55 protein-coding genes (2 of these 55 running past the window's edge) are annotated in these 56779 nt (G+C 72.0%); 44 read left to right on the top strand and 11 right to left on the bottom strand.

Annotation, left to right across the window (positions count from 1 at the left end):
* The 4 genes in view from ACFHVL_RS10145 to ACFHVL_RS10160 are tightly spaced (at most 36 nt apart) and all read left to right on the top strand, a layout consistent with a single transcriptional unit that may run on beyond the window.
* Positions 1-447, top strand: the final stretch of a protein-coding gene (locus ACFHVL_RS10145) for a Rieske 2Fe-2S domain-containing protein (protein WP_416627208.1). Its footprint begins 891 nt before the window's first position; only the last 447 of its 1338 coding nucleotides appear in the window; the start codon falls outside the window, past its left edge; its stop codon occupies positions 445-447.
* Complete coding sequence (locus ACFHVL_RS10150; protein WP_416627209.1) at positions 440-1963, top strand: glutamine synthetase family protein; 1524 nt, start codon at positions 440-442, stop codon at positions 1961-1963. The genes ACFHVL_RS10145 and ACFHVL_RS10150 overlap by 8 nt, the downstream gene beginning before the upstream one ends.
* A gap of 10 nt (positions 1964-1973) precedes the next feature.
* A complete protein-coding gene (locus ACFHVL_RS10155) occupies positions 1974-3428 on the top strand; it encodes an aldehyde dehydrogenase family protein (RefSeq protein ID WP_416627211.1) in 1455 nt (484 codons plus the stop codon).
* Between the two features lie 36 nt (positions 3429-3464).
* Complete coding sequence (locus ACFHVL_RS10160) at positions 3465-5957, top strand: FAD-dependent oxidoreductase (RefSeq protein WP_416627212.1); 2493 nt, start codon at positions 3465-3467, stop codon at positions 5955-5957.
* Here the strand turns inward: ACFHVL_RS10160 and ACFHVL_RS10165 are convergent.
* Positions 5893-6648, bottom strand: coding sequence for a GntR family transcriptional regulator (locus ACFHVL_RS10165; protein ID WP_416627213.1), 756 nt, complete (start codon positions 6646-6648; stop codon positions 5893-5895). The two genes, ACFHVL_RS10160 and ACFHVL_RS10165, sit on opposite strands and share 65 nt — an antisense overlap.
* A gap of 308 nt (positions 6649-6956) precedes the next feature.
* On the opposite strand from ACFHVL_RS10165, the gene ACFHVL_RS10170 reads away from it, so the two are divergent.
* The 14 genes from ACFHVL_RS10170 (at position 6957) to ACFHVL_RS10235 (ending at position 23407) form a co-directional block, all read left to right on the top strand.
* On the top strand, positions 6957-8993 hold the full coding sequence (locus ACFHVL_RS10170) for a primary-amine oxidase (protein WP_416627214.1): 2037 nt from the start codon (positions 6957-6959) through the stop codon (positions 8991-8993).
* Positions 8994-9144: 151 nt separating this feature from the next.
* Positions 9145-10791, top strand: coding sequence for an ABC transporter substrate-binding protein (locus tag ACFHVL_RS10175; RefSeq protein WP_416627215.1), 1647 nt, complete (start codon positions 9145-9147; stop codon positions 10789-10791).
* 30 nt (positions 10792-10821) lie between these two features.
* A complete protein-coding gene (locus ACFHVL_RS10180) occupies positions 10822-11691 on the top strand; it encodes an ABC transporter permease (RefSeq protein ID WP_416627217.1) in 870 nt (289 codons plus the stop codon).
* A complete protein-coding gene (locus ACFHVL_RS10185) occupies positions 11688-12740 on the top strand; it encodes an ABC transporter permease (protein ID WP_416627219.1) in 1053 nt (350 codons plus the stop codon). The genes ACFHVL_RS10180 and ACFHVL_RS10185 overlap by 4 nt, the downstream gene beginning before the upstream one ends.
* A 16-nt stretch (positions 12741-12756) precedes the next feature.
* Positions 12757-13440: an alpha/beta fold hydrolase gene (locus ACFHVL_RS10190; protein WP_416627220.1), complete on the top strand. Its 684-nt coding sequence runs from the start codon at positions 12757-12759 to the stop codon at positions 13438-13440.
* The gene (locus tag ACFHVL_RS10195; RefSeq protein ID WP_416627222.1) at positions 13437-14522 is read left to right on the top strand and encodes an ABC transporter ATP-binding protein; all 1086 of its coding nucleotides are present in this window, start codon (positions 13437-13439) and stop codon (positions 14520-14522) included. Before ACFHVL_RS10190 ends, ACFHVL_RS10195 begins: the two co-directional genes overlap by 4 nt.
* Positions 14519-15526, top strand: a complete 1008-nt coding sequence (locus ACFHVL_RS10200) for an ABC transporter ATP-binding protein (protein ID WP_416627223.1) — start codon at positions 14519-14521, stop codon at positions 15524-15526. Before ACFHVL_RS10195 ends, ACFHVL_RS10200 begins: the two co-directional genes overlap by 4 nt.
* Positions 15523-16287, top strand: a complete 765-nt coding sequence (locus ACFHVL_RS10205; protein ID WP_416627224.1) for an amidohydrolase family protein — start codon at positions 15523-15525, stop codon at positions 16285-16287. Before ACFHVL_RS10200 ends, ACFHVL_RS10205 begins: the two co-directional genes overlap by 4 nt.
* Positions 16284-16739: a hypothetical protein gene (locus tag ACFHVL_RS10210; RefSeq protein WP_416627226.1), complete on the top strand. Its 456-nt coding sequence runs from the start codon at positions 16284-16286 to the stop codon at positions 16737-16739. The genes ACFHVL_RS10205 and ACFHVL_RS10210 overlap by 4 nt, the downstream gene beginning before the upstream one ends.
* Positions 16740-16770: 31 nt before the next feature.
* A complete protein-coding gene (locus ACFHVL_RS10215; protein ID WP_416627228.1) occupies positions 16771-17583 on the top strand; it encodes a creatininase family protein in 813 nt (270 codons plus the stop codon).
* Positions 17584-17608: 25 nt separating this feature from the next.
* A complete protein-coding gene (locus ACFHVL_RS10220; protein ID WP_416627230.1) occupies positions 17609-18241 on the top strand; it encodes a cyclase family protein in 633 nt (210 codons plus the stop codon).
* Positions 18242-18261: 20 nt separating this feature from the next.
* On the top strand, positions 18262-19845 hold the full coding sequence (locus tag ACFHVL_RS10225; protein WP_416627232.1) for a gamma-glutamyltransferase: 1584 nt from the start codon (positions 18262-18264) through the stop codon (positions 19843-19845).
* Positions 19845-21788: an FAD-dependent oxidoreductase gene (locus tag ACFHVL_RS10230; protein WP_416627233.1), complete on the top strand. Its 1944-nt coding sequence runs from the start codon at positions 19845-19847 to the stop codon at positions 21786-21788. Before ACFHVL_RS10225 ends, ACFHVL_RS10230 begins: the two co-directional genes overlap by 1 nt.
* Positions 21785-23407: an amidohydrolase gene (locus tag ACFHVL_RS10235; protein WP_416627235.1), complete on the top strand. Its 1623-nt coding sequence runs from the start codon at positions 21785-21787 to the stop codon at positions 23405-23407. Before ACFHVL_RS10230 ends, ACFHVL_RS10235 begins: the two co-directional genes overlap by 4 nt.
* 78 nt (positions 23408-23485) lie before the next feature.
* Here the strand turns inward: ACFHVL_RS10235 and ACFHVL_RS10240 are convergent, their stop codons facing one another.
* A complete protein-coding gene (locus ACFHVL_RS10240) occupies positions 23486-24088 on the bottom strand; it encodes a hypothetical protein (protein ID WP_416627236.1) in 603 nt (200 codons plus the stop codon).
* A gap of 344 nt (positions 24089-24432) precedes the next feature.
* Between ACFHVL_RS10240 and ACFHVL_RS10245 the strand changes: the two genes are divergently transcribed.
* From ACFHVL_RS10245 to ACFHVL_RS10255, 3 genes are all read left to right on the top strand, one after another.
* A complete protein-coding gene (locus tag ACFHVL_RS10245; RefSeq protein WP_255554102.1) occupies positions 24433-24558 on the top strand; it encodes a hypothetical protein in 126 nt (41 codons plus the stop codon).
* A gap of 159 nt (positions 24559-24717) precedes the next feature.
* Positions 24718-25788: a TauD/TfdA family dioxygenase gene (locus ACFHVL_RS10250; protein ID WP_416627238.1), complete on the top strand. Its 1071-nt coding sequence runs from the start codon at positions 24718-24720 to the stop codon at positions 25786-25788.
* 45 nt (positions 25789-25833) lie between these two features.
* Positions 25834-26091: a hypothetical protein gene (locus tag ACFHVL_RS10255; RefSeq protein WP_416627240.1), complete on the top strand. Its 258-nt coding sequence runs from the start codon at positions 25834-25836 to the stop codon at positions 26089-26091.
* A gap of 37 nt (positions 26092-26128) precedes the next feature.
* Here the strand turns inward: ACFHVL_RS10255 and ACFHVL_RS10260 are convergent, their stop codons facing one another.
* Together ACFHVL_RS10260 and ACFHVL_RS10265 are read right to left on the bottom strand one after the other, a co-directional pair.
* Positions 26129-28336 carry a cytochrome P450 gene (locus ACFHVL_RS10260; protein ID WP_416627242.1) on the bottom strand — a complete coding sequence of 736 codons (2208 nt, stop codon included), beginning with the start codon at positions 28334-28336 and terminating at the stop codon, positions 26129-26131.
* Positions 28337-28463: 127 nt separating this feature from the next.
* On the bottom strand, positions 28464-29546 hold the full coding sequence (locus ACFHVL_RS10265) for an NAD(P)-dependent alcohol dehydrogenase (protein WP_416627243.1): 1083 nt from the start codon (positions 29544-29546) through the stop codon (positions 28464-28466).
* A 73-nt stretch (positions 29547-29619) separates the two neighbouring features.
* Here ACFHVL_RS10265 and ACFHVL_RS10270 point away from each other — a divergent pair, with 73 nt between their 5' ends.
* The 9 genes from ACFHVL_RS10270 (at position 29620) to ACFHVL_RS10310 (ending at position 41131) form a co-directional block, all read left to right on the top strand.
* On the top strand, positions 29620-31089 hold the full coding sequence (locus ACFHVL_RS10270) for an aldehyde dehydrogenase family protein (protein ID WP_416627245.1): 1470 nt from the start codon (positions 29620-29622) through the stop codon (positions 31087-31089).
* Positions 31086-32312, top strand: coding sequence for a PucR family transcriptional regulator (locus ACFHVL_RS10275; RefSeq protein ID WP_416627246.1), 1227 nt, complete (start codon positions 31086-31088; stop codon positions 32310-32312). The genes ACFHVL_RS10270 and ACFHVL_RS10275 overlap by 4 nt, the downstream gene beginning before the upstream one ends.
* Before the next feature lie 167 nt (positions 32313-32479).
* Positions 32480-33499, top strand: coding sequence for a zinc-binding dehydrogenase (locus tag ACFHVL_RS10280; RefSeq protein WP_416627248.1), 1020 nt, complete (start codon positions 32480-32482; stop codon positions 33497-33499).
* On the top strand, positions 33496-35022 hold the full coding sequence (locus tag ACFHVL_RS10285) for an amidohydrolase family protein (RefSeq protein WP_416627250.1): 1527 nt from the start codon (positions 33496-33498) through the stop codon (positions 35020-35022). The genes ACFHVL_RS10280 and ACFHVL_RS10285 overlap by 4 nt, the downstream gene beginning before the upstream one ends.
* 11 nt (positions 35023-35033) lie before the next feature.
* Positions 35034-36113, top strand: coding sequence for a BMP family ABC transporter substrate-binding protein (locus ACFHVL_RS10290; RefSeq protein ID WP_416627252.1), 1080 nt, complete (start codon positions 35034-35036; stop codon positions 36111-36113).
* 56 nt (positions 36114-36169) lie between these two features.
* Positions 36170-37762, top strand: a complete 1593-nt coding sequence (locus tag ACFHVL_RS10295; RefSeq protein WP_416627254.1) for an ABC transporter ATP-binding protein — start codon at positions 36170-36172, stop codon at positions 37760-37762.
* A complete protein-coding gene (locus ACFHVL_RS10300) occupies positions 37762-38991 on the top strand; it encodes an ABC transporter permease (protein ID WP_416627256.1) in 1230 nt (409 codons plus the stop codon). The genes ACFHVL_RS10295 and ACFHVL_RS10300 overlap by 1 nt, the downstream gene beginning before the upstream one ends.
* Positions 38988-39902, top strand: a complete 915-nt coding sequence (locus ACFHVL_RS10305; RefSeq protein WP_416627258.1) for an ABC transporter permease — start codon at positions 38988-38990, stop codon at positions 39900-39902. The genes ACFHVL_RS10300 and ACFHVL_RS10305 overlap by 4 nt, the downstream gene beginning before the upstream one ends.
* Positions 39903-40093: 191 nt before the next feature.
* Complete coding sequence (locus tag ACFHVL_RS10310; RefSeq protein ID WP_416627259.1) at positions 40094-41131, top strand: sodium:calcium antiporter; 1038 nt, start codon at positions 40094-40096, stop codon at positions 41129-41131.
* Positions 41132-41161: 30 nt separating this feature from the next.
* Here ACFHVL_RS10310 and ACFHVL_RS10315 read toward each other — a convergent pair whose 3' ends face one another.
* Positions 41162-42100 carry an aldo/keto reductase gene (locus ACFHVL_RS10315; RefSeq protein ID WP_416627261.1) on the bottom strand — a complete coding sequence of 313 codons (939 nt, stop codon included), beginning with the start codon at positions 42098-42100 and terminating at the stop codon, positions 41162-41164.
* A 171-nt stretch (positions 42101-42271) separates the two neighbouring features.
* On the opposite strand from ACFHVL_RS10315, the gene ACFHVL_RS10320 reads away from it, so the two are divergent.
* The 3 genes from ACFHVL_RS10320 to ACFHVL_RS10330 are packed head-to-tail and all read left to right on the top strand — an operon-like array spanning position 42272 to position 43930.
* Positions 42272-42721: a VOC family protein gene (locus ACFHVL_RS10320; protein ID WP_416627263.1), complete on the top strand. Its 450-nt coding sequence runs from the start codon at positions 42272-42274 to the stop codon at positions 42719-42721.
* On the top strand, positions 42709-43119 hold the full coding sequence (locus ACFHVL_RS10325; protein WP_416627264.1) for a nuclear transport factor 2 family protein: 411 nt from the start codon (positions 42709-42711) through the stop codon (positions 43117-43119). Before ACFHVL_RS10320 ends, ACFHVL_RS10325 begins: the two co-directional genes overlap by 13 nt.
* Before the next feature lie 31 nt (positions 43120-43150).
* Positions 43151-43930, top strand: a complete 780-nt coding sequence (locus ACFHVL_RS10330) for an IclR family transcriptional regulator (protein WP_416627266.1) — start codon at positions 43151-43153, stop codon at positions 43928-43930.
* On the opposite strand, the gene ACFHVL_RS10335 is transcribed toward ACFHVL_RS10330, so the two are convergent.
* Both ACFHVL_RS10335 and ACFHVL_RS10340 read right to left on the bottom strand, forming a co-directional pair.
* Entirely contained in the window at positions 43927-44724 is a 798-nt protein-coding gene (locus ACFHVL_RS10335; RefSeq protein ID WP_416627267.1) for an IclR family transcriptional regulator, read from the bottom strand. The two genes, ACFHVL_RS10330 and ACFHVL_RS10335, sit on opposite strands and share 4 nt — an antisense overlap.
* A gap of 57 nt (positions 44725-44781) precedes the next feature.
* Complete coding sequence (locus ACFHVL_RS10340) at positions 44782-46065, bottom strand: hypothetical protein (protein ID WP_416627269.1); 1284 nt, start codon at positions 46063-46065, stop codon at positions 44782-44784.
* 186 nt (positions 46066-46251) lie between these two features.
* Here ACFHVL_RS10340 and fdxA point away from each other — a divergent pair, with 186 nt between their 5' ends.
* From fdxA to ACFHVL_RS10375, 7 genes are read left to right on the top strand one after another with little or no spacing between them, the layout of a single operon-like run.
* On the top strand, positions 46252-46563 hold the full coding sequence (gene fdxA, locus ACFHVL_RS10345; RefSeq protein WP_326552297.1) for a ferredoxin: 312 nt from the start codon (positions 46252-46254) through the stop codon (positions 46561-46563).
* Complete coding sequence (locus ACFHVL_RS10350) at positions 46563-47543, top strand: NAD(P)/FAD-dependent oxidoreductase (protein ID WP_416627271.1); 981 nt, start codon at positions 46563-46565, stop codon at positions 47541-47543. The genes fdxA and ACFHVL_RS10350 overlap by 1 nt, the downstream gene beginning before the upstream one ends.
* Positions 47540-48508, top strand: coding sequence for a fumarylacetoacetate hydrolase family protein (locus ACFHVL_RS10355; protein ID WP_416627273.1), 969 nt, complete (start codon positions 47540-47542; stop codon positions 48506-48508). The genes ACFHVL_RS10350 and ACFHVL_RS10355 overlap by 4 nt, the downstream gene beginning before the upstream one ends.
* Positions 48505-49668, top strand: a complete 1164-nt coding sequence (locus ACFHVL_RS10360; protein WP_416627275.1) for a hypothetical protein — start codon at positions 48505-48507, stop codon at positions 49666-49668. Before ACFHVL_RS10355 ends, ACFHVL_RS10360 begins: the two co-directional genes overlap by 4 nt.
* On the top strand, positions 49668-50471 hold the full coding sequence (locus ACFHVL_RS10365) for an HpcH/HpaI aldolase family protein (protein ID WP_416627276.1): 804 nt from the start codon (positions 49668-49670) through the stop codon (positions 50469-50471). Before ACFHVL_RS10360 ends, ACFHVL_RS10365 begins: the two co-directional genes overlap by 1 nt.
* A gap of 25 nt (positions 50472-50496) precedes the next feature.
* Complete coding sequence (locus ACFHVL_RS10370; RefSeq protein WP_416627278.1) at positions 50497-50874, top strand: cupin domain-containing protein; 378 nt, start codon at positions 50497-50499, stop codon at positions 50872-50874.
* 9 nt (positions 50875-50883) lie between these two features.
* The gene (locus ACFHVL_RS10375) at positions 50884-51780 is read left to right on the top strand and encodes a ribokinase (protein WP_416627280.1); all 897 of its coding nucleotides are present in this window, start codon (positions 50884-50886) and stop codon (positions 51778-51780) included.
* 34 nt (positions 51781-51814) lie between these two features.
* On the opposite strand, the gene ACFHVL_RS10380 is transcribed toward ACFHVL_RS10375, so the two are convergent.
* Complete coding sequence (locus ACFHVL_RS10380) at positions 51815-52090, bottom strand: flavin reductase (protein ID WP_416627282.1); 276 nt, start codon at positions 52088-52090, stop codon at positions 51815-51817.
* A 355-nt stretch (positions 52091-52445) separates the two neighbouring features.
* On the opposite strand from ACFHVL_RS10380, the gene ACFHVL_RS10385 reads away from it, so the two are divergent.
* From ACFHVL_RS10385 to ACFHVL_RS10400, 4 genes are all read left to right on the top strand, one after another.
* Positions 52446-53321: a helix-turn-helix domain-containing protein gene (locus ACFHVL_RS10385; RefSeq protein ID WP_416627284.1), complete on the top strand. Its 876-nt coding sequence runs from the start codon at positions 52446-52448 to the stop codon at positions 53319-53321.
* Positions 53322-53336: 15 nt separating this feature from the next.
* Positions 53337-53522: a DUF397 domain-containing protein gene (locus ACFHVL_RS10390; protein WP_416627286.1), complete on the top strand. Its 186-nt coding sequence runs from the start codon at positions 53337-53339 to the stop codon at positions 53520-53522.
* Positions 53523-53587: 65 nt separating this feature from the next.
* Complete coding sequence (locus ACFHVL_RS10395; protein ID WP_416627288.1) at positions 53588-53920, top strand: type II toxin-antitoxin system RelE/ParE family toxin; 333 nt, start codon at positions 53588-53590, stop codon at positions 53918-53920.
* On the top strand, positions 53920-54234 hold the full coding sequence (locus ACFHVL_RS10400) for a helix-turn-helix domain-containing protein (RefSeq protein ID WP_416627290.1): 315 nt from the start codon (positions 53920-53922) through the stop codon (positions 54232-54234). Before ACFHVL_RS10395 ends, ACFHVL_RS10400 begins: the two co-directional genes overlap by 1 nt.
* A 23-nt stretch (positions 54235-54257) precedes the next feature.
* Here the strand turns inward: ACFHVL_RS10400 and ACFHVL_RS10405 are convergent, their stop codons facing one another.
* The 3 genes in view from ACFHVL_RS10405 to ACFHVL_RS10415 are tightly spaced (at most 25 nt apart) and all read right to left on the bottom strand, a layout consistent with a single transcriptional unit that may run on beyond the window.
* A complete protein-coding gene (locus ACFHVL_RS10405) occupies positions 54258-55208 on the bottom strand; it encodes a CehA/McbA family metallohydrolase (protein ID WP_416627291.1) in 951 nt (316 codons plus the stop codon).
* A 25-nt stretch (positions 55209-55233) separates the two neighbouring features.
* Positions 55234-56454 (bottom strand): hypothetical protein, encoded by a 1221-nt coding sequence (locus ACFHVL_RS10410; protein ID WP_416627293.1) that lies wholly within the window; start codon positions 56452-56454, stop codon positions 55234-55236.
* On the bottom strand, positions 56451-56779 hold the 3' portion of the coding sequence (locus ACFHVL_RS10415) for a PadR family transcriptional regulator (RefSeq protein ID WP_416627295.1). It continues 25 nt past the right edge of the window; only the last 329 of its 354 coding nucleotides appear in the window; its start codon lies off the right edge, out of view; it ends in the stop codon at positions 56451-56453. The genes ACFHVL_RS10410 and ACFHVL_RS10415 overlap by 4 nt, the downstream gene beginning before the upstream one ends.

Consider the following 56779-nt stretch of genomic DNA (forward strand, 5'->3'; position numbering starts at 1 on the left):
CTCGACCAGCGCCTCGCCGAGGTCTCCCTGCCGGACTACCGCCCGCTGCGCAACCGCGCCAACAACTGGGGCTTCGACCCGGCCGAGCAACGCGACCTGACCTACACCGGGATGGGCCTGGACATCAACGTCCACGACCAGTGGGCGGTGGAGAGCATGGGCCCCATTCAGGACCGGACGGTCGAGCGGCTCGGTGTCTCCGACCGGGCGGTGACCGCCAACCGCCGGCTGCTGCTGCGCGCCATCGACGCCGTCGAAGCCGGCAATCCGCTACCGGCCCGCCCCACCGACGGGGCCGCCGCCGCCGCGTTGACCGGCCCGCTCGCCGTCGACACCGTCGCCCCGACCGCCGACTGGGAGCAGACCTGGCGCGACCGCGAGGCACAGCGCCGGGCCAGCTCACCCTGGGCGGCCGGGCAGGCTGAGCCGGCGGGCAGCGATGCGTAGCGTCGACGAACGGCCGGTCGCCGACGGCGGCGAAGGCGCGTCCGCGCTGCCGATGCTCGCCGCCGACCGGGGCGGCTTCATCGACCGCCACCAGCTCTGGACCGACGCCCAGTACGCCGCCGCCGGCCAACTGCGCCGGGTCGTCGACGAGCTCGGCATCGAGCTGATCCGGTTCTCCTTCGCCGACCAGCACGGCGTGCTGCACGGCAAGACCCTGACCCGCCAGGCGGCCACCGCCGCGTTGCGCTCCGGGGTGACCGCCCCGTCGTCGCTGCTGCTCAAGGATCCGTCCGGGGCGTCGGTCTTCCCGGTCTTCGCCGCCGACCCGCAGGTTCCGGTGGCCGGCTTCGCCGGTGCCGGAGACATCGTGCTGGTGCCGGATCCGACCACCTTCCGGGTGCTGCCCTGGACCAAACGGACCGGCTGGGTGCTCTGCGACCTGCGGTTTCCCGACGGGTCCGCGGTGCCGTTCTGCACCCGCAGCCTGCTGCGCGGCCAACTCGACCGGCTGGCCGCCGCCGGGTACGCGATGACCGTCGGCGCCGAGCTGGAGTTCCACGTCTTCGCCGCTGACACCGACCAGCTCGGGGCCGACCAGGTGGGCCGCCCCGGTGCGCCCGGGCGGGCCAGCGCGGTGCGTCCGGTCAGCCGGGGTGCCCAGCTGCTGCACGAGGACGGGCTGGACCGGGCCGACGACATCGTCCAACTGCTGCACCACGGCCTGACCCGGCTCGACCTGCCGCTGCGCAGCCTGGAGCTGGAGTTCGGGCCCAGTCAGTTCGAGATCACCATGACCGCCGGGGAGGCGGCGGACGCCGCCGACCAGGTGCTGCTGGCCCGCTCGGCGATCCGCCAGATCTGCCGCCGGCACGGCTACCACGCCACCTTCATGTCCCGGCCGGCCGGCGCCGAGACCGCCTCCACCGGTTGGCATCTGCACCAGTCGCTGCGCGCCATCGACTCCGGGGCGGCGGTCTTCGACCCGACCGACGCCGGCGACGCGTTGTCGCCGCTGGCCGGGCACTACCTGGCCGGGCTGCTGGAGCACGCCGGCGCCGCCGCCGCGTTCGCCACCCCGACGGTCAACGGCTACAAGCGCTACCTGCCGTTCTCGCTGGCCCCGGACCGGGTGGCGTGGGGCATCGACAACAAGGGGGCGATGGTGCGGGCGGTCGGTGCCGGCTCCGACACCGGCGTACGGCTGGAGAACCGCTGCGGCGAACCGGCCGCCAACCCGTACCTCTATGTGGCCTCGCAGCTGGTCAGCGGCCTGGACGGAATCGACCGCCGGCTTGTCCCACCGCCGGCGGTGCGGGATCCGTACGCCGCCGACGCTCCCCGGTTGCCGGCCTCGCTCGCCGAGGCGGTGTCTGCGCTGGAAACCGATCCGGCGTTCGCCGCCGCGCTCGGCGCACCGGTGATCTCCTGGTACGCGACGCTCAAGCGCCGCGAGTTCGCCCGCTACCTCGCGCACGTCTCCGACTGGGAGCAGCGCGAGTACTTCGACCTGTTCTAGGAGCTGCCTGATGACGTCATCCGTCGCCCCGCTGGCCGAGCTGGAGCCGTTCCACGTCGACGGTGCGTGGATCGCACCGGGGGAGCGCACCCTGATCGAGGTCCGGGACCCGTCCACCGGTGCGGTGATCAGCCGGGTCGCCCAGGCCACCGCCGACGACGTCGACGCCGCGGTGGCCGCAGCCACCCGTGCCTACGCCGACCGGCGGTGGAGCGGGCTGGCCCCGTTGGAGCGCACCCGGGTGCTGCACCGGCTGGCCGACCTGATCGAGACGCATCTCGAAGAGCTGGCGGTGCTGGAGACCCGCGACAACGGCAAACCGATCGAGCGCTCCCGCGCCGACACCGCCTCGGCGGCCCGCGCGTTCCGGCACTTCGCCGGGGCGACCAGCCGGCTGACCGGCACCGTGGTGCCGATCGACGGCGGCGCGCACCACGTCTACACGGTGCTGGAGCCGGTCGGGGTGGCCGCGCTGATCCTGCCGTGGAACTTTCCGATCATGACCGGCAGCTTCAAGCTGGCCCCGGCGCTGGCGGCCGGCTGCCCGGTGGTGGTCAAACCGGCCGAGCAGACCCCGCTGACCATGCTGCGGCTGGCCGCGCTGGCGGCCGAGGCCGGCGTACCGCCCGGGGTCTTCAACGTGCTCACCGGTGACGGCGAGGTCGGGGCGGCCCTGGTGGCCCATCCTCAGGTGGCCAAGGTGTCGTTCACCGGCTCCACCGAGGTGGGTCGGATCGTGATGGCCGGTGCGGCACCCACCACCAAGCGGCTCACTCTGGAGCTGGGCGGCAAGAGCCCGAACATCGTCTTCGCCGACGCCGACCTGGACGCCGCGGTGCTGACCGCGATGCGGGCGTCGTTCGGTCATTCCGGGCAGATGTGCACGGCCGGCAGCCGGCTGCTCGTGCAACGGTCAATCCTGGACGAGATGACCGAGCGGCTGGCGGCGGCGACCCGCCGGGTGCCACTGGGCAACGGTCTGGACGGCGGGGTGACCGTCGGCCCGCTGGTCTCCGAGGAGCAACGCCAGCAGGTGCTGTCGTACATCGAGACCGGTGTCCGGGAGGGCGCGACGGTCGCGGTCGGTGGCGGGGTGCCGGACCGGCCGGGCTACTTCGTCGAGCCGACCCTGTTCACCGGGGTCCGCAACGACATGGTGATCGCCCGCGAGGAGATCTTCGGGCCGGTGACCGGGGTGATCGCCTTCGACGACGAGGACGAGGCGGTCGCGATCGGCAACGACACGTCGTACGGGCTGGCGGCCGGAGTGTGGACCCGGGACCTGTCCCGGGCGCACCGGATGGCCGCCGCGCTGCGGGTCGGCACGGTATGGGTGAACACGTACAACATCTTCGACCCGGCGTTGTCCTTCGGCGGCGTCGGCGACTCCGGTCTGGGCCGGGACCTGGGCGACGAGGGCCTGCACTCCTTCTGCGAACGCAAGGGTGTCGTCGTCTCGCTCTGACCACGGGTGCCGCCCCGAACACTGATAGGACCGACCGTGACAGACACCGCATCCCGGACCGGGCTGGACGTCGTGGCGCTGCGTGCCGCGACTCCCGGCGCGACCCTGGCCCACCATCTCAACTCCGCCGGTGCCGCCCTGCCAAGTCTTGCCGTGCTCGACACGGTCATCGAGCATCTGCGGCTGGAGTCGCGCCTCGGCGGCTACGAGGCGGCCGAGGCCGCGGCGGACCGCAGCGCCCAGGTCTACCAGCTCGCCGGCGAGCTGATCGGTGCCGCCGCAGACGACATCGCCCTGGTCGAGAGCGCCACTGTGGCCTGGCATCGGGCGATCGACGCGCTGCGGCTGCGTCCCGGCGACCGGATCCTCGCCGCCGGGTCCAGCTATGTCAGTTCCGCGCTGCACCTGCTCGAACTGCGCCGTACCCGGGGCATCGTCGTCGAGGTGCTGCCCGCCGACAGCAGCGGCGGCGTCGACCTGACCCGCCTGGAGCAGGCGCTGCGTACGCCGGCCGCCCTGGTCACCGTGGCCCACGTGCCGACCTCGTCGGCGTTGATCGAACCGGTCGCACAGATCGGCGCGCTGACCGCCGCGGCCGGGGTGCCGTTGCTGGTCGACGCGACCCAGTCGGTCGGCCAGCTGCCGGTGGACGTGCGGCAGATGCGGGCCGGCATCCTGGTCGGGACCGGCCGCAAGTTCCTGCGGGGGCCGCGTGGCACCGGCCTGCTCTACCTCGATCCGGCGTTGCGCGAGCGGGCCCGCCCGCTCACCCCGGACGTACGCGGTGCCCGGTGGACCGGCGACGAAGAGTACGACCTGCTGCCGGGGGCCCGGCGGTACGAGACCTGGGAGGCGTCGCACGCGCTGCGCCTCGGGCTGGGTACCGCGCTCGCCGAGGCGCTCACCCTCGGCGTCGACGCGATCTCGACGTACGTCGACGGGCTGGCCGCCCGGCTGCGTGCCGGGCTGCGGGAGACCGCCGGGGTGACCGTGGTCGACCCGCCGGCGGCCGGCGGCGGCATCGTGACCTTCGTGCGTACCGGCGAGGAACCGACCACGACGGTACGCACGTTGCGCGCGGCGGGTCTGCATCTGGTCGCCGTGCCGGCCAGCCACGGCCAGTGGGATCTGGGCCGGCGCGGCCTGCCGGCGGTGGTCCGCGCCTCGGTGCACGTCTACAACGACGACACCGAGGTGGACGCACTGCTCGCCCAGCTCGCCCGGTCGGCGTCGCCCGTCGCGTCGACACCGGCGATGTCCGGGCCGGCGCCGACATCTGTCCAGGTTTCGGTGCCAGCCCAGGCTCCGGCACCGGTGCAGGTGCAGGCTCCGGCACCGAACGATGCCCCAGTCGCGGTGCCGGCCCTGGCCTGCGGCGCGCAACGGGCCGACGTGATCGTGGTCGGGGCCGGTGTCCACGGCCGCAGCACCGCCTGGGCGTTGGCCGCCCGGGGGGCCCGGGTGGTGCAGCTCGACCGGCTGCCGGCCGGGCACACCGAGGGGTCCTCGCACGGGCGTACCCGGATGATTCGCCGCGCCTACCCGTCCCCGGTCTGGAACGACCTGGTCGACCGGGCCTACACCGCCTGGCACGAGTTGGAGCGCGCCGCCGGCCGGCGGCTGGTGACCACGGTCGGCGGCCTGTACGCCCGTCCGGCCCGGGCCACCAGCACCCTGCGTGGCCCGGACTGTGTGCTGGTCGACGCGAATCAGGCCGCCGGGATCCTGCCGGGTCTGGTGCTCGGCGACGACATGGTCGCGGTGCACGACCCGGCGGCCGGCATCATCGACGCCGCCGCCGCGATGGCCGCGCTCGCCGAGCTCGGCGCGGCCGCTGGCGTGCAGCGGCACGACGGTCGCGCGGTCACCGGCTGGACATTGGAGGGCACCGGGGTACGGGTGCACACCGACGCCGGTGATCTGCTCGCCGACCGCCTGGTGATCTGCGCCGGGGCGTGGACCGCCGACCTGGTGCCGGAGTTCGCCGACCAGCTCACCGCTGTGCGAATCGTCAACATCCACATCGAATCGTCCACGCCGGCGCTGCTGAGCCCGTCCGCACTGGGGCCGTTCTCCGTGGAGGTCCCCGGCGTCGGCCTGCTCTACGGCATCCCGGCCTACGGGCTGGATCCGGTGAAGGTCGGCTTCGACCACGGCCCGGTCGACGACCTGAGCGCCCGGCCCGGCCCGGTCACCGCGGCCGAGCGGGACGCACTGCTGACCGTGGCCCGTCGTTTCCTGCCGGCCGCCGACGGTCCGGTGACCGCCGAGGTGGCCTGCCGCTACACGATGGCGCCGGGAAACCGGTTCGCGGTCGGTGCGCTGCCGGCGTACCCGCAGGTGCTGGTCGCGGCGGCCTGCTCCGGCCACGGGTTCAAGTTCGGCCCGGCGATCGGGGCGGCGTTGGCCGACCTGGCCACCGGCGTACCCCGGCCGGATTTGGCCTTTCTCGCCCCGTCGGCGATCATCCCCGGAACACCGTCGCGGACCGCCGCTCGTACCAGCGAGCCAACTGCTCACCGGCGCTGATCACATGAGCCTGCATCTCGCGCCGCGCCAGTGCGCCGTCCTGCTCGACCAACGCGGCGATGATCCGCTCATGTTCGTGGAAGTTGTCGTCGCGGTGCCGTGGGTTGTCCTGCAGCACCAGGGCGGAGACGTTGCGCGGGAACGCCTCGTTGATCTCCTTGATCACCCGGGCCAGCCAGTCGTTGCCGGCGACCTGGTGGATCAGGGTGTGGAACCGGTCGTTGGCGGCGTTGGTCGAGGTGGCCAGGGCGACCCGGCTCCGGGCGAGCATCGGGCCGTCCTCGACGCGCCGTTGCGGGATCCCGCCCCGGCTGGTCCGCTCGGTGCGGCGCAGCAGCGAGTTGGCCTCGCGCAGTTCGTCGAGGATGTCGTCGGTGATCCGGCTGACCGCCCGTTCGCAGGTCAGCGCCTCCAGTTCGGCGCGGACCTCGTAGGCCTCGCGGACCTCCCACGGGGCGGGGACCCGGACCACGGCGCCCCGGTGCGGTACCACCTCGATCAGCCCGCCGGTCTGCAGTTGACGCAGCGCCTCGCGGACCGGGGTACGGCTGACCCCGAGAAGTTTGGCCAGCTCGGCCTGGCGCAGCTGGGCGCCGATCGGGATCTCACCGGACATGATCTTGGCGCGGATGGCGGCCGCGGTGGCGTCGACGAGGGCACTGCTGGTCGTTTCCAAGCTGGCTGGCGGCATGCCCGGTGCCCCTGTCTGATCGATGTGCGGCGCAGCCGGCCGGGCGGCGGCCGGGCTGCCATCGCCTCCACAGTGGTGCGATGTGGCTGTCACGATAGCAACCCCGCCCGGAAGGCTGCGGGTCCCGCACCTTTGGCTTTGGATCCAGGTTTTGGATCCAAAGATCCTGCGGTAGTATCCGAGACTACCTTGGCCAGGGAGTTCTCCGAAAGCACCGGCCCGCCACGGCCGCACCGACGCGACGCAGAGCGACCCCAGGCGAGCCGGACCGCACCGGAACGACTCCCGCGACGGCGACAGGAGCAACCGTGAGTGCCTGCCACCCCACCCAGCAGCCGCGGACCCACCGCAGCCACCCGCTCGACCCGCCCAGCCCGGCGGAGATCGCCCGGGCCGTGGCCGCCGCCCGTGCCGACGGGCGACTCGGGCAGCGGACCCGCTTCTGGGGGGCCACCCTGGACGAGGCGCACGCCCGTGCCGTCGCGGCCGGCACCGCCCCGGCCGGCGAGGTCCGGATCGGGTTGGTCGCCATGGACCATGCCGCCGGCACCGCCTGGGAGATCGACGTCGCGCTGACCGGCGACGACAGCCGGAGCGACGGGGACGCCACGCAGGCCGAGACGGCAACCGCCGACCGGTGCCTGGACTGGCGTCCGCTCGACCCGCGCCGGCCGGGCATCACCTCCGAGGAGGCCCGCGCCGCCGCGGCGGCCTGCCGGCAGAACCCACTGTTTCGTGAGGTGCTCGCCAAGCGCGGCATCGACGACGTCTCCCTGGTGATGATCGACGCCGAGTCGATGGGCGGCTTCGAGCCGGAGCGCTACGCCGATCGGCGGCTCACCTGGGGCACCGTGTGGCACCGGGTCGACGAGGGTGACAACGGATACGTCCGGCCGGTCCAGGGCGTCGTGCCGATCATCGACATGACAACCATGGAGATCCTCGACGTCGAGGACCACGGGGTGGTGCCGATCTCCGACGAGGCAGGCCCGTTGGAGTCCGCCGCCTGGCCGACCCGCCCCGGCCTCAAGCCGCTCGAGGTGGTGCAGCCCGACGGTCCCAGCTTCGATGTCGACGGCTGGCAGGTCTCCTGGCAGGGCTGGCGGCTGCGGGTCGGCTTCACCCACCGGGAGGGCCTGGTCCTGCACGACCTGGAGTTCCAGGGCCGGCCGGTGGTCAAGCGGGCCGCCTGCAACGAGATGTACGTGCCGTACCTGGATCCGAACTCCACCCAGTACCGCAAGAACTTCTTCGACTGGGGCGAGTACGGTGCCGGCCCGTTGACCAACTCGCTCGCCCTCGGCTGTGACTGCCTCGGCGTCATCCACTACTTCGACGCGGCGTACCTCGGCGGCGACGGCGACCCGGTGACGATCCCGAACGCGATCTGCATGCACGAGGAGGACCACAGCGTCCTCTGGAAGCACAACGACCTGCGGCGCGGCGTCAGTCAGGTCCGCCGTTCGCGCCGGTTGGTGATCTCCAACTTCCAGACCGTGGCCAACTACGACTACGGCTTCTACTGGTCGCTCTACCAGGACGGCCGCATCGAGCTGGAGGTCAAGCTCACCGGCATGCTGTCGGCCTCCGGGATCGCCGACGGCGACGAGGTCCGGTACGGTCGGATCGTCGCGCCCAACGTGCAGACCCCCACCCACCAGCACTACTTCGGGCTGCGCCTGGACATGGCGGTGGACGGGCCGCTCAACCGGCTGGTCGAGGAGCACGCCGAGGGCGAGACCGACCCGGCGCTGGATCCGTACGGCAACGCGGTGCGCAACGTGCGTACCCCGTTGACGCGCGAGTCGCAGGCCGCCCGCCGCACCGACCCGGCGTCCGCCCGCCGGTGGCGGGTGGAGAGCGCCACCGAGACCAACCGGTACGGCGAACCGACGGCCTACCGGCTGCTGCTGCCCGACACCACCCGGTCGTTCGCCCGGCCCGACTCGGTGATGGCCCGCCGGGCACCCTTCATCCACCAGCACCTCTGGGCCACCCCCTACACGCCGCAGGAGCAGTTCCTCGGCGGGCAGTATCCGAACCATGCTGAGCCGGGCTCCGACGGGGTGCAGGTCTGGCAGCGCCAGGACCGCAGCATCGACGGCACCGAGCTGGTGCTGTGGCCCGTGCTCGGCACCCACCACTTCCCGCGCCCGGAGCAGTGGCCGGTGATGCCGGTGGATGCCATCCACATGATTCTCGAACCCGACGGCTTCTTCGACCGCAACCCGGCGATGGACGTGCCGGATCCGGCCAGCACCCGTGCCGGTGCCGGCGGGACCGGTGTCCAGGGCGCCGGCGACGCCTGCTGTTCCGCTACGACCGACGCGGTGCCGGCCGCCTGACCCGGCCGGTCCGACCGACCCCCTGCCCCGTGACATCAGACGTTCACAATCGCGATACGGGCCCGAATTGGGTACCGACGACCATAATTTTGGATCCAATCCTAGTGAAAACTAATCCATCTTCCTCTCCTACTCTGTCGAGGAGTGCGCGATGTCGGACAATTCCCGGAATATCCCGCAGAACCTGATATCCCGCCGCGCGATGCTGCGGGGCGCCGGCCTGATCGGTCTCGGTTTCGGTGCCAGCAGCCTGATCGCTGCCTGTGGCGTCGCCTCCGACGGCAACGACGACGGCGACGACGCCACCAGCAGCGGCGGCACCCTTACCCTCGGCATCGACGCCACCAGCGCCGTCGCCGACCCGGCCTTCTACACCTCGCTCGGCGACTGGATGGCCGTCGACTGCATCTGCCGCGGCCTGACCTTCATCTCGTTCGAAACCACCGATCCGCAGCCCGACCTGGCCGAGAGCTGGGAGATCTCCGACGACGGACTGACCTACACGTTCAAACTGCGCGAGGGCGTCACCTTCCACGACGGCAACACCTTCACCTCCGCCGACGTGCTTGCCAGCCTCGGTCGGCAGTTCAACGAGGACGATCCGACCCTGCCCGAGGGGGCGTCCCGGCCACTGCGCAGCCTTGGCGCGAACGTCGCCTCCCTCGACGCCCCCGATGACGGCACCGTGGTGATGGTGCTCAACAGCCCCGACGCCACCGTGCTGAACCGGCTCTCCGACATCGGCGGCCGGATCATCTCCAAGGCGGCCCTCGACGAGTACGGCGCCGACATCGGCAAGAACCTGGTCGGCACCGGCCCGTTCCAGCTCTCCACGGCGACCGCCGGGCAGCAGGTCGTGCTGACCGCGTTCGAGGACTACCGCACCGGCCGGCCCAAGGTCGACCGACTGGTGCTGCAGCAGGTACAGGACCCGTCGGCCATCGTCAGCTCGCTGCTCACCGGGGACCTGTCCGCCACCCAGTTCACCCCGTACTCGGCTATCGAACAGCTGCGGGCCGACGACGCGGTCACCTTCCACGAGACGCCGCACAGCTTCGACGCGATGATGATGATCGATGCCAGGCGGATTCCCGAGCTGGAGGTCCGCCAGGCGATCAACATGGCCATCGACCGGGAAGCGATCATGGCCCAGGCCTTCTTCGGCGTCGCCGCGCTGCCCGACGGCTACACCATCCCGCCGTCGCAGCAGGGCTACGACCCCGGCCTGGCCGACCTGAGCCCGTTCGATCCGGACGAGGCCCGCCGGCTCATCGAAGCCGCCGGCGCGACCGGTCGTCAGGTGGCGCTGATGGCCGCCAGCGACTCGTGGCACCCCCGGGCCGCGCAGATCGTCGCGCAGAACCTCACCGACATCGGGCTGACCGTGGTCAGCGACTCGGTCGACCCGGCCACCTACTTCAGTCGGCTGCTCGACCCGGACGACCCGTTCCACGAGCTGATGATCTGGGAACGCAACTCCTACATCCCGGACCCGGACAACATGATCGGTGCGATGGGCCTGCCGTCCGGGGTGTACGGCGACTTCACCTCCGGCTTCAACACCCTGCCCGGATCCGAGGTCTTCGCCACCGACCTGGCCGCCGCGAAGAACCTGCCCAACGGAGCCGAGCGCACCGCAGCCTACTCGGACATCCAGCGGCGCTTCGCCGAGCAGTACATGGTGCTGTCGATGCTCTGCTACTCCGCAAACCCGGTGGTCACCGGCGCCAACGTCGAGGGCGCCAACGTGACCGCGCTCGGCAACCACCGCTGCTTCATGGAGAACGCCAGTGTCTGAGCATCGGCCCTCGACCCAGCCGGGGGATCAGTGACGGTCGCAGAGGCGCGGCCGGTAGGGCGATGGAGTGCCGCCTACGCGCGGCGCTCCATCGCCCGGTCCTGGCTGGCCGCCATCTCCTGGCTGGTGGTCATCGGCTTCGTGCTGATGGCCACCGTCGGACCGCTGCTGGTCGGCGCCGACCCGGAGCGGCAGACCAACGTCACCCTCGCCGGGCTCGGTGCACCCGGGCACCCGCTCGGCACCGACGACCTGGGCCGCGACCTTCTGGCCAGACTGGTGTACGGGGCCCAGCCGCTGCTGCTGGTCGCCTTCCTCGCCACCGTCCTCGCCGCGGCGATCGGCACCACCGTCGGCATGCTCGCCGGCTACCTCGGCGGCTGGGGGGAGCAGATCCTGATGCGGGTCACCGACATCGGGCTGGCCTTCCCGTCGATGCTGCTGATCATTCTGGTGGTCGCCGCCAGCGGACCCGGCGTACGCAGCCTGGTCATCGGGGTCGGCCTCGCGCTCTCGCCCGGCCTGGCCCGGCTGGCCCGGGCGTTGACCGCCCGTGAGGCCGCCCGTGACTACGTGCTCGCCGCCCGTCTCGGTGGCACCCGGTCACCCCGCGTCATCGTCCAGGAGATCCTGCCCAACATCACCGGCCCGATGCTCGCCCAGGTGGTGATGACCCTGTCGGTCGCCGCCGGGTTCGCCGCCGGCCTGTCCTACCTCGGCCTCGGCATCCAGCCGCCCACCCCGGACTGGGGCTACATGGTGCAGGCCGGCCAGGAGTTCATCTACTCCGCGCCCCGCCTGGTGGTGCTTCCCGCCGCGTTGACCCTGGTCTTCGTGGTCGCCTGCAACTTCGTCGGCGACGACTTGCGCGACGCGCTGGACCCGAGGAGCCGCCGATGATCCGCCTGCTGCGCGGCCGGTCGCTGCCGATGCTGACGCTGCGTCGGCTGGCCAGCGTGCCGCTGGTGCTGTTCGTTCTGGCGTCGCTGGTGTTCCTGGCCATCCGTCGACTGCCCGGTTCGCCGTCGTCGACCCTCGCGGTCACCGGCACCCAGGGCCTCACCGCCGAGCAGATCTCCGCCAGCGAAGCCCGGATCAACGAAGCGCTCGGCCTGGACCGGCCGATCTGGGAGCAGTACCTCATCTACCTCGGCGACCTGGCTCAGCTCGACCTCGGCCGGTCGTTCTACGGCGGCAACAACGTGCTGATCCTGCTCGGCGGGGCGCTGCCGGCCACCATCGAGCTGACCGTGGCGGCGATGCTGATCGCGGTCGCGATCGGGGTGGTCACCGGAGTGATCGCCGCGTTGCGCAAGGACACCTGGGTGGACACCGCCACCCGGTCCATCGCCACGGTCAGCTTCTCGCTGCCCTGGTTCGCCCTCGGTGTGCTCAGCATCGTGATCTTCGGAGTCTGGCTGCGTTGGATGCCGGTGCTCGGCCGGCTGCCCAGCCAGCTCGACTACCGACCCACCACCAACTTCGTGCTGCTCGACGCGATCCTGCAGGACCGCCCCGAGCTGGTCTGGCCATGGCTGCACTACCTGATCCTGCCCGCCACCACCCTGGCCCTGGCGATGGCCGGGTTCATCACCCGGATCGTGCGCGCCTCGGTGCTGGAGGTGCTCAGCGACGACTTCGTGCGGACCGCCCGGATGAAAGGGCTGCGGGAGCGGACCATCCTGCGCCGGCACGTGCTGCGCAACGCCGGCCTGCCCATCGTCACCGTGCTCGGACTGCAGTTCGGCTCGCTGCTCGGCGGTTCGGTGATCACTGAGACCGTCTTTTCCTACCCCGGGGTCGGCAACCTGCTGGTCAGTTCGGTACTGCAACGCGACTACCCGGTGGTGCAGGGCGCCGCGCTGGCCATCGCGCTGCTGTTCGTACTGGTCAACGCCGCTGTCGACCTGTTCTACCTGGTCCTCGATCCACGCCTGCGGAAGGGATGAGTCCATCATGGATATCGTGCTGGTGCATGGAGCCGGCGGCACCCCGAGCACCTGGTCACGCGTCGCGCCGCTGCTGCGGGCCGCCGGACACCAGGTGCACCTGGTCACCAACCCGATGAACTCCCTGCGCGAGGACGTCGCCAACACCACCGGCGTCCTCGACGACTGCGCCGGCCCGGTGCTGCTGGTCGGCCACTCCTACGGCGGCGTGGTGATCACGAACGTCGGCCGCGACGAGCGCGTCGCCGGCCTCGTCTACATCTGCGCGTTCGCCCCCGACGAAGGCGAGTCGGTGCAGGACATCATCGGGCGCTACCCGCCGGCCGAGGTCAGCAAGCACATGCGACGCGGACCGGACGGCGAATGGGCCTCCGAACACAGCCCCGAGTACTGGGCGGAGATCGGCTGGGACGTGCCCGAGGCCGAACGGGCCAGCTTCGACGCCGACTCCCGGCCCAGCGCCGACGCCATCTTCGCCGAGGCGACCGGCGTACCGGCCTGGCGGGCCAGGCCCGCCTGGTACCTGGTCGCCGCGCAGGACAAGACGCTACGCCCGGACATCCAACGGGACATGGCCACCCGATCCGGCGCCACCATCTCCGAAATCACCGGCAGCCACTTCACCCCCCGGGTCTGGCCCCGTGAGGTCGCCGACCTGGTCGAGCGGGCCGCCGCCAACATCACCGGAGCGCCCCGGTGACCTCCGCCCCGGCGACCGACCACCAGCCCGTGCTCACCGTCCGGGGGCTGCGGGTCGAGTTCGACGTGCCGGCCGGGCGGTTGCCCGCAGTCGCCGGCGTCGACCTCGACCTGTACGCCGGCGAGATCCTCGCCCTGGTCGGCGAATCCGGCTCCGGCAAGTCCGCCCTGGCGATGAGCCTGGTCGGGCTGAACCGGGCAGCCGGCACCCACATCACCGGCGAGGTGCGCTTCGGCGGGCAGAACCTGGTCGCCGCCAGCGAGCGCACCCTGCGCCGGGTCCGGGGCCGGGACATCTCCGTCGTCTTCCAGGACGCCCTCGCCGCGCTCAACCCGCTGCAGCGGGCCGGCGCGCAGGTCGCCGAGATGATCCGCACCCATCAGCGGGTCAGCCGGGCGCGGGCCTGGCAGCGGGCCGAGGAACTCCTCGCCGACGTCGGGATCGCCAACCCGGCCCGCAACGCCCGCGCCTACCCGCACCAGCTCTCCGGCGGCATGCGGCAACGCGTCATGATCGCCGTCGGGCTGGCCAACGATCCGACCGTGCTGATCGCCGACGAGCCCACCACCGCCCTCGACGTCACCATCCAGGCACAGGTGCTGGCCACCCTCAATCGGCTGCAGGGCGAACACGGCACCTCCATCGTGCTGATCACCCACGACCTCGGGGTGGTCGCCGAGGTCGCCGACCGGGTCGCCGTCATGTACGGCGGACGCATCGTCGAGCAGGGCACCCGCGACCAGGTGCTGTACAACCCGCAACACCCGTACACCATGGGGCTGCTCGACTCGGTGCCCCGGGTGGACGGTCCGGTCGCCGACCGGCTGCCGGCCATCCCCGGCAGCCCGCTCACCGGCGTCACCCGCCCGTCCGGCTGCGGCTTCACCCCGCGCTGCGCCTTCGCCCACGACGCCTGCCGCACCGCCCCACCCGAGCTGACCCGCCGGTACGGCGACCCCGGTCACCTCGACGCCTGCCTGCTCGACGAGCCGGCCGGCGCCGCCGGTCGCGCCCGGACTGCGGCCGGCCGCGCTCCCGCCGACGCCGGCCGTGCTCCCGCGCAAACCGGAGGTCGACCGTGACCGGCGTGCCGCTGATCCAGCTGACCGGCCTGCGGGTCGAGTACCCCGGCCGTGGCGGCGACCCGGTGCGTGCCGTACGCGACGTCGACCTGGAGATCCGCGAAGGCGAAACCCTCGGTCTGGTCGGCGAATCCGGCTGCGGCAAATCCACCCTCGGCCGGGCGATCCTGCGGATCACCGAACCCACCGCCGGCAGCGTCCGGCTGGTCGGCAAGGAGTTGACCGGCCTGCGCGGCACCGTGTTCCGGCAGGCCCGCGCCGACCTGCAGATGGTCTTCCAGGATCCGTTCAGCTCGCTCAATCCGAGGCGGCGGATCGCCGACAGCATCGCCGAGCCGCTGCTGCGCGGTCGGGGCGTCAGCCGGGCCGAGGCCACCCGCGTCGTGGACGACCTGCTCGACCTCGTCGGACTCGGCCGCGACGCCGGCCGCCGCCACCCGCACGAATTCTCCGGCGGGCAGCGGCAGCGCATCGGCATCGCCCGCGCGCTCGCCCCGTCGCCCCGGTTCATCGTCGCCGACGAACCCGTCTCCGCCCTCGACGTCTCCATCCAGGCCCAGGTGGTCAACCTGCTCGCCGACCTCACCAGCGAACGCGGCCTGACCATGCTGTTCATCTCGCACGACCTCGGAGTCGTACGGCATGTCGCCGACCGGATCGCCGTCATGTACCTCGGCGAGATCATCGAGATCGCCGACCGGGACACCTTCTTCGCCGGGCCGGCCCACCCGTACAGCGAGGCGCTGCTCTCCGCCGTGCCCACCCTGGAGCGGACCCCCGGCCGGGAGCGCATCGTGCTCGCCGGCGAACTGCCCGACCCCGCCCACCCGCCGACCGGCTGCCTGTTCCACACCCGCTGCCGGTACGCCGTCGACCGCTGCCGCAACGAACCCCCGGCGCTGCGGCACCTCGCCGCGGACCGCACCGTCCGCTGCCACCTGCCACTGGTGCCGGAGGATGTTCCGGCGCCATCGACCGTCACCACCGGAGGCGCACCACGATGATCATCGACGCTTACAACACCACCCAGGACGTCCGGGGCCGATCCGACTACCTCACCGGTGTCCGGCCCGGCCAGGCACCGCCGCCACACACCCCGTTCGACCCGCGCCGCATCCTGGACCGGATGGACGCCGCCGGGGTCGACATGGCGATGGTCTGCTCGCTGGCCCAGCGGATCGAGAACGACTTCATCATCGGCCTGACCAAGGCCCACCCGGACCGGCTGTTCGGCTTCGGGCAGGTCCGCCCGGCCGACGACGACGCGCTCGACGAGATCGCCCGGATGGCCGACGCCGGCCTCAAAGGGCTCAAACTGCATCCCAGCCTGCACGGCTACCACGTGGCCGACCACGGACTGCTCGACCCGGTCTTCGAGGCCTGCGCCGAACACGGGCTGATGGTGCTGATCAACGCCCTCGACGACGCGTTCTGCGCGCCGCTGGCCATCGAGGAGATCGCCAAGGGCCACCCGCAGGTGCCGACGATCATCGCGCACATGGGCGCCGTCTGGAACGTCCCCGAGGCGATCATCGTCGCCGAACGGAACCCGCACATCTACCTGGAGACGTCCGCGACGCTGATCAGCGACGTCAAGCGGGCGTACGCCCGACTCGGCCCCGACAAGATCCTGCTCGGCAGCGAGTGGCCCGGATCCGACTTCGACCTGGAACGGATGAAGATCGCCAAGGCGGTGCCGGACGCCGCCGACCGGGCGCTGGTCGAGGGCGGCAACATGGCCAAGCTCCTCGGGCTCACCCCGTGATCACCGACAAGATCGCCCCGGTGCCGGCGCCGCCCGCGATGACACCCGGCGAGGTCGAACTGCTCGACGTCGCCCAGCGGCTGCTGCTGCGGGTCTGGGTCGCCGGCCGGCACGAGGTCGCCACCGCCCTGCGGACGCCGGACGGCGCCATCCACACCGGTGTACACCTGGAAGGGTCCTGTCGGCGCAGCTCCATCTGCGCCGAAGGGGTCGCGCTCGGCGCCGCCCGTGCCGCGCTGGCCCCCGACGCGCCGTTGACCGTCGACAGTGTCGTCTCGGTCCAGATCAAACCCGCCGGCCGGTTCCGGATCATCGCCCCCTGCGGGGTGTGCCGGGAGCTGATCAGCGACTACAGCCCGCAGACCCGGGTCTGGATCACCACCGTCGACGGTGACGTCACCGCGATCGGCGCCCTCGACCTGCTGCCGGAGAAGACCCGCCGCGCCTGGTGACCAGACCCGTCCGCACACCGAGAGGAACACCGTGTCCGTACCGTCCGATTCTGACCTTGACCGATCGGCGCTCGCCGCCGAACTCGGCGGCCCCGGCACCCCGGTCGCCTGGGCCGACCTCACCTGGCCGGAGGCCGGGCAGACCGCCACCGCCGTCGACTCGGTGATCATTCCGGTCGGCGCCACCGAACAGCACGGGCCGCACCTGCCGCTCGCCGTCGACACGCTGATCTGCGACGCCGTCGCCCGCGACGTCTCCGCGCTGACCGGCGTGCCGGTGGTGCCGCCGATCGGCTTCGGTGTCTCCGCCTCACACGGAGACTTCGCCGGCACCATCGCGCTGCGCCCGGAAACCCTGATCGCCGTCGTCGAGGACGTCATCGACTCGCTGCACGCCAGCGGCGTCCGGCAGTTCATCCTGCTCAACGGCCACATCTGGAACTCCGGGTCGCTCGACGTCTCCGCCGAGAAGCTGCGGGTACGCCACCGCGACTCGCGGGTGCGCGCCCTCGCCTACGTGACCATGTACCCGGGGCCGGAGGTCGACGGGCACGTCTACTACGGGCGTGGGCTGATGCACGCCAACTACTTCGAGACCTCGGTGATGCTGCACCTGTACCCAGACCTGGTCCGGATGGCGAAGGCCACCTCGCACCGCGACGTCGACTCGTTCTGGGACTACCGGATGGACCAGGTCAGCGACACCGGGGTGTGGGGCCGCGACGTCACCGACGCCACCGCGGAGCACGGCCGCGCCGAGTTCGACCGCTGCGTGGCCACCACCGCCAGAGCGGTCTCCACCGCCGTGCGCGAACCCTGGCCCGATCCGACCCACCGGCCCTGACCCGCGTCCGCAAGGGAGACTCCCAGTGAAGATCTACGACATCACCCTGCCGATCCACCCGAAGATGCTGCACTGGGGTCGTAAACCCGAAGTGGAGATCGTCGAGTCGCTGGCCAACGGCGACGCCTCCAACGTCACCCGTTGGCGGCTCGGCGCGCACACCGGAACCCACGTCGACGCCCCCGCACACTTCGTCGACGGCGCCACCCCGATCGACGAGGTCGCCCTGGAGACCCTGGTCGGCCCGGCGATCGTCGTCGACCTGACCGGCGTCGACGGCGACGTCACCGTCGAGCACCTGGTCGCCGCCGGAGTGGCCGGCGCGAAACGGGTACTGCTCAAGACGGCCAACTCCGCCGGGCCGCTACGCGAGACCGAACGCGCCGAATCCTGGGTCGGGCTCTCCCCGCAGGCCGCCGGGTGGCTGGTCGAGCAGCAGGTCGCCCTGATCGGCATCGACTACCTGACCATCGAGAGCCACCGGCGCACCGACACCTGGGACGCCCACCACGCGCTACTCGGCTCCGGCGTGATCATCCTGGAGAACGCCGACCTGGACGCCGTACCACCGGGGGAGTACGAACTGGTCTGCCTGCCGACCAAGCTGGTCGGTGCCGACGGGGCGTTCGCCCGGACGATCCTGATCGCCCGGCACTGAAGCCAGCGAGACTGACCCACATGCCGATCGACATCGCGCTCGCCGCACCGCATCCGTCCGCCCTGGCCGCCGCCGCCGACGCCGTCGCGGCCGGCGGCGGCGTGGTCGACGCCGCCCTCGCCGCCGCGGCCGCCCTCACCGTCGCCTACCCGCACCAGTGCTCCGCCGGTGGGGATCTGATCGCCCTGATCCGCACCCCCGACGGGCAGGTACGGGCGGTGCTGTCGATCGGCGCGGCAGCAGCCGGCGTCGACGTCGACGCACTGCGGGCCGCCGGGGACCGGATGCCGCCCGGCGGGCCGCTCACCGTCACCGTGCCCGGGGTCGTCGCCGGCTGGGCGGCGCTCGCCGACCTCGGCGGCCAGCTGCCGCTGGCCCGGGTGCTGGCACCGGCGGTCGAGTTGGCGGCCGACGGCGTCGCGGTCAGTCCCGGCCTGGCCGCCGCGATCCTGCGTCGGATCGACGTGGTCCGCGTCGACCCCGGCCTCGCCGCCCTGCTGCTCGACGGCGGCGGTACGCCGCTGCCGGCCGGCGCGGTGCTGCGCCAACCGGCGCTGGCCCGCACCCTCGGCACGATCGGCGCCGATTGGCGCGACTACTACCAGGGGGAGCTCGCCGAGCAGTTCGCCGCCGGGCTGGCCGCCCTCGGCAGTCCGCTGACCGCCGCCGACCTCGCCGCACACACCGCCGAGCTGGCCGACCCGCTGCGCCACACCGGACCGCTGCGCGCTGCGGATCCGTCCGGCCGCGCCGACCAGGCAGGTGACACGATTACCTGGTCGGTCGCCCCGCCACCCAGCCAAGGGGCGACCCTGCTGGCCATGCTCGGCGCGACGACAGCCGGTGACCTCGGGAGCGGGCGGCCCGCCGACCCGGCCGCGGCGCTGGTCACCGCGCGGCGGGCCGAGCAGCGGCGGGACACCCTGCTCGGCGACCCCCGGATGGGCCCGATCGACCTCGACGGGCTGCTGCTGCGGGCCGACCGCCCGGCCGGGCCGACCCCGCCGGCGTTGCCGAAACCAGCCGGGGACACTGTCGCCGTCGCGGCGGTCGGCAGTGACGGCACCGCCGTCACTCTCATCCAGAGCGTGTTCCAGACCTTCGGTGCCGGCATCTGCGAACCCGGCACCGGGCTGGTGCTGCACAACCGGGGATCGGTGTTCAGTCTCGACCCGGCTCACCCCGGCCGACTGCGCTCCGGGGCCCGCCCGCCGCACACGCTCTGCCCGGTGATCGCCACCACCGCCGACCGGGTGCTGGCTCTCGGTTGCCAGGGCGGCCGGGCCCAGCCGTGGATCCTCGCCCAGGTCGCCGCCGACGCGCTCACCACCGGCGACCCGGCCGGGCTGCTGGCCCGGTCCCGCTGGGTGATCGGCTCCCGCGACGTCGGCCAGGACCAGCCCAGCCTGCTCCTCGAACCCGACACCCCCGGCGCCGACGCGCTGCGGGCGACCGCCGCCGACCTCGACCTGCGGGTGGTGCAGTTGCCGCACCGGCACGACGACGCCGGGCACGTGCAGCTGGCCCGGCTCACCCCGGCCGGGCTCGACGCGGCCAGCGACCCCCGCGCCGACGGTGCCTCGACCATCCTGCGTGGCAGCTGATGGACGCGGCACGAGCCGCCGAGCTGCTGGCCGGTCCGTACCGGCTCGGGCCGGTCGAGTTGCGGTCCCGGATCGTCAAGGCCCCCACCTCGACCGGTGCCGCCGACGCGGCCGGGTTCGCCCAGCCGTGGCACCTGGAGCACTACGCGCGGGTCGGGCGGGGGAGCGCGTCGACGATCGTGGAGTTCACCGCGATCGACGACGCCGCCGCCCGGGGCTTCCCCGGGCACCTCAGCATCGCCAGCGACGACCACGCCGCCGCGCTGACGGACGTCGCCGCCCGGATCGCCGCCGGTGGCGGGGTGCCGGGACTGCAGCTGGCGCACGCCGGCCGGCAGCGGACCCTGCCGGGGGAGTCGCTGGCCGCGTCGGCGGTGCCCTGGCCGACCATCGAACGCCGGCTCGGGCTGCGGCCCCGACAGATCACCGTCGACGAGATCGCCGAGGTCGTCGACAACTTCGGCCGGGCCGCCGGTCGCGCCGCACAGGCCGGTTTCCGCATCGTGGAGATCCAGGCCGCCAACGGTTACCTGCTCGCCGGGTTCCTCTCCCCGCACACCAACCGGCGCACCGACGACTACGGCGGCGACCCGGTCCGGCGACAGCGGATCCTGCTGGAGGTCGTCGCCGGCTGCCGGGCCGCGCTGCCCGCCGAGGTGGCGCTCACCGTACGGCTGTCCGACCGCGATCACGAACCCGGCGGCCAGGACCTGGCCGAGACCGCCGCCCTGGTGCGGGCCCTGGCCGACAGCGGCCAGGTCGACGCGGTCCATGTCTCGTCCGGCAACCACGAGACGCGGGTACGGCAGGTGCCGCCGGCCGCCGTGGCACCCGGTGCCGCCTGGCGCTCGGCCGGCGAACTGCGCGAGATCGGCCTGCCCGTGATCGCCTGTGGTGGCATCACCGACCCGGTGCAGGCCGCTACGTTGATCCGCGACGGCACCGCCGACCTGGTAGCGCTCGGCCGGGCCTTCCTCGCCGATCCCGACTGGGCCACGAAAGCCCTCGCCGGCACCGCCGGTCAGATCCGCCCGTGCGTACGCGGCAACGACGGCTGCCACGCCCGTGCCGCGCTGGTCAACCGGCCGGTGGCCTGCACTGTCAATCCGTCGCTGCAGCTGCCGCCCGCCGCACCGTCGGTCGGGGCGGGACCCGGGGCGTCGGTCGTCGTGGCCGGGGCCGGCCCGGCCGGTCTGGAGGCGGCCCACGAACTCGCCGGCCGTGGCTACCCGGTCCGGCTCTACACCGGCGGCCAGCTCGGCGGTGCGCTGCGCGACGCGGTGGACAGCGGAGTGCACGACAGCTTCGTCCCGTACCTGCGCTGGTTGGCGGCCCGGCTCGCGGCCAGCGACGTCGAGGTCGTCGACGAGCCGCTGCACGCCGCCGACCTGACCGGTGAGTGGGCCGGACTGGTCGTCGCCACCGGCGGCGTCGCGCGGGCGATGTCCGGTGCGGTGCCCGCGCTCGACGTGCTGCGCGGCACGGTACCGCTGCCCACCGACGGCCCGGTGGTGGTGATCGGCGCCGGTCGGACCGGCACCAGCACCGCCGCCGCGCTGGCCCGCCGGGGTGCCCACGTCACGCTGATCGGCGACACCGACCGGGTGCTCGACACCGAACCCCCCGACGACCCGCCGACCTGGACCGATCTGCTCGCCTCGCTCGGGGTGCGGACCGTTCTCGGCGGCCGGGCCAGGATCACGCAGGAACGGCAGGTGCAGGTGAACGGCGAGATTCTCCAGGCCGGGCTGATCGTCGCGGCGGTCGGCCGCGAGCCCCGCCACGACCTGTACGAGGATGCCACGGCGGTGGCCGCCGGCCGCCCGGTGTTGCGCTGCGGCGATGCACTCAATCCGGGGCGGCTGCACGACGCCGTCCACGCCGGAGCCCGCGCAGCCCGCACGATCACCGCTGCGCTCGCCTTCCAGCAGGTGCGGCCGTGACCGGCGGTGACCTGCTCGTCGTCGGCGACGTGCATACCCTGAATCCGGCCGGTCCGCGCGCCGAGGCCGTCGCGGTCCGCGCCGGGCGGATCGTCGCCGTCGGCGACCTGCGCGCCGCCCGCGACGCCCTCCCCGCCGGTACGCCGCAGCTCGCCCCGCCCGACGGGATCGTGCTGCCCGGGTTCGTCGACAGCCACGTGCACCTGATCTGGGCCGGTCGGGCCGCTGCCCGGGTCGGGCTGGACGACGCGGTCAGCGTCCGCGACGTCGCCGACCGGATCACCGGGTACGCCCGTCGCCACCCGACCCGCCGCTGGATCGAGGCCGACGCCGGCTTCGACCCCGGTGACCTGGCCGAACGCCGCCTGCCGACGGCGGTCGAGTTGGAGGCCGCCGCGCCGGGTCGGCCGGTGCTGCTCGACCGCAAGGGCCACGACGGGATCGCCAACGTGACCGCGCTGCGGCTGGCCGGGATCACCGCCGCCACCCCGGATCCGCCGGGTGGGCGGATCGACCGCCACCCGGACGGCACCCCGACCGGCCTGCTCGTCGAACATCCGGCGGTCGCCCTGGTCCGTGCGGTCATCCCGGAACCCGACCAGGCGATGAGGATCGGCTGGATCACCGCCGGGCAGGCGGAGCTGCTCGCGCACGGCATCACCACCGCGGTCGACCCGGCGGTGCCCGCCGCCGAACTGGCCGCGTACGCGGCCGCCGGGCGCTCCGGCGCGCTGCGGCTGCGTACCGTCGCGATGCCGTTGGGCGGCGACGACGTCGACGACGCGGAGTTGCGGCGTACCCTCGATGAACTTGATTTTGATCGGGCCGCACCCGGGCTGCTGCGCGCCGGGCCGACAAAGCTGTTCCTCGACGGCGGCGGCTCACTCGGCACCGCGCTGCGTTCGACACCCTGGCCGGGCACCGACGACTACCACGGCAATCAGAGCCTGCGCACCGAGACGGTGCGCGCGCACTGCGTGGCGGCGGCCGCGCACGGGCACGGCGTCGGCGTGCACGCGGTCGGCGACGCCGCGATCGACCTCACCCTGTCGGTCTTCGCCGAGGTCGCGGCGCACACCCCGATCGCCGGACTGGGTTTCCACCTGATCCACGCCTACCTCGGGCCGGGTCCGGCGGCGATGGCCACCGCGCGGCGGCTCGGCGTGCCGGTGTCGGCCCATCCGGCGCTGCAGTGGGCGTTCGGGCTCAACCTGATCGAACGGCTCGGCGAGCCGGCCGCCGCTGCCGCGAACCCGCTGCGGTCCTGGTTGGACGCCGGGGTGACCATCGGCGGCGGCTCCGACGGGCCGGGGCCGCCGATGTCGGTGCTGCACGGCATCTGGCAGGCCCGGACCCGCCGGGTCCGCGGCCGCGACGAGCCGCTCGGGTCGGACCAGGCGGTCACCGCGGCTGAAGCGCTGGCGCTGTTCACCACCGGGGCCGCCGAGGTGGCCGGAAATCGGCGGGCCGGCTGGGGCGGCGGGATGCTGCGGGTCGGCGACCCGGCGGACCTGACCGTGCTCGACGTCGATCCACTCACCCCGGACCCCGACGCGTTGCTCGCCGGCACCGTCGCGGCCACCGTCGTGGCTGGCGAGGTTCGGTACTCCGCTGATTGATCGATGCGGGCGGCGGAGGTTTCACGCCCGTAGGCCGTGATCGGCGCGACCGGGCTGCCCCCAAACTGGACGAACTGGTCAACTTCGCTGCACAAAGGCAATCTTCTCGTAGATGTGCAACGCGTGGACCGGACGGGCGGATCTACCATGCCATCCGGCCCAGTGCCGTCGGTTCACGTCGTCGCACAGGTCTTGGACGAGACCGACCGACGTACTGCGGTGCCCAGGCGGGCCGCCGCCATACTCGTCGAGGTAGGCGGTCGACATGTCCTCGATGATGTAGAAGCCCGATGGCCGTACATAGTCGATGAAGAGTGCCTCGAACGACGCCTGGATGTGTGCGTTGACGTGACTGCCATCGTCGATCACGATGTCGAACGGTCCGTGCCGGCGGCCGAGGTCGCGCAGGTACGCCTGGTCCGACTGGTCGCCTCGGTGTACATGGATGCGCGGCTCGTCGATACGTTTCTCGGCGATGTCGAGGCCGTGAATTTGGCCGCGCTGGAAGTAGTCACGCCAGGTACGTAGCGACGCGCCTCCCCAGGTGGTGGAGTCGTAGCCGCCGATGCCAATTTCCAACAGGTTGATCGGACGGTTTCGCAGCGGACCCAGGTGCCGTTCGTACAGTGTGGCGTAACCATGGCCGCGGGCCTTGTCGGTGTCGTAGACCCTGGCCAGCATGGTCAGATTGCGGCGTACGGTGGGTGCTACGAGTCGTTGGACTCGGATGATCCGTTGGTCGCCGATCGCGTGTCGGATCTTCGCCCGCGTGCTGGTCATAGCTAAGTTTAAGGTGCTAATGCCGCCTTACGGGCGGTTTCCGGCGGAAAGTGCGCCGGCCGTCAACCCGCAGCCGGCCACCTCGAAATGGTCGACCCGCCGAGTCGATCGGGCACTGCGATGATGGTCCCGCCCGCAGGGACGGGTCAGTGAGATCGATCATATTGCGAGATGGCGTCTCTGTTGACGGTCGGCGGGCGCTGGCTTAGGCTGGTTCCACGACCGTATAGCCGCAGGAGAACGCCATGATCCGAGTTCCGCAAGGCTCTGGATTGCTGGTGCGCGGGTACGAGGAGCCGCTGCGGGTTCACCCGCCGCGCGAGGGCATGCGCCCCGGGACCGCCGCCGGGGACCCGCAGACCCCGTTCTGACTTTCGAGTCCGCCGACCCGACCCCGCCAGTAGGCATGCGGAGCGGGCACGGCGGGAAGCCAACCCTGTCCTGACCAACCGGTAGGCCGGCGCCACCCGAGCGCCGCACCGGGACACCTGGCAACTCTCCCATCAGAATCGACCTCGGAGCGCATCATCATGACGACCGCAATCGACCTGGCCCCGATCTCCGGCCCGTCCGCCTGGCGCGGCGACGAGCTGGTCACCTCCACCGAATGGATCTACCAGCTCAGCGACGCCGAGCGGACCGAGCTGGAGACCGTCGGCCGCACGTTCGTCGCGGACGACCCCGACCTGCGTACGGTGACCGCAGCCGACTACCCGCTGCCCGCCTGCGCCGCCCTCAACGCCGAGTGCGCGCAGCAGATGGACGCCGGCCGCGGCTTCATCCTGGTGCGCGGACTGCGCACCGAGGAGTACGGCGACGCCCTCGCCGGCGCGATCTTCTACCTGATGGGGCTGCACCTCGGCGTACCGATGGGGCAGAACCAGATGGGCGACGTGCTCGACCACGTCATCGCCACCTCGAACAAGACCCTCGACGACCCGTCGGCGCTGCCGTCGCGGGTGCGTGACCGGCTGCCGTTTCACTCCGACAGCTCCGACGTCGTCGCGCTGATGTGCCTGCGCGCCGCCAAGGACGGCGGGTCGAGCAGCCTGGTCAGCGGCACCACCATCTACAACGAGATCCTGCGCCGCCGGCCCGACCTGGCCCCGCTGCTGTTCGAGCCGTGGCACTGGGACTGGTACAAGCAGGACCACGACGCCCCGGCGAAGACCTACCTGTCGCCGATCTGCAGCTACGTCGACGGTGTCTTCAGCACGTACGCCGGCAGCTCGATGATCTTTTCGGCGCAGGACTACCCGGAGGTGCCCCGGCTCACCGAGGCGCAGATCGAGTTGCTGCACCTCTACGACGAGATCGCCCAGGAGCCGGGCCTGGCGCTGGACATGGACTTCCAGCCCGGCGACGTGCAGTGGCTGCTGAACTACGCCGCCCTGCACTCGCGGACCGGCTATGTCGACTTCCCGGAGCCGGAGCGGCGCCGCCACCTGCTGCGGCTGTGGCTCAAGCGCGACGTCGGCCGTCCGCTGGTGGACGGCTTCGGCAAGAACGTCGTCACCGACCGGGGCGCGGCGGCCGTGGCGCCGGGCGGCCGGTTCAAGATCGCCGAGGCCGCCGAGCCGAACTTCGAGTGGGGCAACTGACCACTTCCCGTACGTGGACGGCCCGTCACGCTTCAATGTCGCAGCGTGGCGGGCCGGCCGCATTCCGGCATCGGACTGCTGGCACAGTGTCTGGTATGGATTACCGTCCCGCCGTCGATCGGCGTCGACTCACCGGAGGCCTACTGGGCGCTGCCGCGTAGTGTGCCGGCCGAGCTGCTGGCGGCCGCGGTGGCGGACGACGACGTGGTGCACCCGGGTGGGCGGTGTCCGGGTCGACGCCTGGCTGCCGACCCGGACCTTCGAGCTGGTGGTGCACGGTTTGGACGTCGCCGCAGCAGCTGACGTGCCAACTTCTCCGTCGTTTGAACGCCGGCCACGGCTACAGGTCGAGCACCAGGCGGTCGGAGGTGCACCGGCCGACGCAGATCATCATGCTGCGCCCGGCGGCCCGTTCGTCGGCGGTGAGCAGCGAGTCGCGGTGCTCCGGTGTGCCGGCCAGCACCCGGGTCTCGCACGCGCCGCAGTAGCCCTTCTCGCAGTCGTAGGTCAGCCCGGGCACCGCTTCGCGCAGCACCTCGATCATCCGCTTGTCCCTCGGCACCCGCAGGGTGACCCCGGTGCGGGCCAGGTGCACGTCGAACTCGGTGTTGGCAGCCGGGTCGAACGCGATCTCCAGGTCGTCACCGGCGGCGAAGCGTTCCACGTGCAGTTGCCCGGTGCGCCCGGCGTCGCCGCAGGTCCGTTCCACCGCGTTGATCATCGCGCCGGGGCCACAGCAGTAGATGGCGGCGCCGTCGCCGGTGCCGCCGATCAGCGTGGCCAGGTCGGGCAGGCCGGCCTCGTCCTGCGGCAGCAGGGTGGCCCGGTCGCCGGCCAGGGCGACCAGTTCGTCGGTGAAGGCCATCGAGGCGCGGCTGCGGCCCCCGTAGACGACGCGCAACGGCGTGCCGCGCCGGACGGCTTCCCGGACCATGGCGAGGATCGGGGTGATGCCGATGCCGCCGGCGAGAAAGAGGTACTCGTCGGCGTCGACCAGCGGGAAGTGGTTACGCGGGCCGCGTACGGTCAGCGTCGTGCCGGTCGCGGCGACGGTGTGCAGTTCGACGGATCCGCCCCGGCCGGCGGTCTCCCGCAGTACGCCGATCCGGTAGCGGCCGGACTCGGCCGGGTCGCCGCACAGCGAGTACTGCCGGACCCGGCCGGATGGCAGCCGTACCTCCAGGTGGGCACCGGGTGCCCAGGTCGGCAGCGGGGCACCGTCGGCGGCGGCCAGCCGTACCTCCAGCACCTGCTCGGCGACGGTGGTGACCGCCTCGACGACCAGGTCCCGGTCGCCACCTGGGCGGGCGACCGCTACCGGGATACCCCCGGTCGCCGCGTCGGCGGCGCGGCGGCCGGGGGTGAACACGGCCGGGATGGCGTCCCAGCCGGTCTGGTTTCCCTTGGTGGGGTAGCCGACGAGGCCGTCTTCGACGACCTGGTAGTCGGGTAGCCGGGTCAGCACCTGGATGATCATTTCGCGGAACATCAGCCGGGCCAGGTGGGCACCGGCGCACCGGTGGCTGCCGATGCCGAAACTGAGGTGGCGGGTGGCGTCGCGGTCGAGCCGGACCTGTTCGGGCTCGGGGAAGACCGCCGGGTCGTGGTTGGCGGCGACCCAGGGGATGAGGACGCGTTCGCCGGCGCTGACCGGGCAGCCGCCGACGTGCGCCTCGGCGCGGGCGGTGCGGGCCATCGACTGCGACGGCGCGAAGACCCGCAGGAACTCCTCGGTGGCGCCGTCGAGCAGGTCGGGGGAGTCGATCAGGCGCTGCCGCTGTTCCGGGTTGCGGCTCAGGTGCACCAGGGTGGATCCGGTCAGCGACGTGGTGGTGTCCACCCCACCGGCGACCAGCAGGCCGATCACCGAGACGAGTTCGTCGACGCTGAAGGGTTCGCCGTCGCCGCGGCGTTGGGCGACGAGGTAGCTGACCGCGTCGTCGGCGGGTTCGGCCCGCCGGTCGCGGATCAGGTCCCGGATCCGTTCGTCCAGGTACGCCAGGCCCTGCGCGCCCCGGATGGCGCGGTCGCTGCCGGGCAGCGCGGCGAAGATGTCGTGGATCGGCTTGGCGAGCTTGGCCCAGTCGGATTCGGGGAAGCCGAGCCAGTCGAGGGTGACGGCGGCCGGCAGCGGGTTGGTCAGGTCGCGGACGAAGTCGACGGACCCTTCGGTGACGAAGGCGTCGATCACCCGGGTGGTGTGCCGGGCGATCATCGGGGCGAGTTTGGCGACCGCGTCCTGGGTGAGCAGCGGGTTGATCAGGTCGCGGTAGCCGGTGGCGGCCGGCGGGTCGAGCTCGATCGGGTACTGCTCCAGGCCGGGGCCGCGCGGGATGACGATGGCGGTGCCGTCGCCGCCGGCGGTGGCGCGGGCCGAGGAGAAGGTGTCGTCGTCGCGGGCGACGCGGACCACGTCGGCGTACCGGGTGGTGTAGACGAAGCCGCCGTGCGCGTCGCTCCGTCCGACCGGGCACTTCTCCCGGTACGCGCGGTAGTAGCCGACCGGGTCGGCGTTGCAGGCGTCAGAGTGGTGATCGAAGTCAGTCATGGCGGGCGAGCTCCACGGATGCTGGCTGCCGCGCGGTGTTGCCCAGCCGCGCCACTGGGTGTCTGGAGCCGAGAGTAATCCCGTTCACATTGCGAGACAACGTTTCGCTCAGGGATACCTGGGATGGTCAGAAGGTCAGTACGGCCTTGCCCACCGTACCGCCGCGTACCGCCGCCACCGCCTCGTTGATCTGCTCGAACGGGTGGTAGCTGAGCAGCCTGTCGACCGGGAACCGGCCGGCGGTGTGCAGATCGAGCAGCTTGGGCAGGAACACCTGGGGCAGGCTGGCGCCGCCGATGATGCCGGTGACGCTGCGCCCGTTGAGGATGCTGCGCCAGTCGAAGCTCATCTGCTCGCTCGGGCCGACGCCGACCACGCCGCAGCGGCCCAGTGGGCCGAGCGCCTCGACCGCGGTCCGCAGCACCTCCTCGCGCCCGGTGGCGTCGATGGCGAAGTCGAAGCCGTGCGGGGCGATCGCGGCGAGCAGTTCCTTGGCGTCGCCGGCACGTGAGTCGACGCCGTGGGTGGCGCCGAGCAGCCGGGCGGTGTCGAGCTTGTCGACGTTGACGTCGACGGCGGCGATCGTGGTGCAGCCGGCGACCCCGGCGGCGAGGACCGCCGCGACACCGACCGCGCCGGCGCCGAAGATCACGATCGACGAGCCGACCGGCGGCCGCAGCACGTTGAGCACCGCACCGGCTCCGGTGCCGAATCCACAGCCGAACGGTCCGACCACCCGCAGGTCGATCTCCTTGCTGATCGGCACCACGGCGCGGGCCGGGGCGACGACGTGGCTGGCGAACGACGACTGGCCGAGAAAGTGCCCGTTGACCGGTTCGCCGTCGCGCGACAGCGCGCTGCTGCCGTCCGGGCGCCGGCCGGTGAAGTTGACCGCGTCGAAGCTTCGGCAGTACGCCGGGCTGCCGGTCAGGCAGAGTGAACAGGTGCCGCACGAGGTGAAACTCATCGCCACGTGATCGCCGGCCGAGACGCCGGTGACCCGGTCGCCGACCTGTTCGACCACTCCGCTGCCCTCGTGGCCGAGGACGGCCGGGGTGGGGAAGAAGTTGGCGAACTCCAGGTCCGTGCCGCAGATGCCGACGCTGTGTACGCGGACCAGCACCTCGTCCGGGCCGGGCTCGGCCAGCTCGATCTCCTGCAGGGTGAACGGACCACCCGCGTTGTCCAGAACCGCCGCCGTGACGCGCACACACCCTCCCCAGTGACTCACAAAGCGAGACTGCATCTTGACATGCGGAACATGGAGGGTCAAGGATTCCACCATGGCTGACCTGGACATTCCCGCTGCCCGCCAGCTGATCGACGGTGCCTGGGAGGCTGCCGCCGACGGTGGTGAACTACCGGTGCTGGACCCGGCGACCCGGGCCGTCATCCAACCGGTCGCCCGGGCCCGCGCCGCCGACGTGGACCGGGCCGTCGCCGCCGCCCGCCGGGCCGCCCCGGCCTGGGCGGCCACCTCACCGAGCGAACGTGGCGCGACGCTGCGCCGCTGGGCCGACCTGATCGCCGCCCACGTCGAGGACCTCGCCGGGTACGAGGCCCGTGACGTGGGGAAACCCCGCTCCGGTGGCCGGCTCAACATGTACATCGCGCACGGCATCGTCGAATATTTCGCCGGAGCCGCCGACAAGCTCACCGGCGTCACGCTGCCCACCCGTACCTCGGACTACTTCGGCTACACCCAGCCCGAGCCGTACGGCGTCTGCGCGGTGGTGATCCCGTGGAACGTGCCGGCCGTGCTCACCGCCGCGAACGTCGCCCCGGCCCTGGCCGCGGGCAACACCGTGGTGCTCAAGCCGTCGGAGATCGCACCGCTCGCCCCGTTCGCCCTGGCCGAGCTGGGCCGGCGGGCCGGCCTGCCGCCGGGGGTGCTCAACGTGGTCACCGGGCTCGGACCGGAAGCCGGCGTGGCGCTCACCGGCCACCCCGACATCGACCACATCAGCTTCGTCGGCTCCACCGTCACCGGCCGGGCGGTGATGCGGGCCGCCGCCGAGCACCTGGTCCCGGTCAAGTTGGAGCTGGGCGGCAAGTCACCGAACGTGCTCTTCGCCGACGCCGACCTGGACACCGCGATCCCGGCGATCGTCGCCTCGATCACCGAGAACGCCGGGCAGAACTGCTACGCCGGCTCCCGGCTGGTCGTGGAGGAGTCGATCCGGTCCGAGGTCGTCGAGCGGGTCGCCGCCGCGATGGCGCAGATCCGGGTCGGTTCCTGGGATCAGGACCTGGACATGGGGCCACTGGTCAGTCAGGTCCAGTACGAGCGGGTCCGGGGCTTCCTGACCGAGGCGCCGGCCGCCGGGGCCCGGCTGGTCACCGGCGGTGAGCCGGCCACCGCGAGCTTCGGTGCCGGCTGGTACGTCGCGCCGACCGTCTTCGACGGGGTCGACCCCGGGATGCGACTGGCCCGCGAGGAGGTCTTCGGCCCGGTCCTCGCGGTGCAGGGCTTCCGGGGCACCGACGAGGCGGTGGCGATCATGAACGACACCAACTTCGGCCTGCTCACCTGCATCTGGACCAGTGACGTGTCCCGGGCGCTGCGCCTGGCCGGTCAGGCCCGCAGCGGGCAGGTGACGGTCAACCAGTTCCACGACGCCGGGGTGATCGGCTTCCCGTTCAACATGCAGAAGGAGAGCGGGTTCAGCCGTGGCGGCGGGTACGCGGCGCTGCGCGAGTACACCCAGGAGAAGGCCGTCGCGGTCCGACTGCTCGATCGATCGCCGACGTGACCGGGCCGGCCGAACGCCCGGTGTCGGCCCGGCCCCGGCTGACGGTCGCCACCGAGCCGACCCCGGACCAGCTCGCCCGGTGGCTGACCGACCTCGCCTTCGACGGGGCCGGCTGGCCGGTGCTGCTGGCCCGGTTGGCCGAGGTCACCGGCACCGGTGCCCGACTGCTCGCCCAGACCGGCGAGCTCCTCGCCAGCAGCGACGCCAGTGGTTCCGGTGACCGGCCGGATGGCGTGTCGGGAGCCCGGGGTGCGTCGGCGGCCGAACTGTGCGCCGAGCGGGTCCGCTGCGCCGACGGCTGGACCGGCCGGTCGGTGCCGGTCGGCGCCGGCAGCCGCCGGCTCGGCGTACTGCTGCTGGCCGAGCCGGTTGGCGCCGGGCAACTCGACTACGGCCGGGCCGCGGTCACCGCGTTGTTGATCGAGGCGGTACGCCGTGAACCGCCGCAGCCGCCGGCGCCGGTGGGTGCCGACGCGGTGCTGCGGGCGCTGCGCGACGGCACCGGAGTCGCGTCGGCGGCCGGGCAGGCCGATCTGGTGCGGGCCGCCGCGGGGCACGGGTGGCGGCTGAACCAGCCGCACGTGGGGGTGGCGCTCGGCTACACCGGCGCACAGCACCGGCGCTGGGCGTCGGCGACGACCTGGCTGGACCGCCCGGTGCTGGCCGACGGCTGGCAGGGCTGGACGCTGCTGCAGGGCGACGCGCAGCGTGAGGTGGCCCGGCTACGCGGCCGGTTGGAGCAGATCGTCGGCGCCGGTCAGGTGCTGGTCACCTGCGGCCGGTCGGTCACCGGTCCGGCTGCGACGTCGGACTCGTTCCGGGACGCTCGGCGGCTGCTGCGGTTGCTGCTGCACCACCCGTACGGGCCGCCGGGGTTGCCGGCCGGCCCGGCCCGCGCCGAGCTGCCGTTCGACCGGTCCGGCCTGGCCCAGGTGCTGCTGGCGGTGCCGGACGAGCGGCTGCGCTGGTACGTGGACCGGCATCTGGGGCCGATCGCCGAACGGGACGACCTGTTGCGCACGCTGGATCACTGGCTGGCCAGTGGTGGAAGCAGGCAAGCTGTCAGTGAGCAGCTGCATCTGCACCGTAACTCGGTCGGCTACCGGGTGGGGTTGATCAAGCGACTGCTGGGGGTGGATCCGCTCGATCCGCCGACCGCCGCTGTGCTGCGCGCCGCGCTGGTCGCCCGGGAGCTGCTGATCACCACGCCCGACGTCGAGTAACCGCAGGTCGATAGCGCGTGTCACGGGCACGTTACGTCGCTGAGCCAGTTTCGGTCGAGGCGTTGACAGGCCGCCGGCCCGCAGGCAAAGTACGTCGCTAAGCAACCTGAATCACAATGCAAGACGCCATATCGTTTGGTAGACCGTTGGAGGGTACTGTGCGAGCGATGGTCCAGACCGGGTTCGGCGGGCCCGAGGTCGTGCACCCGCACGACCTGCCCGACCCGGAACCCGGCCCGGTCGACGCCGTCATCGCCGTCGACACCGCCACCCTCAACCGGCTCGACCTGCTGCAGCGCCGTGGCCCCGGGCTGCTCCCGGGCTTCGCGCTACCGCACATCGGCGGTATGGACGTCGCCGGCCGGGTCGTCGCCACCGGCTCCGGGGTCAGCACACTGCGGATCGGCGACCGCGTCGTCGTCGACCCCACCATCGGCTGCGGGCACTGCGGCACCTGCACCAGCGGCAACCCCGGCTACTGTGCCGCCCTGCAGGTGGTCGGCGGCAACCGGCCCGGTGGCTTCGCCGAGTACGTCGCCGTACCGGCTGCCGTGACGCACCGGGTCCCCGACCACGTCGACCTGGCCGACGCCGCCGCCCTGCCCACCGCGTGGGCGGTCGCCTGGCACGCACTGCACCGGGTCGGGCAACTGCGCTCCGGCGAAGCGGTGCTGATCCAGGCCGCCACCAGCGCGGTCAGTGTCGCCGCCATCCAACTCGCCCGCCGGGCCGGCGCCCAGGTCATCGCGGTCGCCCGGACGCAAGCCAAGCGGGCCGCGGCCACCGACCTCGGTGCCGACACCGTGCTCGACCTCGACGACCGGACCGCCGACGCGGTCCGGGACCACACCGACGGCCACGGCGTCGACCTAGTGCTCGACCACGTCGGCACGGCCACCTGGAACAGCTCACTCGGCAGCCTGCGCACCGGCGGTCGGCTGGTGCTGCTCGGCAACACCAGCGGCGACCAGGTCACCCTGTCGCTGGCCCACCTCTACCACCAGGGCCTGCGGCTGCTCGGCGCCGGTGCCTACGCCCCGGCCGACTTCGCCGCGATGCTCGACACCTTCTTCACCAGCGACCTGCGGGTTGTCCGGGCCGCCGAATACCCGCTCGCCGACCTGGCCGAGGCGTACGCCCGGCAGGAGTCCGGTGACCTCGTCGGCAAGATTCTGATCCGACCATGAACCGCACCCAGACCCAGACTCCGCACCCGACCACCGCCGGCCACGTCCCCGGCGGTGGTACCGGCGCCGGCGCCGGCGCCGGCACCGGTGCCGGTGGCGGCTCGGCCGACCTGCTGATCGTCGACGCCGACATCGTCACGATGGCCCCCGGCCGGGAAGTCGTCACCGGCGGGGCGATCGCCATCGTCGACGGCCGGATCGCCGACATCGGCCCGGCCGGCGCGTTGCGGGTGGCGTACCGGCACCCCCCGGAGCTCGACGCCGCCGGCTGCCTGGTCGTCCCCGGCCTGATCGACGCCCACCAGCACACCACCGCCGACCCGCTGATCCGCAGCAGCATCCCCGACCACGTCCCCGCCCAGCAGGCCATCTTCGACTGGATCGTGCCGCTGCACGCCGCCGTCACCGGCGACGACGACGAACTGTCCGCCACCCTCACCGCGGTCGAGGCACTCAGCTACGGCGTCACCACGCTGCTGGAGCCGGGTACCGTCGCCCACCCACTGCGGGTGGCCGCCGGGCTGCGGACCGCGGGCATCCGCGGCCGGGTCGGTCGCTGGGGCTGGGACACCCCGGACGCCCCGTACGCGATGCCGGCCGCCGACACCCTCGCCGCCCAGGCCGAGACGGTCACCGCCCTGGCCGGCGACCCGCTGGTCACCGGCTGGATCACCCTGGTCGGCCACGACCTGGTCAGCGACGAACTGTTCACCGGCGCCGCCGAATTGGCCGAGCGGCTCGACGTGCCGATGACCTGGCACCTGTCGCCCAGCGCCGACGACCCGGCCGCGTACGCTGTCGCCGGGCGACCCCGTCCGGTGCTGCACCTGCGCGACCTCGGGGTGCTGGGCCCCCGCCTGCTGCTCGGTCACGCCGTCTGGCTCGACGATGACGAACTCGACGTCCTCGCCGCCAGCGGCGCCGCCGTCGCCTCCTGCCCCGGCGCCTACCTGCGGCTCGGGCAGGGCTTCACCCGGGCCGGCCGGCACACCGAACTGCTGCGCGCTGGCGGCCGGCTGGCACTGGGCTGCGACTCGCACAACGCCGGCGACGTCCCGGACGTGTGGCAGGCCGCCCGGCTCTTCGCTGGCCTGGACCGGGACCGGGGCGCGGTCGACCCGCTGCGCGCCGACGAGGTCTTCGCCCTGGCCACCATCGACGGCGCCACCGCCGTCGGGCTCGGGCAGCTGACCGGCTCGATCGAGGTCGGCAAAGCGGCCGACCTGGTCGTGTTGGACACCCGCACCGTCGCGTGGACCCCGGGCGGTGACCTGGCCACCCAGCTCGTCTGGGGCGCGGCCAGCCACACCGTACGGGACGTACTGGTCGACGGCCGGCCGGTGATCCGGGATCGCCGGATCACCGGCGTCGACGTCGACGCCCTGCGTACCGAGGCCATGCGGCGCCGCGCGGACCTGCTGCGCCGAGCCGGCATCGACATCCCGCATCGCTGGCCTGCCGTGCCGGCGACCGAGTACCGCGCGCACCGGACCGGCCCGGCCGGTGCGACGCCCCCACAGTGAGAGGAACCGCAGTGACAATAAGGATCCGTAAGGGTGCGGCGGCGTTGCTCGCCGGCGCCGTCAGCCTGGCCCTGGTCGGCTGTGCCGACAACGACGCCACCGCGCCGGCCCCGGCCGGCTCCGAGGACGGCGGCACCGTCATCGCCGGCCAGCCGGACGTCAACGGCGACGGCAAGGTGCTGATCGGGGTGCTCAGCCCCGGGGACATCAACGACAACGGCTACTACGAGAGCTTCGTCGCCGAAGCGGAGCGGTTCGCCACCGAGGAGGGCTGGGAGGTCATCAAGCGCGGCTCGGTGCCGCCCACCGAGGCGCTCAGCGCCGCCCGGGCCCTGTGCCAGCAGGGTGTGGACATGGTCGCCCTCGGCGCCTCCGAACTCAAGGACGCCATCCCCGCGTCCGAGGAGCCGGCCTGCGAGAACGTCGCCTGGTACGTGCCGTCGTCGGAGAACATCCCACAGACCCCGCAGATCGTCATCTCCAGCGACGACCCGAACCAGAGCATGCTCGCCGCCGGCTACGCCGCCGGGCTGCTGATGGAGTCCGACGGCGACACCAAGGCCGGGTTCGTCACCGGTCTGGAGGTCGACTTCGCGATCAACGCCGCGCGGGCGTTCAAGGCCGGCATCCGGATGGTGGTCCCCGAGGCCGAGCTGGTGATCACATACACCGGTGACTTCAACGACTCGGCACTGGCCAGGGAGGCCGTGCAGGCGCAGATTAGCCAGGGCGTCGCCGTGGTCTATCCGTACCTGGGCGGGGCCACCGACGCCGCCACGGAGCTCGCCAACGAAGGCGGGGCGCTCACCCTCACCCCGGGCACCGACCGGTGTTCCTCCACCGCTCCGACCTTCGACATCTCGGTCATCTTCGACCCGGGTGCCTACTTCGCCGCCGCGCTGACCCTGTTCGCCGACGGCGAGTTGGAGATGGGCACCACCAAGGTGTGGCAGATCGGCGTGGACCCGTACCCGGCCATCAAGATCTGCGACGCGACCCCGGAGCAGACCGAGAAGATGGACGCGTTCGTCGCCGACGTGGCGAGCGGCTCGATCGACACCGCTGCCGAGGTGGAGCGCCTGGGCAACTGACCGCCCACCGTGACACCCTGATTCGCTGACTGACCGACAACGAGGTGGAACGGACTGTGGACACCGACGGCCAGCAGGCGCCGGCGCTCACCCTGCGCGGAGTGAGTAAGCGCTACGGTCCGGTCGTCGCCTGCGACGCCGTGGATCTCACCGTACGACCCGGTGAGATCCACGGCCTCCTCGGCGAGAACGGGGCCGGCAAGTCGACTCTGATGAAGATTCTGCTCGGGCTGGTGCACCGGGACACCGGGACCGTTCTGCGCGACGGCCGCCCGGTCGAGATCGACACCCCACAGGTCGCCGCCGATCTCGGACTCGGCATGGTGCACCAGCACTTCAGCCTGATCGAACCGCTCGCCGTCTGGGAGAACGTCATCCTGGGCGACACCGGCCGGGTCGACCGGGCAGCGGCCTGCGCCCAGGTGGAGCAGGTCGCCAAGCGGTACGGTCTGCCGATCGACCCGCTGGCCCGGGTGGACCGGCTCTCCGCCGGTGAACGGCAACGGGTCGAGTTGATCAAATGTCTGCGCCGGGACCCGTCCGTGCTCATCCTGGACGAACCGACCTCGGTACTGACCCAGGCCGAGTCGGCCGAACTGTTCACCGTGCTGCGCCGGGTGGTGCAGGCGGAGAACCGCGCGGTCATCCTGATCAGCCACAAACTGGCTGAGATCGTCGCCGCCACCGACCGGGTCACCGTGTTGCGACGCGGCGCAGTCGTCTTCCACGGCCCGACCGCCGAGACCACCCCGCAGTTGCTGGCCCGGCAGATGGTCGGCCGGGAGGTGTCGCTGCGGGCCGAGAGCGCCGCGCTCGGCCTGCTGCCCGTCGAAGGCCCGGCAGTCGCCGACGAAGCCACCGCCGTGCCGGCGGCGGTGGCCCCGTCCGTCGTCGAACCAGCGGCGGGCCCGGCACTGAGGCTGCGTGACGTCACCGTGCTCCTCGGCGACCTGGCGATCCTCGACACGCTGAGCCTGGACGTGGCACCCGGCGAGATCGTCGGCCTGTACGGCGTCGAGGGCAACGGCCAAGCCACCCTCGGTGACCTGCTCTCCGGGCTGGTGGTGCCCGACTCGGGCAGCGTCGAACTCGCCGGCGAACCGGTCGATCTGGCCAAGCCCGGCGCACTGCACGACGCCGGTCTCGGCATCGTGCCCGAGGACCGGCACCGTTCCGGCGTGGTGCTCGACATGACCATCGCCGAGAACCTGGCGATGAAATCCCTGACCAGCGTCTCCGGTGCCGGTGGGGTGCTCAACCGGCGACGGATGCACCAGGTGGCCCGGCAACGGATGACGGAGTACAACATCATCGCGCCGTCGCCGGACACACCGGTCCGCAGCCTCTCCGGTGGCAACCAGCAACGGGTCGTACTGGCCCGGGAGTTGTCCGCCGACCCGAAGGTCCTGGTCGCCGCCCAGCCGACCCACGGCCTGGACGTCGGCGCCATCGAAGACATGTACGTGCGGCTACGCGCCGTCGCGGCGGAAGGGGTGGCGGTGTTGCTGATCTCCACCGAACTGGAGGAGGTGATGACGCTGGCGAACCGGATCGCGGTGATCTCCTGCGGCCGGATCGTCGGGGTGCTCACCACCGAGGAAGCCACCGCCGAACGCCTCGGCATGCTGGTCGGCGGGGTGAGCAACTGATGACACCGCCGAACGGAGGTGACGCGGCCGGCCGGCGGCTGCTGGCCCGGCTCAACCCCGGCGTCGGCGGCTGGCAGGTGGCCGCGGCGACAGTGGCCACCGTCGCCGCCGCCCTCGGCCTGTCCGCCCTGTTGATCGCCGTCACCGGTGGTTCCCCGTCCGCCTCGGTGCAGGCCCTCTACCGGGGCAGCGTGGCCACCCCGGCGGCGTGGAGCAACTCGCTGCTGTATGTCGCGCCGCTGCTGCTGGTGGCGGTCGGCGCCTGCGTCAGCGCCCGTTCCGGCTTCTTCAACATCGGCCAGGAGGGCCAGGTGCTGATCGGCGCGTTGGCCGGCGCCTGGGTCGGGCTGCGGCTCGCACTGCCCGGCCCGCTGCTGGTGGTCGTCGTCCTGCTCGCCGCGCTGCTCGCCTCCGGCGGTTGGGCCGGGCTGAGCGCGCTCATGTACCGCTTCCGGGGCGTCAACGTCGTGGTCAGCACGTTGCTGATGACCTTCCTGGCCCAGCAGTTGGTGTCGTTCGCGGTCAACACCCCGTGGCTGCTGCAGGAGTCCCGGCTGGGCACCGGCGTCGTCTCGCCGCAGTCCAACCCGCTGCCCGAGGGCGGCCGGCTTGGCTCCTTCGGCGACTACCCGAACCTGCAGATCAACGGTGGGCTGATCCTGGCGGTCCTGCTCGCGGTCGCGCTCAGCCTCGCGATGACCCGTACCCGATGGGGTTTCCGACTGAAGATGCTCGGCCTCAACCCGGTCACCGCCAAGCACGCCGGCGTACGGGTCGGGGCCCTCGGTGGCATGGCGCTGGCCACCTCCGGCGCTTTTGCCGGCCTCGCCGGCGCGATGCTGTTGACCAGCCCGGTCGGCAGCCACCGGCTGCAACCCGGCATGTCACTGAACATCGGCTGGGACGGTCTGCTGGTCGCCCTGGTCGCCCGCAACAATCCGCTGCTGGCCATCCCGGTCGCGGTGCTGTTCGGGGTGCTGCGCGCCGGCGGCAGTTTCCTGGCCGCGACCGGCGTGCCGTCGTTCCTGGTCGACGTGGTGAAGGCACTGCTGGTGCTCGCGTTCGTGGCACCGCCGGTGGTGATCGCCATGCGGCGTCGGCGCCGGGCCGGTACGCAGACCGCCGGCACACCCCCGCCGGCCGCCGGAATGCCCACCCCTGTCACGCCAGCGACGGATCCGTCCGTACCGGGCAGCGACAAGAACGCCATGGAAGGAAGGCTGGCATGAGCGCCGCCGACAACATCGCCACCATCCTGTCCAGCGGAGCGCGGCTGACCATCCCGCTCGCCTTCGCCGCCTGCGGCGAGTACGTCGCCCAACGCGCCGGCACGCTCAACATTTCGGTCGAGGCGATGATGCTCGGTGCCGCGTTCGGCTCGATCGCCGTCGCCAGCGCGACCGGCAGCGCCACCGTCGGGCTGGCCGCGGGTGCCCTGATCGGCGTGCTGATCGCGGTGGTGCACGCCAACCTGTCGCACCGCGCGCAGATCAACACCTTCGTCGTCGGCCTGGTGCTCAATGCGCTCGTCCTGGGGCTCACCAGCTACCTGATCACGATCAGCACGTTCACCGGCCACCAGGTGGGGCGGGTGGACATCCCGGTGCTGCGGGACATCCCGGTCATCGGGCCGGTGCTGTTCGTCCAGCGATGGCCGGCGTACCTGCTGCTGATCGCGATCCCGTTGACCTGGTGGCTGGTGGAGCGCAGCCGGTGGGGTCTGGAGTTGCGGGCGGTCGGCGAGAACCCACAGGCCGCCGACGTGAGCGGGATCAAGGTCAACCATCGCAGGCGGCAGGCGTTGCTGTTCTGCGGGCTGCTCGCCGGACTCGGTGGGGCGTACCTCGCGGTCGGCGAGGTCGGTTCGTTCAACCAGAACATGACCGCCGGCCGGGGCTACCTGGTGATCGCGGCGGTGATCTTCGGCGCCTGGCGACTCGGCCGTACGATGATCGGCTGTGCCGTCTTCGGTCTGGCCGACGCGATGCGGCTGGCCCTTCCGTCGCTGGGCGTCACCGTCAACTCGCAGTTGCTGATCGCCGCGCCGTACCTGCTCGCCCTGCTCGCCATGCTGATCTTCGCCACCGCCCACCGAGAACCCAGAGCCCTGGCTCAACCCTTCCAACGCGGCACCACCTGAGACCGGACGGGCGACACCCCCGGTAAACCACCGGAGACGTCGCCCGGGTCGGCGGCGGCCGTCGCCCGGTTCGGCGATGGTTCGGCGGGAATGTGATCGGGTAGCGAGCTTGGCATGGGAGCCGAACAGCCGAAGACGACCCCGTCCCGCCGACCGACGGCACGCTGCACCCCGAGGCGTGGGGAGCGGCGGTGACTGGGACGACCTGGTCACTTGGGCCGAGCGTCGGCGCGTTGGCGGTGGCGCTGCTCATCATCGTCTTCGTCGGCAAGGCGCTGGCCACGACCGCCGACACCCTCGCGGACCGGACCGGGATGGGCGAAGCGGTCGCCGGTGCACTGCTGCTCGGCGGAGTGACCTCGCTGCCCGGCATCGCTACCACCGTGCTCGGCGCATGGCAGGGCGACGCCCAGTTCGCCATCGCCAACCCGATCGGCGGAATCGCCGTACAGACGGTTTGGCTGGCCATCGCCGACCTGCTCTACCGGCGGTCCAACATCGAGCACGCCGCCGCCTCGCTGGAGAACATCATGCAGGCGTTGGTACTGGTGTCGCTGCTCTGCCTACCGGTCGTCGCCTACGCCACCCCCGCGCTCACCATCGGCTGGGTGCATCCGGCGAGCCTGCTGATCCCGGTGCTCTACCTGTACGGGCTGTACCTGGTGCGCCGGGTACGGGAGGGCCCGATGTGGCGGGCCGAGCAGACCTCCGACACCCGGCAGGACGTGCCGGACGATGCCAACGGCGAAGCCGCGGGCGGGCCGAGCACCCGCCGGCTGTGGCTGCGGTTGGCCGCGCTCGCCGTTGTGGTCGGCGGCACCGGGTACCTCATCGGACAGGGTGGACTCGGAGTGATCGCGGCGACCGGGCTGCCCAGCGGCTTCGTCGGCTTCACCGTCACCACCGCGATCACCTCACTGCCGGAACTGGTCACCCTGATCGCGGCGGTGCGCATCGGCGCGCTGACCCTCGGCATCGGCAATATTCTCGGCGGGAACGCCTTCGACGCACTGATGATCTTCCTCGCTGACGCGACGTACCGGCCAGGGTCGATCTACACCGACGCCGCCTCGGCCGGCCTTGTCCTGGCCGGGACGACGACCCTGATGACGGCCACCCTTGCCGCCGGCCTGCTCATGCGGGAACGCCGGGGGGTCGGATTCGAGGGCGTCGCCATCCCGTTGATCTATCTCGCCACTGTGGTGGTGCTGCTGGTCCGCGCGGCGTGAGGCGGCGGGCCGGTGTCCGGGCGGTGCCGGTCAGCGCCGGCGGCGCAATGCCGGGTCGGTCAGCGCCGGCGGCTGGAAGCCGGCGTCGGCCGGGTTGACGTAGCTCCCCGGCGGCACCAACTTGTCGATGCGGTCCAGCACCTCGTTCGGCAGCGTCGCCAGGTCCCCGGCGCCGAGCTGGCTGCGCAGCTGCGGCAGCGTACGCGGTCCGATGATCGCGCTGGTGACGGCCGGGTGGCTGAGTACGAAGCCCAGCGCGAGCTCGATCAGGGTGCGGTCGGCCTGCGCCGCCAGCTTGGCCAACTCGCCGACGATGTCGAGTTTGCGCTGCCGGTGGGCAGCGTCGCGGAAGTCGAAGTGGTCGCCGTTGCGTCCGGCCCGCGAGTCGTCCGGCGCGTCCGTGGAGCGGTACTTGCCGGTCAACCAGCCACCGTTGAGCGGGCTGAAGGCGAGCACGCCGAGCCGGTGCCGTTGGCAGGTCGGCAGCACCCCGGCCTCCACCCCACGAGCCATGATCGAGTACGGCAGCTGCTCGGTGGTGAACCGCTCCCGTTGCCGCCGCCGCGCCACCCACTGCGCCTCGACGATCTCCTCAGCCGGGAAGGCCGAACTGCCGATCATCAGCACCTTGCCCTCGCGTACCAGGTCGGACAGGGCGCCCAGGGTCTCGTCGATGTCGGTGTCCGGTTCCGGCCGGTGCACCTGGTAGAGGTCGATCCGGTCGGTGCCGAGCCGGCGCAGGCTGCCTTCGACGGCCTGGCGGATCCAGCGCCGTGAGTTGCCGCGTCGGTTGCGGTCGTCGCCCATCGGCTCGTGGAACTTGGTGGCCAGCACCACGTCGTCACGGCGACCGCGCAGCGCCCGACCGAGGATCTCCTCGGACTCGCCGTGCGCGTACACGTCGGCCACGTCGACGAAGTTGACCCCGGCGTCGAGTGCCTCGTCGACGATCCGGTGGCACGCATACAAACCCCCCGAACGTGTGCCGACCACGCTGGCACGGGCGTCGGCCGGGGGCACCGGTCTACCGGATCGAAGCACTGCCTCCCGGTTTGTGTCCCCGGCACATGGTCGCTCGGTACCGTGCTGAATAGCCTGGTAGACGCGGTAGTACAGACTTTTCGGCAACTGGAGGTTCCTGTGGCGACCGGCCTGACCCACGCCCGATGGACGCACGTGGCACTGCCCACCGGCGACCTCGACAAGGCCATCTCGTTCTACACCGCGCTCACCCCGCTGGTGGTGGTCGAGCGGTTCTCCGACGCCGACGGCGAGAGCGTCTGGCTCTCCAACGACAAGCAGGTCGAGACGCCGTTCGTGCTGGTGCTGGTCTCGTTCAACAAGGACAAGGGTGGCCAGCTCGGGCTGCTGCACCCGTTCGCGCACATCGGCATCGAGGTGCCGAACCGCGCCGACGTCGACGAGATCGCCGCCCGTGCCCGGGAGCTGGGCTGCCTGCACTGGGAGCCGCGGCAGATGCCGCCGCCGGTCGGCTACATCTGCGCGCTGAAGGACCCGGACGGCAACGTCATCGAGATCTCCCACGACCAGCAGGTGTTCGACACCGTACGGCGGCTGTGGGGGAGCTGACCGGCCAGCACACCCGCGAGGCGGTGCTGCGCTATCTGGCCGCGCTGAACGCCCGGGACGCCGACGCGGTCGCCGGGTGCGTCAGCGTCGGGTTCGTCAACGAGCACACCGCCGCGTTGGGTCGGACCGTCACCGGCCGGGCCGCATACCGGGCCCGGCTGGACGGTTTTCTGGCCGAATTCGCCGACCTGCGCTACGAGGTCGAGGAGTTGCTGGTCGACGGTGACCGGGCGGCGGTGGCGTACCGGATGTCGTTCCGTCTGGTGTCGGCGGGCAAGGCACCGGTGCGCATCCGCGGCATGTTCCGCTTCCGGGTGGACGCCGACGGACTGATCGCCCACCGGGTCGACTACTGGGACAGTGCCGAGGTGCACCGCCAGCTCTCCGCCGGTGGCTGAACCGCCGGCGGCTGGTGGGTAGAGTGGCGCTGTGGTGGTCACGGGTCGACCGGCGAGCGCGACCGACGAGGTGACCGGCGAGGGGCCGGCCATCCAGACGGTGCAGCGCGCCGCGACTATCCTGCAGGCGTTCACCGTCGAGCGGCCCCGGCTCACCCTCGCCGAGCTCACCGCCGACCTGGCGATCAGCCGGGCCACCGCGCACCGGTACGCCCGGGCGCTGCGCGCCGCGAACCTGTTGCGTTTCGACGTCGTCACCGCCACCTACACGCTCGGGCCGCAGATCCTGGCGATGGAGGCGGCGGCCCGGGCAGCACTGCCGATCGTCACGGTCGCCGAGCCGTTCCTGGACCGGCTGACCCGGCTGACGAGCCTGACCTCGGTGCTCAGCGTCTGGAACGGCGAGGCGCCGACGGTGGTCCGCTGCATGGACAACACCAGAGGCGACGTGCGGCTCAGTGTCCGTACCGGCTCGCCACTGGACCTGACCCGTTCGGCGCAGGGCCGGGTGTTCTGCGCCTTCCTGGCGCCGGGCGAGAGCCCGGTGGTGGCCCGTCAGCTGCGGTTGTCCGCCGCGTTGCGCGAGGTGGCCGAGCAGGTCCGCCGCGACGGCGTCGCGGTCAACTCACCGGAGGATTTCGGGGTACGGGTGATCGCCGCCCCGGTGTTCGAACGTACCCAGGTGGTGGCCGCCCTGGCGGTGCTCGGCACCAGTGTGGCGCTGGCCGGCGCGGCGGAGGCGACCGCGGCGCGGACGCTGCGGCAGCTGTCCGACGAGTTGTCCGAGGCGCTCGGCGCGATCGCCGGCTAGCGCCGGGGGTTGCCGGTGACGCTGCCCAGCTCGGCGGTGACCACGCCGGCGGCGCGTTGCAGGGCGCTGGCGAGCGGGCTGTCCGTACCCTCCGGTACCGAGGTGGTGGTGCCGACGATCGCCATCGCGGCGATCAGCGTCTGACCTCGGAAGATCGGTGCGGCGATGCTACGGACCCCGTTGACCGACGGGGTGTTGGCGGAGATCCCGGTCCGGCGGATCTTGTCGATCTCGTGGCGTAGTTCGGCCGAGGCGGCCAGGTCGGCGGCGAGCCCGGGAACGTCCTGTTCCGGCAGGAAGGCGCAGAAGACCCGGCCCTGGGCGGATTCGGTGCGGGAGAGTCGGGAGCCGGTGCGCACGCTGACCCGGATCACCCGGTCGGTGTTGTCGTCGGCGCGGACCACGACCGCGGTGTCGCCGTCCCAGACGCTGAGTACCACGGTTTCGTCGACCTCGCGGACCAACTGCTGCATGTGCGGGCCGGCGATGCTGATCACCGGCATGGCGGCGCGGGCGGCGGCGGACAGGGTGAGAATCTGTGGGCCGAGGGAGTAGAGACCTTCACGTTCGTCGTAGCGCAGCAGGTTGCTCTCCCGCAGCGCCTTCGTGTAGCGGTGGGCGGTGGCCTTGCTGGTGCCGAGGCTGGCGGTGAGTTCGTTGAGGCTCAGCCGGGGGCGGGCGGCGGTGAACGCGTTGAGGATCACCGCGGCGCGCTGCACGGTCTGGATCGCCGGCGCGCTGGGCTCGACCGCTGGGGCGCTGGGCCCGGCGGTCGGAAGGCTGTCGTCCGCCATCTGGCTTCCTAACCGAGCATGTGCGGGAAGTGAGACAGCATCATGGCATACGGGACCTTACGTTGTCGATGCACCCGCATGCCGTGCCGCGATGTCGGCGTAGATGCTGGCGAACCGGACGAGATCGGTCAGCGCGTACCGGTCGAGCCGGGGGTCTGCCGGGTCCGGTCCGCGCGACGGCGGCCCCAGCCGTACCGTCGGCACCCCGCGACCACGCAGCACCACCCCGTCGGTCGACCCGGTCCAGCCGGTGACCGGCGGGGGCGGGGAGCCGTGGGCATCGGTCCAGGCGGCGTACGCGTGCCGGGCGATCGGCGCGGCCGGGTCGGTGGCGGCGGCCAGGTGGACCAGTTGTCCGTCGACGGAGACCGGGCAGTCGCGCAGCGGGGTGTCGGCGAAGGCGCGCAGCAACGCGGTGTGCAGGTCGTCGCGGATCCGCGTCGGGTCGTCGCCAGGCACCGTCACCAGGTAGAGGTGCAGCTCCAGCAGCCCGGCCAGCAGATCCGGTTTGCCGGGTTGGCCGGCGCGGACCGCCCCGATGCCGAGCTCGGCGCCGACCGGTGCCGTCGGGTCGGCGCGCCGCGCCAGATGCCGACGGCGGAAGTCCTCCAGCGCCTCGATCACCGTGCCCAGGTGGGCGATCAGCCCGCCCGGCGGTACGGCGGACTCCCGGGCCAGCACCGGATGCAACCGGGTGGTCAGCCGTACCCGCAGGAACATCGCCCCGGGTTCGGCGGTGAGCACCCCGGCCGGGCCGGTCTTGGCAACCACCGCGGCGGCTGGCGGCGGATGCCGGTCCAGGTGGTGGGTCACGCCGCCGGGTGCCTGCCCGCCCGGGTGATGCCGGTGGGTGCCGGCGGCGGCCAGCAGCAGGGTGAGCCGGTGCGGTCGGCCGGTGGCCCGCAGCGCGGCGGCGGCCGTGGTGAAGCCGGCCAGGGCGCTGGCGGCGGCGGCCCGGGCGACGCCGAGCCCGAAGCCGCTGACCAGGGCGGTGCCGTCGGGCGCGGCGGACCGACCCAGGCCGCAGCTGCGCGCCGGGGTGGAGACCCCGGTCGGCGGGCCGGTGATCGGTTCGTCGAATTCGGCCGTGCCGGTCAGCGAGGTGTCAAGGTGGGAGTAGATCAGTAGCTCCGGGCCGTCGCCGAGGTGCGACGTGGCGACCAGGTTCGCGCTGTGCGGGGTCGCGACGCTGCCCGGCAGCGGCTCGACCTGCCAGTTCAGCTGCGGCCAGTGGGCTCGGCCCCAGTTGGCGAGCCGGTCGGCGGTGGCCCGTTCCTGCCCGTACGGGGTCGGCGCGGCGGTCAGCACCGTCAGGGCGTCGACGATCGGGTCCTCGCTCATCGTCTCATCCCATCACCAGAGCGACAGTTATCCAAGATGACATCTCGCATGTTGACATAGCCGGGGCGTGGTCTCTAGCGTGACGTGACATCAAGAGGTCGCCGCCCCGCCGGACAATCCCAGGTCGCCGTGGGTGCAAGGCCGAAGCGGGCCGCCGATGAGCCCCACTGTGACGCAGGAGGACCGATGACCTACGTGGTCACCGACGAATGTGTGGACGTGCAGGACCGGTCCTGCGTCGAAGAGTGTCCCGTGGACTGCATCTACGAGGGTGACCGGATGATGTACATCAACCCGGACGAGTGCGTAGACTGCGGTCGCTGCGAACCGGTCTGCCCGGTCACCTCGATCTTCCACCTCGATGATCTGCCCGGCAGCCAGGCCCACTTCGGCCCGATCAACGCCGAGTTCTTCGGCGAGATCGGCACCCCCGGCGGTGCACGCAAGATCGGCCGGGTCGGCCACGACCACCCGGCTGTCGCCGGAAGTGGCAGCTGATGACCGCCGAACACGAGGTCGACCTCGCCATCATCGGCGCCGGACCGGCCGGCCTGTACGCCGCCTACTACGCCGGCTTCCGGGGCATGACGGTGGCGATCATCGACTCGCTGCCGGAGCCCGGCGGGCAGATCGCTGCCCTCTACCCGGAGAAGGACATTTTCGACATCGCCGGTCTGCCGGCGATCAAAGGGCAGCAACTCGTCGACTCCCTGCTCACCCAGGCCGCCACCGCCAAACCCACCTTCCTGCTGGGCGAGAGCGCCGTGGAGCTGACCAACGCCGACGACCACGTGCGGATCGGCACCGACGTCGGCAGCCAGGTCCGGGCCAAGGCAGTCCTGCTGACCGCCGGCATCGGCACCTTCACCCCGCGCGAACTGCCGGTCGGCAACGACTACTTCGGCCGCGGCCTGCGCTACTTCGTGCCCCGGCTGGAGGAACTCGCCGGCCAGGACGTCGTGGTCGTCGGCGGCGGTGACTCCGCCGTCGACTGGGCGCTGGCCCTGGAGCCGTACGCCGCCAGCGTCACCCTGGTGCACCGCCGCCCGCAGTTCCGGGCCCACGAACGCAGCGTCGACCAACTGCACGACTCCACCGTGCGGGTCGTCACCCCGTACGAGGTCGGCGCGATCACCGGCGAGCCGCAGCTGACCTCGGTCACCATCACCGAAGTACGCGGCGACGGGCGCGAGGAACTACCCGCCCAGGCGGTGGTGGCCGCGCTCGGCTTCATCGCCGACCTCGGCCCGATGCAACAGTGGGGACTGGAGATGACCAACCGGCACATCACTGTCGACCGCGCGATGCGCACCAACCTGCCCCGGGTCTACGCCGCCGGGGACATCACCGACTACCCCGGCAAGGTACGGCTGATCTCGGTCGGCTTCGGCGAGGCCGCCGCCGCGGTCAACAACCTGGCACCACTGGTCAACCCGGCGCTGAGCACCGTGCCCGGCCACTCCTCGGACGCCGCGTGAGCGCCCCGGCCGCCGACGCCCGGCGCGAGACCGGCGAGCAGACCGACACCGGCCCGACCGCAGGCGCCGACGCGCCGACCGGACTGCACCTGCTCGCCACCCGGCGCGGGCTCGCCCGGGTCTGCGGCGACGGCACCGCCGAACTGCTCGACCTGGCGTACCCGGACGTCGCCGCGCTGCTGCGCGCCGGCGCCGGCCTGACCCCGGCCGCCGCCGCCCCGGCCCGGGAGCGGCTGACCCTCGACACCCTCACCGCCGACCTGGTCGCCCCGCTGGGCAGCACCCGCGCGGTCTGGGGAGTCGGCCTCAACTACCACTGCAAGGCGCGCGCCGCCGGCCGGGCCGTCCCCACCGAACCGGTGCTCTACCTCAAGTCGGCCAGCGCCGGCTCCGGCCCGGACGCCACCGTGACGCTGCCCGACCAGATCAGCGCCCAACCCGACTACGAGGGCGAGATCGCCCTGGTCATCGGGGCGCGCATGCACCGTACGCCGGCCGACCAGGCCTGGTCGCACGTTGCCGCGATCACCGCCGCCAACGACCTGACCGCCCGCGACGTGATGACCGCGACGGCCAACCCGACGCTGGCCAAGAGCTTCCCCGGCTTCGGCGCGCTCGGTGCCTCGGTGCTCGACATCGCCGCCGTCGCCGACCGCGACGCGATCCCGGTCCGCACCACCGTCAACGGCGAGGTACGTCAGGAGGCGACCACCGCCGACCTGATCTTCCCGGTGCCGCAGCTGCTCGCCTGGATTACCCGGTACGTGGTGCTGGAACCGGGTGACGTGGTGCTCACCGGCACCCCGGCCGGCACCGGTCAGGACCGGGGCAGCTTCCTGCGCCCCGGCGACCTGGTCGAGGTCGCCGTCGGCGGGGTGCTGCCACTGCGTACCCGGTTCCGCGCCGAAACCTCCCACCCGGCACCGCCGGCTCCTCCTTCGCACAGAAAGCCGCAGACCCCATGACTGAGAATGCTCCCCGGTACGACCTGGTGCTGGCCGGCGGTGAGGTGTTCGACTCGGCCACCGGTGCCAGTCAGGTCGCCGACGTCGCGGTGACCGGCGACCGGATCGCCCGGATCGCGCCCGGCCTGGCCGCCGACGGCCGTGAGGTGATCGACTGTGCCGGGCGGTACGTGCTGCCCGGCCTGGTCGAGGGACACACCCACATCTTCGCCGAGGTGTCCAAGGTCGGTGCCCCGCCGGACGAGGCGCACCTGCACCGGGGCGTCGTGGCCGCCTGTGACGCCGGCACCGTCGGTGCCTCCACCTTCGCCGCCTTCGAGCGCTACGTCGCCGGACCGGCGAAGATGCGACTGGTCAACTTCCTCAACGTCAGCGTCCTCGGGCTGATCGACTTCCGGTTCGGCGAGCTGATGAACCCGGACACCCTGGTGATCGAGGACGCCCTGGCGGTCGCCGCCGACAACCCGCACCGGGTCCGTGGTTTCAAGATCAGGCTCTCCGAGGACGTCGTCGGCCACGACTGGCGTCCGCTGCTCAAGCGCTCCCTGGAGCTGTCCGCCGACGCCGACCTGCCGTTGATGATCCACATCGGGGAGACCCCGGAGCCGCTGCCGGCTGTGCTGGAGATGCTGCGCCCCGGCGACGTCATCGCGCACTGCTACACCGGCAAGCCGTACGGCATCCTCGCCGACGGCAAGGTGCTGCCCGAGGTGTACGCCGCCCGCGAGCGCGGCGTGCTGTTCGAGTCGGCGCACGGCAAGAGCAACCTGAGCTTCAAGGTGGCCGAGCCGGCGATCGCGCAGGGCTTCTACCCCGACGTGATCACCTCGGACACCTCGGCCCGCAACTGGCGTGGCCCGGTCTTCGACCTGGTCACCAGCATGGCCAAGCTGCGCGCGCTCGGCATGACGATGGAGCAGATCGTGCCCCGGGTGACCAGCGCCCCGGCCCGGCTGCTCGGCCTGGACGTCGAGGGCTACGGCAGCCTGGTCGAGGGCGGCCCGGCACACGTCACCGTGCTCGCCGACGCCGACGAGGCGGTGCTGCCCGACGCGGCCGGCAACCAGCTCACCGCGCCCCGGCTGGAGCCGGAAGTGGTGCTGCTGGCCGGCGAGCGGGTGCCGACCGTACCGTGGCGCGGCCTGCCCGCCGGAAACTGATGGGCACGCGTACCGGGGTGCACGCCGGTCGGGCCGCGCTGCGCGAACGCCTGCGGCGCGGTCGGCGGATGGTCGGCACCTTCCTGAAACTGCCCGGCACCGACGCCGTCGAGCTGGCCGCCCAGGCCGGGCTCGACTTCGTCGTGGTCGACCTGGAGCACTCCGGGCTGGACGAGCGGACCGCCGCCGGGCAGCTGCGGCACGCCGCGCTGCTCGGCCTGTCCGCCCTGGTCCGGCTGGCCGCGGTCGATCCGGCGCAGATCAACCGGCTGCTGGAGGCGGGTGCCGCCGGGGTGCAGCTGTCCACCGTCCGCGCCTGCGCGCAGGTCGCCGCGTTGCGCGCCGCCGTGCGGTACGCGCCGGTCGGCCGACGCAGCATCAGCCTGGGCCACCCGTCGGCCGGCTACGGGGTCGGCGGGCTGGACGCCTACCTGGCCGCCGAGGCCGCCGACCCGCCGCTGCTGGTGGCGCAGATCGAGACCGCCGACACCGACGACCCGCTGTCCGAGCTGCTCACGGACGCCCACGGTGAGCCGAGCGTCGACGTCGCGTTCGCCGGCACCACCGACCTGGCGGTCAGCCTCGGCCTGGCCACCACCGACGACCAGGCGCCACTGCTGCGCCGGGTGGGTGAGATCGCCGACGCGGCCCACGCCGCCGGGGTCACCCTGGGTGGGTGGGCGCCGGCCGCGACCGACAAGACACTGCACCGGTACGGCCTGACCAGTGCCGGCTACCTGGTCGCCGGATCCGATCTGCAGCTGCTCGGCGCCGGTCTGCGCCAACTCGCCACCGACAATTGAGTCAGCCCTCGAAGGGAGTCCTGACGTGCTCAACCCGCAGCTCTACCGCACCTCGGTCAACTGGGACGACATCCCCGCCACCGACGTTCGCCCCGGTGTGCGACGCAAGGTGTACGCCACCGACGAGGTGGTGCTCGCCTGGCACGAGCTCAGCGTCGGGATGGACCTCAACCCGCACACGCACGACGACTTCGACCAGCTGGTGATGATCCTCGGCGGCCGGTGCAACTACTACGTCGACGGGGTGCCGCACGACATGAGCGCGAGCTCGATGCTGCTGGTGCCGCGCGGCGCCGAGCACTACGTCGAGCCGACCGAAGGGCCGTGTATCAACCTGGATCTGTTCGCCCCGCCGCGCGCCGACTTCCTCGCGCACGCCTGGCGCCCGGCCGCGCAGGACTGAGCGCCAGCGATGACCGACATCGTGGTGGTGGGCAGCCTCAACGTCGACGTGGTGGTGCCGCTCGATGAGCTGCCCGCCCCCGGCCAGACCGTGCTCAGCTCCGCCGACCATTCCCGGGCCGGCGGCGGCAAGGGCGCCAACCAGGCGGTGGCCGCCGCCCGGCTGGGCCGCTCGGTGGCCATGGTCGGCGCGGTCGGCGACGACCCCGAAGGGCAGTGGCTGCTCGGCCTGCTGGCCGCCGAAGGCGTCGACACGGCGGCGGTGCTGTGCGCGCCCCGACCTACCGGGCAGGCGATCGTGCTGGTCACCGCCGACGGGGACAGCACCATCGCGGTCAGTTCCGGGGCCAACATGTGGCTCACCCCGGAGCACCTGCGGCCGTACGCGGGGCTGATCGGTGACGCTGCCGCCGTACTGCTGCAGCAGGAGATCGACGCATCGGTGGTCGCCGCCGCGGTGGCCGCCGCCCGCGGTCTGGTCGTGGTGAACCCGGCGCCGGCCCGACCGATCGACGCGGCCACCCTGGCCCGGGTCGACGTGCTGGTGCCCAACCGGGGCGAACTCGCCGCGTTGGCCGGTGCCTGGCCGGCCGAGGACGTCGACGCTCTCGCCGCGATGGCCCGTTCGCTGGGTACCCGAGGGCCGGTGGTGGTCACCCTCGGCGCGGACGGTGCGTTGGTGGTGACGGACGACCGGGAGCACCTGGTGCCGGCCGAGCAGGTCGTCGCGGTGGACGCCACCGGTGCCGGGGACACCTTCTGCGCGGCGCTGGCCGACGCACTGCTCGACGGAGTGTCCATCGAGGACGCGGCCCGTTGGGCGACCCGGGTCGCGGCGGTGACGGTCACCCGCCCCGGCGCGATGGCCAGCGTGCCCCGCCGCGCCGAGGTGCTCGCCACCCGGTAGCCGTCAGTCGGCGGCCTGCGCCGGCCCCTTCGGGTCAGATCGACCGGCGCGGCCAGCGTTTGCGTGGCGGCGGGTCTTCGCGCACCGGCTGGTCGCGCCACCAGCCCATGAATCGCCAGTAGAGGTAGCCGCTGCGGTCATGTGCCAGGTCGATCATGGCGTCGAGCAGGCACGTCGCCATGTACACCGACAGGGACACTCTCGCCCCGGCGTACTCGGCAAGCAACTCCTGACGGCGGGTGTGACAGGGCCACGGGTACGAGCATCCGGCGCAGACCCAGCTGGGCCGGGTGGGGATGTGCAGGCTCATCGGGCCTCCCGTGGCCAGTGGCCTCGGTTGATCGGGATCCGGTGCCGGGCGTGGCAGGGCAGCGCTGACCCGCACCGGCAGACCCGCTGCCACCTGCGCCACGACCACGCCGGTCGATGTCGCCTGGCCAGAGTCATCGCGACCGCGCTGACGTATTCGTCGAACGAGACCATCGGGCTGCCTCCTCGCTGGTGAACGAGAGCGGCGGTGACGAACCTGATGGCTTCCGCCTCCGCCGCAATCACCATGGCAGGCCGTGGTGAAAACCGCAGTATGCGGATGGAAGGATGCTAGTGATGGTCTTGTGATGGGCAGATGGCTTGCTTGGTGGTGAGGTGAGGTGCAGGATGCGTCTGTGGCACAACGACAAAGCCCGACGGTCAAGCGGCGGCGGCTGGCGATGACCCTCCGAAGCCTGCGGGAGCAGTCCGGTCTCTCGTCGACCGAGGCGGCGCGACGGGTCGACCACGACGGAAGTTGGTTGTCTCGCATCGAAACTGCCGAGGTGCGGCCGCACCCGAACGACGTACGAGCCCTTCTTGGGCTCTACGGTGTTGGCGGCGAACAGGCTGAGGCCGTCATCGCTGTGGCGCGGCAGGCCCGGCAGCGCGGCTGGTGGCAGCGCTACAGCGAGGTGCTGCCAGACTGGTTCGTCACCTACGTTGGCATGGAGTCCGAAGCGTCGGTCATCCGGTCCTACCAGTGCCAGATGGTTCCAGGTCTACTGCAGACCGAGGACTACGCGCGGGCCGCCTTTCGCGGCTCGCCGATTCCGATGCGGGACAGTGAGCTCGAGCAGCAGGTCGCCCTGCGGATGGACCGGCAGGTCATCCTCGGCGCAGACGATCAGCCAGTCCTGCGGATGATCCTCGATGAGGCAGCCGTACGACGAATGGTCGGTGGACCGAAGGTGCTTCGGGCGCAGCTTGACCGCCTCATCGCCGAATGTGACCGGACGCGGGTGCAGATTCAGGTCCTGCCGTTCGGAGCCGGTGCCGGCTTCGACGGCAGCTTCGTCATCCTTGACTTCCCGCCGATGCCCGAGCCCTTTCCCGAGGCAGCCGAGGATCGGCTGGTCTATGTCGGCAACCTCACCGGTGCGCTCTACCTGGAACAGCCGGCCGAGGTCGCCGCCTACTCTGCTGCGTTCGAGCAACTTGCTGCCGAGGCTCTGGCGCCAGCGGTGTCCCGCGATACCTTGGCTAGGATCGCCAGCGACTTGGTGACCTAGCAGAAGGAGCACGACGTGGACTCGGCGTGGCGCAAGAGCACCCGGTCTGGTTCCTCCGGTGACTGTCTGGAAGCCCGGTACGTCGGCACCATCGCCCAGGTGCGCGACAGTAAAGACCAGGTCGGGCCAGTGCTGTCGTTCACGGCAGGGGAGTGGGCCGGTTTCGTATATGGGATCAAAGCGGGCAAGCTCCGCGCGTGATGCCATCGAGTGGACCGCCGCCGCGACCAACGGGCCTCGTATCGCAGAACTGCTATAGTTGCTGAGTGTCGTGGCCCCTCTTCTACCACCCCAAAGCCGAAGCGGAACTGAAGGAGTTGCCTGTCCGGGAGCGTGTAGCGATTAGGCATGTGGCGGACAAACTGCAAGCAATCGGTCCGAACCTCGGCCATCCGCACTCCAGCGACATCAAGATCGCCTCGAACCTCCGCGAGCTGCGCCCTCGGGCCGGCCGTAGCCGCTGGCGGGCCTTCTACCGCCAAGTCGGTCCGGCCTATGTCGTCGGAGCTATCGGCCCTGAAGCGAACGTCAACCAGCGAGCCTTCCGGAAGGCAGTCACCGCAGCGGAGCAACGGATCGACGAAGTGGAGGACGAGTGATGAAGCTGTCAGATCTTAAGTCGGCAGCCCGGGTCAACGCCGAGCAGAGCCAGGACCCGGAGTTTCGTGCAGAGTGGAACCGTGCGGCCTTCGCTCACGACGTCGCGCTTCGCATCCTGCGCTACCGTGACGAGCAGGGCCTAACCCAAACTGCCCTAGCCCGCAAGGTTGGCATGACGCAGTCCGTCATCGCGCGCCTTGAATCAGGCGACCAGCCGCCGTCTATCCCCACGCTGGCCAAGTTGTCGAAGGGCACCGGAATGGACTTCAACATCAGGGTCAGCAGCGGCACCGTCGAGGTCATGGCAGCCTAGCCAATCTGGGGCAGCCGGGCGGATCAGGTGAGGGTGATCGGGTTGGTGAGGGCGGCCATCTGCCCATCGGGGTGACGTATCTCGACGCGGACGAACGCCGACTCGATCGCGCTGGTCCGCCACCGGGCGCCGCCGGCACCGTCCGCCGACAGTGACACGCGGTACGCCGTACCCCGGTCGGTGTGGAAACTGATCGCGCCCGACGGCACGCCACGGACCTCGACCCGGACGGTGGCCGGGGCCCCGCCGGTGTCGAGTCGTTCGCCGATTTCGACGCGGCGGTCGGCGGTTGCGACGGTCAGTGACAGGTCGACGTCGGCGGAGTCGGCGATCCAGCTGTGGCCGGCCGCGATGCCGGCCAGCAGGGCGGCGGCGGTGCACCTTTCGGCGCGTACCACGGTGTGCGGTATGCCGATCTGGCCGGCAAGATGGGTGTCGCTGTTGCCGATCGCCGGCCGCCAGTTGCCATGGTGGACGCCGGTGGTGAGGCTGGCGGCCCAGTCGGCCAGACCTGCTTCGTTGTCGGCGTTCCACGGCAGGTCCGAGCTCCACTGTCCGTTCCAGACCTCGACGGCGTCGAAGCCCTGGTACGGGTACTCGAACGTGCCCGTCGGGTACGGCGCGTACGGGTGTGCCACCACGCACAGCCCGCCGGCCCGGTGCACGGCGTCGAGGTGCCGGTCGATCGGGCCGTCCTCGACGCCGTACCTCCAGTCGACCACCTGGCCGGGTGCCAGGCCGAGCGCCAGCCAGTGGCCGGTGCGGGTGGTCACCTCCTGCCCGGGGATCACCAGCAGTCCGTCGGTGGACTGATCGGCCCAGTCGTCGTGGGCATCGGCCGTGTTGTGCTCGGTGGCGGCGACGAAATCGAGCCCGGCCGCGTGGGCGGCGACGGCCAGCTGCGCCGGGGTCAGCTCGCCACCGGTGGAGTACGTCGAGTGCAGGTGACAGTCACCCCGATACCAGCCGGCCATCCCCGGAAGCGTACTCAGCTCCGGGTCATCCGGCCGGGTGTGGTGGCGGTGTCACGGCGGCCGGCCGGTTCCGCATCCGGTGAACCGTCAACGCGATCGCCATCAGCAGGGCCGCGACGAACAGATCACAGCCGAACAGGCCGAACCCGGTGCATGCGCTGAGCATCCCGAGGCCGAACGTGACGAGGGTCAGCGTCCAGCCGACCCGGGTAAGCGAGGACCGGTCGGCAACCCAGCGCGGCGCGGTGCCGCGCGGCCGCCGGGTCACCGCGAGGATGACTGCTGCGGCGACGGTGGCGAGGATCGTCGGGAACAGGAGCAACATGCCTTCGTCGCCGAGTACGGTCCACGACCAGATCGGTCCCTCGTGGAACGAGAACCCCTGGTCGATGATCGTCAGGTAGTCCCGCACGACAAAGTTGATCAGGAGTGCGGAGTTGCCGGCCGCCACGATGGCCAGCAGGGCGAGGGCGCCACTGGCCGCCGTGCTGTGTTCGGTCCGCCGGCTCGCCCACCCGGCGAAGAACCAGCCGAGGACAATGCCGGCGAGGCCACCGGCGGCAAATCCGGCCGGCATCGCGGCCGGCTCGATCCGGCGGACCGAGACATCGAACCAGCCGCCGTTGGCCGGCGCGGTGGTGTCGTAGTAGTTGCCGAAGGTCAGCACCCAACCGCCCTTGGTGGCGGTGAGCGTCTCGGCGACACACGGACCGGTGCGGTCGAGCGCCGGGGTGAGCCGCCAGCCGGCGGCGGTCAGTCGGTCCGCCCCCTGCGCGCCGTAGGCACATGGGTCAGGCATCGGGCCGGGGTACTCGACCTCGTACCGCACCTGGCCGAACTGTGCTTCGCCGTTGCCGTTGACGAATACCTGCTCGTGCCGCTCCAGTGGTGGTACCTCGACGTCCGGCGTTACCAGCCCGGCGATAGTGGCCATCTCCGCCGTGTTCGGCAGCGGTCGGTCGGTTTCGCCGAAGGCGCGGGCGGTCAGCGACGCGGCCACGAAGCCGCTGAGGATCGCGACGGCGATGGCGACGGGTACCACGAGGCGGTTGCCCGGTCGGCCCAGTCGGGCGCGCGGGGCGTGCCGGAGTACGTCGACGACCTCGCGGGTGCTCGGCCGGTGGCGGCCGGTGGCCTCGGCGACCATCAGCATCGTGTCGAGCAGTTCGGCCCGGCGGGGTCCGGGCGGGTAGGCGCGGGCGAGTAGGCGGTAGCGCCGGTAGCGTGCGGTGCCGGTCGGGCTCATCCGAACGCCACCGTGGCCGGCCCGGCCGGTGGGCGCAGCACGTCCAGTAGCCGGGTCGCGGTCGCCACCTTGCGGCTCAGCCGCTGTGTCTCGGTGGCCAGCGCGGCGCCACCGGAGTCGGTGAGCCGGTAGTAGCGGCGTAGCCGCCCGTCGACGGCCTCCTCTCGGTCGACCTCGACGAGGCCTTCGGCGGCCAGTCGGTCGAGGGCGGCGTAGAGCGTCGCGGCCAGCAGCTTGGTCTCTCCGTCGGACAGCTTGGTGACCTGCTGAATCACCCCGTAGCCGTGTCGGGGCTGGTCCACCAGCGCGGTCAGGATCCAGAACG

It is taken from the genome of Micromonospora sp. LOL_023 (assembly GCF_048060115.1).
In the GTDB taxonomy this organism is placed as follows: domain Bacteria; phylum Actinomycetota; class Actinomycetes; order Mycobacteriales; family Micromonosporaceae; genus Micromonospora_E.

Coding starts and splice junctions, on each gene's coding strand:
- ACFHVL_RS10150 (WP_416627209.1), top strand. CDS start 440: ATGCGTAGCGTCGACGAACGGCCGGTCGCCGACGGCGGCGAAGGCGCG.
- ACFHVL_RS10155 (WP_416627211.1), top strand. CDS start 1,974: ATGACGTCATCCGTCGCCCCGCTGGCCGAGCTGGAGCCGTTCCACGTC.
- ACFHVL_RS10165 (WP_416627213.1), bottom strand. CDS start 6,648: ATGCCGCCAGCCAGCTTGGAAACGACCAGCAGTGCCCTCGTCGACGCC.
- ACFHVL_RS10175 (WP_416627215.1), top strand. CDS start 9,145: ATGTCGGACAATTCCCGGAATATCCCGCAGAACCTGATATCCCGCCGC.
- ACFHVL_RS10185 (WP_416627219.1), top strand. CDS start 11,688: ATGATCCGCCTGCTGCGCGGCCGGTCGCTGCCGATGCTGACGCTGCGT.
- ACFHVL_RS10205 (WP_416627224.1), top strand. CDS start 15,523: ATGATCATCGACGCTTACAACACCACCCAGGACGTCCGGGGCCGATCC.
- ACFHVL_RS10225 (WP_416627232.1), top strand. CDS start 18,262: ATGCCGATCGACATCGCGCTCGCCGCACCGCATCCGTCCGCCCTGGCC.
- ACFHVL_RS10230 (WP_416627233.1), top strand. CDS start 19,845: ATGGACGCGGCACGAGCCGCCGAGCTGCTGGCCGGTCCGTACCGGCTC.
- ACFHVL_RS10240 (WP_416627236.1), bottom strand. CDS start 24,088: ATGCTGGCCAGGGTCTACGACACCGACAAGGCCCGCGGCCATGGTTAC.
- ACFHVL_RS10245 (WP_255554102.1), top strand. CDS start 24,433: ATGATCCGAGTTCCGCAAGGCTCTGGATTGCTGGTGCGCGGGTACGAG.
- ACFHVL_RS10250 (WP_416627238.1), top strand. CDS start 24,718: ATGACGACCGCAATCGACCTGGCCCCGATCTCCGGCCCGTCCGCCTGG.
- ACFHVL_RS10260 (WP_416627242.1), bottom strand. CDS start 28,336: ATGACTGACTTCGATCACCACTCTGACGCCTGCAACGCCGACCCGGTC.
- ACFHVL_RS10270 (WP_416627245.1), top strand. CDS start 29,620: ATGGCTGACCTGGACATTCCCGCTGCCCGCCAGCTGATCGACGGTGCC.
- ACFHVL_RS10280 (WP_416627248.1), top strand. CDS start 32,480: ATGGTCCAGACCGGGTTCGGCGGGCCCGAGGTCGTGCACCCGCACGAC.
- ACFHVL_RS10285 (WP_416627250.1), top strand. CDS start 33,496: ATGAACCGCACCCAGACCCAGACTCCGCACCCGACCACCGCCGGCCAC.
- ACFHVL_RS10300 (WP_416627256.1), top strand. CDS start 37,762: ATGACACCGCCGAACGGAGGTGACGCGGCCGGCCGGCGGCTGCTGGCC.
- ACFHVL_RS10305 (WP_416627258.1), top strand. CDS start 38,988: ATGAGCGCCGCCGACAACATCGCCACCATCCTGTCCAGCGGAGCGCGG.
- ACFHVL_RS10335 (WP_416627267.1), bottom strand. CDS start 44,724: ATGGCGGACGACAGCCTTCCGACCGCCGGGCCCAGCGCCCCAGCGGTC.
- ACFHVL_RS10340 (WP_416627269.1), bottom strand. CDS start 46,065: ATGAGCGAGGACCCGATCGTCGACGCCCTGACGGTGCTGACCGCCGCG.
- fdxA (WP_326552297.1), top strand. CDS start 46,252: ATGACCTACGTGGTCACCGACGAATGTGTGGACGTGCAGGACCGGTCC.
- ACFHVL_RS10350 (WP_416627271.1), top strand. CDS start 46,563: ATGACCGCCGAACACGAGGTCGACCTCGCCATCATCGGCGCCGGACCG.
- ACFHVL_RS10360 (WP_416627275.1), top strand. CDS start 48,505: ATGACTGAGAATGCTCCCCGGTACGACCTGGTGCTGGCCGGCGGTGAG.
- ACFHVL_RS10365 (WP_416627276.1), top strand. CDS start 49,668: ATGGGCACGCGTACCGGGGTGCACGCCGGTCGGGCCGCGCTGCGCGAA.
- ACFHVL_RS10375 (WP_416627280.1), top strand. CDS start 50,884: ATGACCGACATCGTGGTGGTGGGCAGCCTCAACGTCGACGTGGTGGTG.
- ACFHVL_RS10380 (WP_416627282.1), bottom strand. CDS start 52,090: ATGAGCCTGCACATCCCCACCCGGCCCAGCTGGGTCTGCGCCGGATGC.
- ACFHVL_RS10400 (WP_416627290.1), top strand. CDS start 53,920: ATGAAGCTGTCAGATCTTAAGTCGGCAGCCCGGGTCAACGCCGAGCAG.
- ACFHVL_RS10405 (WP_416627291.1), bottom strand. CDS start 55,208: ATGGCCGGCTGGTATCGGGGTGACTGTCACCTGCACTCGACGTACTCC.
- ACFHVL_RS10410 (WP_416627293.1), bottom strand. CDS start 56,454: ATGAGCCCGACCGGCACCGCACGCTACCGGCGCTACCGCCTACTCGCC.